Below are 41,654 nucleotides of genomic sequence, written 5' to 3'. Positions count from 1 at the left end.
CGGTTGCTCACCGCCGAACAACGCGTCGCGCTGATCGCGAGAGATAAAGGCTGTGCGTTCCCCGGATGCACGTGTGTGCCCGCCTGGACCGATGCACACCATATCCGGCACTGGGCCAACGGCGGCCCGACCGTGATGAACAACCTCGTCCTGCTGTGCCGTTCACATCACCGGCTGATGCACCGCAAATCCGGGTTCGTCGGCAAATGGGAAATCCGGATCGGCGTCGACAACAAACCCTGGTTCATCCCACCGCCCTCGATCGACCCGCAGCGGCACCCGCGGCCGGCGAACACCACATTCACAACCTGAGGACGAACCTCAGGCACAACAGAACACGGCCAGGCTCCGCATCGGACATCAAAACCCGATACGGAGCCCAGAGGCCGTGGAGCGTCCACAACTCACGACGTTCGGGCGGGGCGCAAGACCGATCTGCCCAACAACTCACAAACCTGCAGGGCCAGAGCGAGATCCAACTTGTCTCGGCCCGCAGCGACCGGATCGCCGAGCGCCTTGTTGATGCGATACTTCACCGTATTCCGGTGCAGATTCATATGATTGGCAGTGTGCAGATGGCTTTCTCCGTGGGCGAAGTACACACTCAACGTCGTCCTCAAGGACGCAGCAGAAGGCGTATCGTCCGCCAACGGGCCTAGCACCTCCCAGACCCATGACTTCGTAGAATCGATGTTCTCCGACAGAAGCGAAACCACGGCGACGCCGCGGTCCCCGAAACTCACCACGGGTCGCTGTGGCGTATCCGGGACGGCAGCAACTGAATAGGCGGCAGTGGCTTGTTCGTGAGATCGTTTGAAACCGTCGACCCCCGACCCCGGCAGTCCGATGGCCACCCGCGCTCCACCGTCCAACGGCACTGCGGCCGCGAGAACGTCCGCATCCGGCGCTGGAATCCGGCGACCGAAGGGCAGCCACGCCCACACCGTGCGTCGATCGATGGCGGTGATGATCGGCGGCTTGTCCGCTCCCGCCGCTGCGCCGAGATCACGTACGAGTCGATCCAGCGTGTTGATGCCCATGACGTCCGCATCCCACGTCGACCAGACCACCAAGGCGACGTGGTTTTGACCAAGGCGGTATCCGGTCTCCGCTTCGAAAGCAGCGGTATCTGCGTTGGTACCGGACAGAAGGGCATGGATCGCGGCCGAATGGAGGTTTCCCTGCGCTGCCATCCATCGACTGCGCTCCCGCTCGTACGCGTCGAAGACGTAGAGCGTGATCCAGTCGATGTAGCTGTAGACCACGTCCGAAGTGTGTTTCAGGACAGCCAAAGTCAGTCGCGCCGGAATATCCAGTGTGCTGATCTCGTCGTGACAGATCCGCATCAGATCGCCTTGGCCCATGTGATAGGCCCGAACGAGAGAGTTGGACGGAACGTCTCGCTGCGCCAGACGCAAAGCGTATTCAACTGCGGCAGTAGTCGGTTGGAGATGATCGATCGGAATGTCGTTGGCCAATACGTGGATGATCGTCGTGATGTTTCCCTGCACGCTGGCCTCGAGCATTTCGAGCAATTTGGCGTCTGCATCCAATTGGTCGATTTCGTGAGCCATCATGAAGGCCATCTCACGCGCGATATCGGCGCTGCGCTCGTCGAGTCGTCGCGCCAACTCGGCAACCACGGCAAGCACTTCCGGCTCTGCAGCTGCAGGCACTCGGGCGAGACGCCGCATTGCTCCGGCGCCTCGCTCCTTGTGCGATGGACTACTCACAGAACCTCTGCACCCTTCCGCCGCAGGTACTTCAGTGCCGATTCTGCCGCGTTGTACCCGCACATTCCATGTGCTCCGGCACCCGGCGGGGTCGAGGCCGAGCACAGGTAAGTGCCCTCGATCCCAGTGCTGTACGGATCGACTGCGACGCGCGGACGCAAGACAACCTGCAGTTCGGTGTTCGCACCTCCGATGATGTCGCCTCCTACCTGATTCGGATTGTCTTGTGCCAGATCAGCTGTACCACTGCTCGACGTCGCGACGATCTGATCCCGGAATCCTGGCGCAAACCTCTCGATCTGACGAATGACCGCCTCCGTCGCGTCGCCGCTGTAGCCGTGAGGCACGTGCGCATAGGCGTACAACGGATGGACGTTCCCGGCCGAGCGGGTGGGATCAGCCAGGTATTGCTGACCGAGGAGCACGAACGGTCGGTCCGGCATACGGCCTGAATTCGTCTCACGCTCAGCTGCCACGATTTCGTCGAAACCACCTGCCAGATGGACAGTTCCGGCCCGAGCGCAATCCTGATTGGTCCACGGTACATGACCTTCGATCGCAAAATCGACCTTGAATGCTCCGGGAGCCTGCTTGAACTTTCGATAGGCCTTCGCCACTCGGCCCGGGAGTCGATCGCCCAGGATTTCGAGCGCACCCCCCGGATTGACATCCAGCAGAACAACATCGGCGTCAGGAATCTCGGAGGCCGTACGTATCCGAACGCCGGTGTCGATCTTGCCGCCGTGATCGAGGAGCATCGCGGCCATGGCGTCGGTGATCGAACGCGAACCTCCCTCGGCAACCGGCCAACCGTAGCGGTGACCAGCCGCGGTGATCATCAATCCCACCGCCGATGTAGCCGGACGGTTGAGCGGATAGAAGGCGTGCGCGGCAACCCCGCCGAAGAGAGCCTTTCCTTTGTCGGTCTTCCACAACTTCGCGGTCACCGTAGCCGGAAGCAGCGCTCGCGGACCGAAAGCCGCAAGCCGCAGCGGATGGCGTGGAACGTTGACGATCGGACGCATCAGGTCGGACGCCAGAGCGTCGAACCCCGTCGACAAATCCTCGAACATGCGTTGCCATCGGGGTCCGTCCGCGCCGAGTCCCGCCGCCGTCTGCTCCAGCGAGCGGTACAGAACGCCGGCATCGCCGTTGTCGAGCGGATGCGCACAGTCCACCTCTGCCCAGCGCCAGATCAGCCCGTACCGCTCGAGGTCCAGTTTGGACAGGTACGGCGAGCCGATACCCATCGGGTGAAACGCCGAGCAGTGATCGTGGATCAACCCCGGCACGTCGAGCGGACCGGATCGGGTGCCTCCGCCGATCTGGTCGGCGGCCTCGAGTACCTGCACGTCAACACCACTACGTGCAAGGTGTACCGCGGCAGCGAGCCCATTGGGCCCGCTGCCGACGACTACGGCCTTTGTCACTTACTCACCTCTTGCTCGCTACCGCTGACCCTCGTACGCATCTTCGGCTCGGAGACAACCTGCGGATCTGTTGCCGCGCGGTCGGCCCGTACGTCCAGTGTCCACTGAACGTCGAACGGAATGGGCCCGTTCGGCAACCATGGCTGTTCGGCGACTGCGTCGGCGACCTTGAAAGTACCCCGTTCGATGACACCGAGAGCCGCATCGATCACCTGGTACTCCTGTGTTCCCTTGTGGATGGGCTGCGATTCGATCCAGGTCACCAGGAACTCACCGGGTGCGAAATTGCAGCGACGCTGAATAGCGGCGATCAGTTTCACGTCGTGCAAGTGGCCGTCACCGAAGTTGAATGCGACGATGGAGTTGCACATGAACTCGGCTTCGCGCAGCGAATACGTGTTGATGTCGTCGCCGAGGTGTCTGATCATCAGAGAGAACAGCGCACGCCCTTGGCTGTGCATGGAACGCCAGCCCAACAGCTGATGCAGAACGACGTCGGACACGTCCTCGGGGTACATCGTCATCAACTGATTGCGCGTATCCGGCGACGGACGCTTGATGTACTGGTCGATCTTGGCTTCGGCGCCCGGAGCGAATGCCCACGTCGCGGATGCCCAGTTGCCGGCGTACTGACGCATCGACGGCAGGAAGGACACCAGATCTGGTCGGAGGTTTCCGAGGATCGGGAAGAAGGCAAGGGCTGCAATGATTCCCGCGGTGATCCACGGAGAGGACATAGCGCCGAGGCCGTAGCCGTCCCACGCAGGGAAGCCCAGGAACAGGAAGACCGAGGCGTAGGCGAACAGAAGATTCCATTCGAGCGGAACGGCCAACGGGAAGGTCGACGCGATGAACAGGTGGAATCCGACCATGAGGATCACGGCAAGAATGGTGAGAGTCTTGTTCGTCGAGAACAGCAGTATCAACGGGGTGACGATTTCGACCATCGTTCCGGCCACGTGTGCGACGCCGCCGCCCAGGTGCGAGGGCCGAAGATCTTCCGGGAAGTTCCGGTAATGCGCGCGCTTGATCTTCTTCGACGGGATCCACGGTGTATTGCTGAGCATCGGGGGAACCACCAGCGAGAAATGGCGACCGAACTTCGAGACACCGGCTCCGATCCACACCATGACGATCAGCAGTTTGAGCGCCAGGATCATGTCGACGAAAGGCAGGAACGTGAAGAAGAAGATTGCCGGCAGGTACTGCTCGCTACGTGCAGCGATGAAGGGCACCTTGTCACGCAACCCGAGAATCACCATGAGCACCAGGAAGGAGTACAAGACCGTCGGACGTACGAGTCCGGCACTGTCAGCGAAGGCCGAATCGAGTCCTGTGGTGTGAACTCCCGGAAGAACCGCGGCAACAAGTAGATTGGCGACTGCGGCGACATAGATGAAAACGTCGAACACCGAGCGGGAGTCACCCGAGGTGAGCGGCACTTTGCCCGGCCACGGTGGCAGGCGAATCGTGCCGGGGCGAATCCAGTAGAGAACTCCACCGGTCATCGGCTTGAAGTGGCCGGCGAGCGGTCCCCAGGATCCTGCCAAGCCCAGCATCTCGAGCATCATCGTCCAGATGATGAGTTTCTGGTAGACGATCGGCTGGTTCCACCACGAACCGACGTCGAACCACGAGAGGCCGGAAGTCAAAGTGGCAACGGCTGTTCCAGCTGCCAGGTAGAGGAACAACAATTTCATGATGTAGACGGTGTGGACCATTTTCGGCGTACCGAAGCCGTAATCCACCCAGTGCGTGGACATGTCACGCAGACGCTCGAGAAACGGCTTGTCCATGAACGTTGCCGGATCGACGGGAGGGAAGTTTCCTTCTTTGAATCCCATGATGTGCTCCTGAAATACGGAATGTGGGCATGACGGATCGACTCGACGGACGTCGTCGAGTTGTGCTGGTACTACGGGGAAGTGACTAGTGAGCGGGAGTTGCGCTCAACGCTCGTCTCATTCCGGGTTTGTCGATCTTGCCCACCGGGTTTCGGGGAAGCGCATCGACGACGTAGATCGCCACTGGCACCTTTACTCGGGTGAGCAAGGCCGTGACATGTTCGAGCAGTTCGTCTTCGGTGACGGGTGCATCGGGGTAGGCAACGACATAGGCAACTGGCACCTCTCCGTAGACCTGGTGCGGAGCGCCGATGACGGCGGCCTCGAGCACGGAAGGATGTGTAGCGAGCGAGTTTTCGATCTCCTTCGGGTAGATGTTCTCTCCCCCACGGATGATCATGTCCTTGATGCGGTCGACGAGGGTCAGGTAGCCGTCCTCGTCGAGGACTCCGACGTCACCGGTGTACAACCAACCGTCCCTGACCGCCTTCGCGGTCTCGTCCGGCTTGCCGAGGTAGCCACGCATCACGTTGTCGCCCTTGATGACCACCTCTCCGGCAGTACCGACGGGAGCAAAGGTTCCGTCCTCGGCAAGAATGGCAATCTGCTGGCCCGGCAACGCCGGTCCGACCGTACCGAGTTTGCGCACGCCGTCCACAGGATTGCAGGCCGAAGCGCAAGTCCCCTCGGTAAGTCCGTAACCCTCCACGATCACGAAACCGAAGCGCTGCTCCGCGCGGTCGAGGAGTTCCTTGCTGATCGGCGCCGCACCGCACACGGCAAACCTCAAGGATGACGTGTCGATGGAGGAGTCTTCCGGCTGTGAGGTCAGCATCGCGTAGATTGCCGGCACTGCCGAGAAATACGTGGGGCGAAGCCTCGCAACGTCGTCGAAGAATCTCGAAACCGAGAACTTCCCGGTGACACTGACCTGTCCGCCGACAAGCAAGGGCGTCAAGACGCTGACGCAGATCGCGTTGACGTGGAACAGCGGCAGAATCAACAGACAGTGATCCGCGCCCGTGACTCCGATGTTCTTGCCCATCGACGAAGCCATGAACTGCAGGTTGGCGTGCGTGAGCATCACTCCCTTGGGCCGTCCGGTGGAGCCGCTGGTGTAGATGAGGAGAGCCAGATCGTCTGCTGCAACATCGATTCCGGGCCGAGGGTCCGTCGGCGGCGCTGTCGCAAGATCGTCGACGACCAACACCGCACGGCCACCCGAGGGCGCGTCGGCAGTGGCGGTGATGACCAACTCGGCCCCGGAGTCCGCGATCTGGTAATCCGCTTCGTTCGCGGTGAACATCGGATTGATGGGGGTAGCGGCAGCACCGATACGCCAGGCGGCCATGATCGCGATCAGCAACTCGACGCGATTGGGCAGCATGACCGCCACCACGTCGCCGAGTCCGATTCCGAGTCCGGCCAATTGCGCAGCAACAGCTTCCGTGCGATCTGCGAACTCCTCATACGTGAGTTCGACGTGGTCGTCCCGCAGGCACGGCTTCTTCCCGTACTTCTCTGCAAGATCCCAAGCCAGATATCCGATGTCCGCCACGAGAGTCAGCACCTTTCATTCGTGTGTGACTCAAAACACTATCGGCGTCCTGTGGCCGAAGAAACGGTCCCAGGGGATCAACTTATCCAGGTTCTTTGTTCCCCGAGCACAACACGGCAGGTGCGGTGCTCATCAGCTCGAGGGCTGATGCAACACCTCGTGGGCGCGGCGGGTCACCACCTCGGAGATCCGGCGCAAGACCGGTGACGACAGTTTCCACTGCTGCCAGTACAGCGGAACGTCGTCCACGAAGTCCGGATCGAATCCGATCAGCACCCCGGATCGATCGTCGTCGCCGCGCTGCAGGTCCGGTATCAATCCCCAGCCGTATCCCCGCCTGACGGCGTCCGCGAAGTCTGCCGATGACGGAACAAGATGGCGAGGCGGATCTGCCGGGTGGCCGATCTTTTGATCGAGGTACCGATCCTGCAGCAGATCCTTGCGATTGAACACAACCAGCGGTGCCTCCGAAAGGGATTCGGCCGTAACACCATCTGCGAACCAACGACGGCAGAACTCTGCGCTCGCCATCGGCCGATACCGCATGATGCCCAACCGACTGGAGGTACACCCTTGAATCGGTGACGCGACAGACGTGACGGCAGCCATGACCGAACCGTCGCGTAGCAGTTCGGTGGTGTGGTCTTGATCGTCGAGATGAAAATCGAAACTGACTTCTTGCGTGAACTCCGCGAGGGCCCCGAGAACCCACGTGGACAGCGAATCGGCATTGACCGCGATCGAGACGCGGGCGAAGCTGTTCGAACCGTTTTCCAAACCGAGTTCTCGCACGGTGTCACGCGACAGGGCGTCTATCTGACGGGCAAGCCGCAGGACTTCTCTCCCTGAATCTGTGACCTGGATGGGTTTGGTGCGCTGCACCAGGATCCGGCCAACCGAGGTCTCGAGAGATTTGATTCGTTGACTGACCGCCGAAGGCGTGATGTGTAACTTCCGCGCCGCCGCCTCGAAGGTTCCCTCGTCGACCGCAGCGTGCAATGCCCTCAACTGCTCGAAATCCAACATAATCTGAAGCTACTCTGATGCATCCTAAGAATCATTAGCTGGACTGATTGAAATCTGAGCGGCAGGCTCGACACCATGCTCAGCACCAACGACCCTGCGTCGGCCCTCGTCGGTTTCGGGGTCGGACTGTCCTTGATCGTCGCAATCGGCGCCCAGAATGCGTTTGTTCTTCGCCAAGGCCTGACTCGATCGCATCTACTCCCGATCGTCGCAGTGTGCGCGTTGTCAGACGCAATTCTGATTCTTGCAGGCATCAGCGGAATCGGGACCCTCCTCGAACACGCACCGTCGCTGATCACGTTCGTTCGTATCGCCGGCGCCGTTTTCCTCCTGAGCTATGCGATCTTCGCCGCCAAACGGGCGCTTCGACCCCAGACGTTGGCACCGGATCAACATGGAAACGGGTCGAGGCTTACCGCCGTCACGATGGCATTGGCCCTCACCTGGCTCAATCCACACGTGTACCTGGACACCGTGGTGCTCATGGGTTCAATTGCCAACGGTCGCGGCGAAATCGGACGTTGGTGGTTTGCGGCCGGTGCCATCACGGCAAGTGTGGTCTGGTTCGGCGCCCTCGGTTACGGCGCACGTCTACTCACGCCGCTCTTTGCGAAACCCAACGCCTGGCGGATTCTCGATGCTCTGATCGCCCTGATGATGGCAGTTCTCGGAATCAGCCTGCTTATCGAATTGTGACTCGGCCGCACAACCTCGATCCGACACTGCGGGTAGCGGGATGGGTTACCGTCCAACGTGAGGGAGGCTCAATTCACCTGTCGAGAGTTGTGACCATCAGGTAGGGCTGATCACGATGACCGAGGACGATGTCGGCACCGAACCGCGCGACTCCAACCGCGGACTGGGATTGCTGTGTCTACTCGCTGCGGTCGCCGGTGTCGGGGTCGGATTTGTCGGCGGCGCGTTCCGTTGGTGCCTGATCAGGGCCGACGAACTCCGTCGGACGATCGTCGACTGGGCGCATCACGTTCCGTACGTCGGGTGGCTCGTGCCGGTACTCCTGGTGGCCCTGTGCACCGTGCTTGCCGTACTGATCGTCAGACGAGTTCCCCTCGCGAAGGGAAGCGGTATCCAGCATGTCGAGGCGGTGTCCCGTGGCGAAGCGAAACCTCCGGGTATCAATCTCGTGCCTGCAAGATTCATCGGCGGTCTCTTGGCGATCGGCTCCGGTCTGGTTCTCGGCCGTGAAGGCCCCACCGTCCACATGGGCGCGGCGATCGGTGCAGAAGCGGGACGACGGGCCCGCCTTTCCGAACCGGATGTCGCCATGTTGCAAACATCCGCGGCCGGAGCAGGACTCGCTGTCGCATTCAACGCGCCGATCGCCGGCGCACTGTTCGTCTGCGAGGAAGTGACGCACTCGTTCCGGCTACGCACCGTGCTGCCAACGCTTTTCGGTGTTTCGGTCGCGGTGGGCTGTGCACGAATCGTCATCGGCGATCAGCCTGATTTCGAGGTCGGCACCGTGCCCACACCTCAACTCGCACTACTGCCGCTGTTCGTCGTCTTCGGAATACTGACGGGGTTGCTGGGCATCGCGTACAACCGCTTGATTCTGGGACTACTCGACGTCGTAGCGCGACTCGACAGGATCCCGCCGACCGTCATCGCCGCAACGATCGGCGCGGTCATCGGCCTGACGCTGTTCCTCGACCCGCTGGCCAGTGGAGGCGGCGACGTCCTTGCACAGATGATCGTCGGCGGAAGGACCTTCGTTCTGCCGATTCTGCTGCTGTACTTGGTGGTTCGGTTCTTCACCGGCCCGCTGTCGTACGCCGCCGGGACTCCCGGTGGACTGTTCGCTCCTCTACTCGCACTCGGTGCACTCTGGGGGTCGATCTTCACCGGGCTGTCGAGCTTCGTGCCCGGAGTGGACGCCGGACTCACGATCACCATGGCTACCGTCGGCATGGCTGCCTTCTTCGGCGCCGTAGTACGCGCTCCGTTCACCGGAATCGTGATCGTGGTCGAGATGACTGCGGTGACGTCGACGCTGGTTCCGATGCTCGCGGCCACTGCAGCAGCGGTTTTCGTAGCCACCTTGGCAGGTTCGGCTCCTATCTACGACAGCCTTCGAGAACGAATGTTGGGAACTCGACGTCCACCTCTGCGATGATCACGATCGACATCGTCCCCGACATGTGTGTACGCAGAGGAGCATTCATGACCCCAGGAACCGACGTCGGGGAGGTCCTCGCCCTGGAGCGGGAATTGCAAACTGTCGAATGCAGGCGCAGCAGTGCACGTGTACTTGCATTGCTTGCCGAGGACTTCGTCGAGATAGGCGCGTCGGGTAGCGTCTGGAATGTCGCGTCCACAGTTGAATCACTGCGGAACGAACCCATAGACGAGGGCATCGAAGTTCATAATCTGACCGGTCGAATCATCGACGACGGCTACGTCCTCACCCAGTGGGATTCAGTCCGAGGTAGGCGTCGCGCGCGGCGAACATCTTTGTGGCGTCGAACACCGATCGGATGGCAATTGGTACATCATCAAGGCACCCCGCTCCCCTGATTTCATCCAACTCGACCTGCGAACACCCCTCTACGCCAAGGGCGTTCCGACGTAGTTCTCGGCGATCAACGTTCGCCCGGCGACCGAACGCGTGACCATGTCCAGTTCGGCCAGCTGACGGCGATGCCCGAAACCGGTGTCGTCTGGCAAGCGATGGAGCATCGACGACATCCACCACGAAAAGTGCTGCGTCCGCCACACGCGCGGCAACACCGTTTCGGTATACCGGTCCAACATCTTTCGGTCGGACGAGGTGAAGAATTTGTCCATGGCGTTCGACAGCGCGTAGACGTCGGCGATCGCGAGATTCATACCCTTCGCGCCGGTCGGCGGCACGGTGTGCGCCGCATCGCCTGCAAGAAACAGGTTGCCGTGCTGCATCGGCTCGCACACGAAGCTGCGGAACTGGAGGATCGACTTCTGAAAGATCTTGCCGTCCTTGATCTCCGCCCCCTCACCGTCGACGCGCATGTGCAGCTCGTCCCAGATCCGATCGTCGGACCAGTTGTCCACGGAGTCGTTCGGATCGACCTGGAGGTAGTGACGCTGCACCTGGGGTGTCCGCGTGCTGATCAGCGCAAAGCCACGCTCGTGGTTGGCGTAGATCAATTCTTCCGATGACGGCGGCGCCTCGGCCAGGATGCCGAACCATGCAAAGGGGTACTGCCGGAAATGATCCGTGCGGATCGACGGTTCGGGAATCAGCTTTCGCGTTTCGGTACGTGATCCGTCGCAACCGGCCACCAGGGCGCACTCGAGCTTCTGCTCGGCTCCGTCCGAGTCGACGAAAGTAATACTCGGGCGATCCGATTCGTGATCGTGTACTTGTGCGCCGGACACTCCGAATCGAATGTCCCCGCCGTCAGCGAGGCGTCGCGCAATCAGATCCTTGAGCACCTCGTGTTGCGGATACACCGTGACTGCGCGCCCGTCGGTCAGTTCGTCGAAGGCGATGCGGTGCCCTCGCCCACCGAATCGCAACTCGATTCCGTGATGTTCGAGGCCCTCCCGCTTCAGTCGGTCACCGAGTCCTGTCTCGACCATGAGATCAACGGTGTTCTGTTCGAGCACACCGGCACGAATGGTGCCCTCTACCTCTTCGCGAGTGCGGCATTCCAGGACTACCGAATCGATTCCCTTCAGATGCAACAGATGCGAGAGCATCAACCCGGCGGGACCACCACCGACGATTCCGACCTGGGTGCGCGAAGAAGACATACAGTGAACTCCTGAGGTGAGTGACGATTGAGACCACCCTCGACCACGACCACTCCTCTGAACAGCTGCAATTTCACTCAGTGAAAGACCGAATACGAGCTATCCAAGTCCGCCGCCGCCAAGCCCGCGTGATATTCCACGGGCGGCCGCGACCAAAGCCGGCAGTAAAGGGGCCGGATCCTGCTCCACCGGAACAACTGTCGAGACCGCGGCGACGACATTGCCGCCGGATTCGCGGACCGGAGCGGCAACAGCAAGGGTCCCGACGTTCAGATACTCACGACAGACCACGAATCCGGTGCGTCTGATCTCGTCGAGAGTTGCTCGCAAGATTCGCTCGGAAGTAATGGTTTTGGGAGTGAACGACTCGAGACCGGCACGGAGGACGTCGTCGAGAAGCTCGGTTCCGCCGTGTGCGAGGAGAATCAATCCACCGCTCGACGCGTGCAGCGGCAATCTTCCGCCGGCGCGACCTACAACGGTGACAGCGCTACGCGAGGACAAGCGCTCGAGGTACAGAGCCTCGGTACCTTCACGAACGACCAACTGCACGTTCTCTCGGGTGACTTCGTAGAGGTCTTCGAGAAACGGCAACGCCACCTGCCTGAGCCCATGTGCCCCGGGCGCAAGAGCGCCGATCTCCCACAACCGCACTCCCACCTGGTACTTGCCGTCACTCCGACGCTCGAGTGCGCCCTCAGCCACCAACTGCCCACACAGTCGATGGACGGTGGGCAGTGGCAGATCGGTGCGACGACTGATCTCCGATTGCGTCAACCGCGGCGACGTCGCGTCGAAGGCACCGAGCACGATGAATGCCCGGCCGATCAACGAACGGTCGCCTGATGCCATTCACACAGTGTGACAGGGCAGTGCCACCAAGAATCCACTGTGACTGACATCAGGCGAAACGTGTTCAGGCGGTGCGGAGCTACGCGGAGTGCGCCAATTCCGGTTCGCGTTCGACCGCCGGCGGCGCGGCCTCGATCTTCATCGGCTCCTGCGCGTAGTGGAAGTGCGGACGACGGTGCCCGATGAACGAACCGAACCACGACATCACAGCGACGTACCGGTTGCGGAAGCCCACCAGATACATCACGTGGACGGCCAACCACATGAACCAGGCGATCGTGCCCTTGAACTCGACCTTGCGGACGCGACACACAGCGCTGAATCGGCTGATGATCGACATGCTGCCCTTGTCGAAGTACTTGAAAGGCGTTCCGGCCTTGACCTTTCCGTTCACGATCTTCGCGGCGTGACGGCCACCCTGCATCGCGACGGGCGACTGACCCGGCAGACCGTTCAGCGACGTCATGTCACCGATGGCAAAGACGTTGGCGAATCCGCCGACAGTCAAGTCCGGATTGATGAGCAGACGACCCGCGCGGTCGGTGTCACAACCGGTTGCCTCGCCGAGCACCGCGGCGAAGTCGTTGGCGCGAACACCGGCCGACCAGATGACGGTCTCGGCGTCGATGCGCTTCTCTTCCTTGGTCTTTGCCGAGGACACGGTGACACCGTGCTCGTCGATGGCGGTGACCATGGTGTTGAGGACAACCTCGACACCCGACTTCTCGAGCGAAGCCTGCGTGTACTCACTGAGCTTTCCACCGAAGGCCGGAAGGGCGACGCCGGCGCCTTCGACCATGGTGACCGTGACCTCGTCGGCGCTGATGTTGTTGATGGACTTGGCGAAGTAGCGACGCGCCAGTTCCTTGATCTGTCCGGCGAGCTCGACGCCGGTTGCGCCGGCACCGACGACAACGAAGCTGAGCAGGTTGCGACGAACCAGCGCGTCGTTGGTGGTGTGGGCCTCTTCGAAGCAACGCAGGATCTGCTTACGCAGGACCTCGGCATCCTCGACGGTCTTGAGCTTGTAGGTGACCTTCTCGAACTCGTCATGACCGAAGTACGCCTGCGTGGCACCGGTGGCTGCGATGAGCGAGCGGTACCCGAGCGTATGGCGGGTACCCGAGGCTTCGTAGACGACGGTGTTCTCTTCGGCGTTGACCTCGACGACGCGGCCGAGCCGGACGTCGGCGTTGGGGTACTTCTGCAGGATCGTGCGGATGGGCGGAGCCACCTCGCCTGCCGACAGAACACCCGTCGCCACCTGGTAGAGCAGCGGCTGGAAGAGGTGCTCGGTGGTGGCGGAGATGAGAACGAACGGCGTCTTGGACTTCGCGAGAGTCTTGGCCGCGGCGAGGGCTCCGAAGCCCGAACCGACGATCACTACCTGAGTCTTCTCGTGTCCAGTCGCGTCGATGTCGGCGCGACCCGCAGCTGTTCTATCCACAACAAACTCCTCAACCAAATTGAAAGTATGACTATTACGGTATGGACTGATCATGGGTCGGGTCCAGCTAGCTGGAGTATTCGCAAGACTGTTATCTCGATTGCTCATAAGTAAGCTGTCTTCATGGACTTCCGCCAACTCAAGTACTTCCTCGTCGTGAGCGAGGAACTGAGCTTCAGTCGCGCCGCCGAGCGCTGCTTCATCTCGCAGTCGGCGATCAGCCATCAGGTTGCACGGCTGGAGAAGGAGCTCGGGGCGACGCTCTTCGAACGCTCGACCCGAGCCGTCCGCCTGGCCCCGGCAGGATCGCGTCTGGTGCCCATCGCGCAGCAAGTCCTCAGCCTCGAAACGATGGCGTACTCGGTCGCCCGCGACCCGCGCGCCCGGATCCGGATCACCGGAAACATGAGCTTCGCCGCTCAGACGCTGGACGCCATCGCACACGTGCGCGAACGTCACCCCGACCTGGACGTCGAGTTCGTCATCAAGAGTTTTGCCCACCGCATGGACGCCGTGGCCTCCGGCGACGCGGACATCGCACTGATTCGCGGCGGCGTCGACCGCCCGGGGCTCGAACCACTGGACCTCGGCGTCGAGGACCTGCTGGTCGTCATGTCGAGCCGGCACCCCCTCGCCGGCCAGCAGAGCGTCGACCTCAACGACCTGGCTGCCTATCCCCTGCTCCTGCCGCCGCGCCAAAGCCAGGTGCTCATTCACAAGGTGGTCGAGGACGCGTTCCGCGAGATCGATCGACGCGTACAACTTGGCCCGGCAATTCCGAGCGATCACACCGCCACGCTGGACGTGATCACCAACCCTCGCGCCTGGACCCTGCTGTATTCGATCACCGCCGGCGAATCTCCACGCGCCGGAATCAGCTTCATGCGAGAATCGCACGGCCGCTTGCGAATTCCCGTCTCGGGGGTGACCCGCAGCGGCGCTACTCACTCCACCGAGTTCGCCGATCTGATTCAAGCACTCAAGGACGCCATGAACCCGTCTTTCACTGAGTGAAAGTGTGATGGCGGTCAGCCTCCTCACCGAGCAACGTGGTGGGCAACCATGTGATGCGGCGGGCAGTTGCATCCCTTTATCGAGGAGCGGCCATGACGAGTTTGCTGAACGAACCGGTGTGGGAATCGAAGATCTTCGACGGCGAATGGGTCCCGGGCAGCGCCGAAGATCGTTTGGTCGTCGAGCCGGCCACCGGCAAGCAGTTGACGACGGTCGGCATGGCAACTCCCGAAGACGTGGCCGCCGCTGCAACAAAAGCTACTGCAGCTCAGAAAGATTGGGCGGCACGCCCCTACACCGAACGGGCCGCCGTTCTACGCCGGGCCGGTCAACTGTTCGAGCAGTACGCCGACGAAATCGGCGAATGGGTGATCCGCGAGGCGGGCAGCATCCCCGCCAAGGCCGGGCTGGAAACACATACCGCAGCCGAAGAGTGCTACAACGCTTCGGCATTGGCCGCACACCCCGTCGGTGAGGTACTGCGCTCGGAGCAACCTCGGCTGAGCTTCTCTCGTCGCGTGCCCGTCGGAACCGTCGGCGTCATCGCACCGTTCAACTTCCCGATCATCCTGTCGATTCGTGCAGTCGCTCCCGCACTGGCACTGGGTAATTCGGTAATCCTCAAGCCTGATCCGCGGACGGCGATCTGTGGCGGCGTGGTTCTTGCCCGCATCTTCGAAGAAGCCGGCTTGCCCGCCGGAGTGTTCAGCATGCTCCCGGGTGGCGCTGACGCCGGTGAGGCGCTCGTGGTTCATCCGAGCGTTCGCGTCATCGCATTCACCGGGTCGACACGCGCAGGACGCGCTGTCGGCGAACTGGCAGGTCGCCACCTCAAGCGCGCGCACCTGGAACTCGGCGGCAACAACGCGCTGATCGTCATGGATGACGTCGATCTCGAAAAAGCCGCATCTGTCGGCGCTTTCGGCTCGTTCATGCACCAGGGACAGATCTGCATGACCACCGGCCGTCAACTGGTGCACGAAAGTATTGCCGCCGACTACACCGCACTCCTTGCCGAACACGCCGACAAGCTTCCGGTAGGTGACCCGTTCACCGGTCAGGTGGCACTCGGTCCCATCATCGACGCCAAGCAACGCGACCACATCCACTCGCTGGTCACCGGAAGCATCGCGGCCGGAGCGAAACTGGCTGCCGGTGGCACCTACGAGGATCTCTTCTACCGGCCCACCGTGCTGGCCGACACCCCGCTCACCGCGCCGGCCTTCGCCGACGAGGTCTTCGGGCCGGTCGCGCCGGTGACCTCGTTCGCCACCGTCGAACAAGCCGTCGCCATAGCCAACGATTCCGAGTACGGATTGTCGCTGGGCATTCTCACCTCCGATGCCATGCGCGGACTCGAGCTCGCTCAACAGATCCCCACCGGCCTGGTACACATCAACGACCAGACTGTCGGCGACGAAGCCGTCATCCCGTTCGGCGGCATGGCGTCTTCGGGTAACGGTGGCCGCGTCGGCGGCATCGGCGCAAACCTCGATGCCTTCACCGAAACACAGTGGGTGACCGCGCAGAGCGCACTCCCGGTCTACCCCTTCTAGTCCGAGACTCACCGAACTGGCCCGAACTACACCAAGCACGCTTCAGGGGCTCACTGACCAGCATTGACGGGATCGATCTCGCGGACTTACCATCCAGAGAAAATTACTTCGCCACATTAAGCATTTTCTCTTGTAATTCCCGAGAAGGACCCCCTTGACGAATTCAGTGACGACCGACAGTGCTGCGCAGCCAACCGTCTGCGACACCCCGGATACATCAGTCGTAGTATCACCGCGCCGCGAGGCCGTCATCATCGCGGCCCTCAGCCTGGCCGCGATGATCGTCTCGATGATGCAGACGTTGCCCGTTCCGATTTTGGGACGCATTCAGTCCGATCTGGGCGCATCCTCGGCCGGTATCAGCTGGGTGACCACGGCGACCCTGCTGTCGGCGGCCGTCTTCACTCCCCTGCTCGGCCGCTACGGTGATCAGCACGGCAAGAAGCGCACGCTGGTGGGCGTTCTGATCGTCATGGTGATCGGTTCTGTCGTCGCCGCGGTGGCACACAATCTGCCGCTACTCGTTCTCGGACGCGTCCTGCAAGGAACGGCCACCGCCATCTTCCCGCTGGCTCTGTCGGTACTGCGCGAAGAGGTCCGCCCACACAAGCTTCCCGGCGCGATGGCCTTGGTCAGCGGAACCCTTGCCTTCGGCAGCGGCCTCGCCCTCGTGGCCACCGGGCTGCTCACATCGGCTCCGGATGCCGACTACCGCAACGCCTTCTGGATGGCGACCGGATTCGCGTTGCTTGCCCTCGTCGCGGTCATCACGCTGGTGCCCGCAACCAAACACAAGAGCGGCGGCCGCGTCGACGTCATCGGTGCACTGAGCCTGGGCGCTGCACTCCTTCTACTCCTGTTGTCGATTTCTCAAGGCCACCAATGGGGTTGGTTCTCACCCTTGACCATCGGTGTTTTCCTTGCCTCGATCGTGATGTTCGCAGTGTGGGTCTGGATCGAGAAGATCGTCGACGAACCGCTGGTCGACATGCGGATGTTCGTCCACCGGCCCGTGATGATGGCGAACCTGGCCGGTGTCATGGTGGGCTTCGGGATGTTCGCCAACTTTCTCGGCATCTCCTACCTCGTGCAACTTCCGCGCTCTCTCACGGGATACGGATTCGACGCGAGCATTCTGCGCGCGTCGGTGGAATTCCTCCTGCCGGGAGCGATTGCCTCGCTGATCGCCGCACCGATCGCTGGGCGCCTCATCAGAGTGCGCGGACCACGCTTCGTTCTGGGACTCACCGCGATCTGTGGTGCGGTCCCGTTCGCCTGGCTCGCATACGACCACACGCATACCGCGTCCGTCATCGGTGCGGGCATCGTGATCGGCGCCGCCGTCAGCCTGGGTTACGCGGCCATGCCCGCGATCATCATGTCGAGTGTTCCGCATCGGCAGAGTGGAATAGCCAACGGAATCAACTCGATCTCCCGTTCCACCGGTAGCGCCATGGGCAGTGCCGTGGTGACCACGATTCTCGCCTCGATGACCATCGCCAACCTGCCCGAGGGCACACCCACGTTGCCCAGCGAGTCCGCCTTCACCGTCACGTTCGTCACCGCCGCAGTGGCCTTCGCCCTCGTCGGTTTGGTCGGCTGGCTGGGTCTGCGCCCCGTACCGTCCCCGGCCACCTCGGAACAATCTCCCGCTGCGTGAGATCGAAAGTACCGCAGAGACTTAAGCGCACCGTAGCCTGCGCAGATGGCAGGTGAGACGCTCTACGTGGTCGATCGGATAGTCACGAAACCCGGGTGCGGGAAGAAGTTCGTCGACGAATGGCGCACGGGCTACCTGCCCAACGCCGGCCGTCGAAACCTGACTCTCGACAATGTACTTGTCAGTCCGCCGCTGTGGTCCGAGGACGAGTCGAACGTCGTGACGATCACGTGGGCCGTCGAGGGTACCGCCGGTTGGTGGGCGATGACGCGTTCCAGTCGAGGCGACTCCGCCCTCGGACAATGGTGGGACGCAATGAATCCGCTCATTGCCGAACGAACGCGCACCATGGCTGCCACTGCCGATGACGTCGAGAGTCTTGCCGATGTATAACGTCACACGGGTGGTCTTCACTGCCGATGACACAGAATCGGACGGCTGGGCCGATGCGATGAACACCATTGCAGCAGCGGCGGAATCGTCGGGCGCAGTTCGCCATCTCGTCACCGCCACACTGCCCGGCGTCATCAACGGCGGAGATCTGATCGTGCATCTCCAGTTCGAGGACGAAGCTGCGTGGCAGGCCTCTCGAGGTGCCGTTGACGCCGGGCTTCACCACGCCGCCGTCGGACAAGTTCACGGCGCCGAGTACACGTCCGGGACCGCAGGTCGCTCGCGCGCCACCGGGCCGAACGGGGTGTACCGGGCGCTGCTGATCCGCGTCGCGCCCGATACTCCCGAGGACACGATCGAACGCTTCGAAAGCGACTTGCTGAAGATGCCCGGTCATATCTCCTCGATCGCGGCCTGGCGACTCAGTCGAGTGAGTGCGGCGACGGACGAGTGCCACGCATCCGACGAAGCACCGTGGACCCACGTGTGGGAGCAGGAATTCACCGACCTCGCGTCACTGCAGACCCAGTACCTCGACCATCCGATCCACTGGGGCGTCGTTGATCGATGGTTCGACCCCGAATGCACCGAAGTCATTGCGCGGGACAGGGTCTGCCACACCTTCGGCAAACTGGGCGACGAAGTCCTACCGAGCGGCGGCTGACGCCTCACGGATCATCGCCCAGGCTTTCCGGCGTGCCGGTTCTGTGAGTGACAACGACGGAATGGTGAGGAATCCGTGAAACAGCCCGTCGAAGCGATGATGCTGCACAGGGACGCCGGCCGAGGCAAGCAGTTTCGCGTACTCGTCGCCGGACGAGCACGGCGGGTCCAGCTCGGCTGTCAGAACGACGGCCGCTGGTAGATCCGCGAATGACTCTGCCCGAGTGGGTATCACCCGCGCGTCATCTCGGCGTTCGGGGGCATACTGGTCCCAGTACCACTTCATGGCCGTAGTCGTGTTGTAGTGATCGGTCCCGTAACGGCGGTAGGACTCGGTGTCGAAATCGTCGTCGATCACGGGATAGATGAGAACTTGCGCCGCGACCGCCGGGCCTCCACGATCGCGGGCTGCGATCGCAACTGTCGCAGCAAGATTGCCACCCGCACTGTCGCCGGCAAGCACGATCCGGTTCGGGTCTGCGCCGTACTCTTGCGCGTGCTTCGCCGCCCACTCCAATGCGACATAGACGTCGTCGTGTGCTGCCGGCGCGGGATGCTCAGGGGCCAGACGATAGTCGACGGAGACCACCACAGCGCCGACACCTTCCGCCATGGATCGGCAGAATTCGTCATGGCTGTCCAGGTCACAGAACACGAAGCCTCCGCCATGAGCGAAGACGACCAGCGGCACAGCGTCGGAGGACGTGTGCGGGCGGTAGACGCGGATCGACAGATCTCCCCCGGGTCCGTCGATTGCGAGATCTTCGACAGCACGCATATCGGGAAGCCGTTCCAGCGGGGCTCGTCGATTTCGAAGCAGAGCGCGCAGCTCCGACGGCTCGAAGCTGGTGACGTCCGGGAAAGCAGCGTTGAGCGTGGCCAGCATCGTGATGACTTCCGCGTGAATTGTCATGTGCACTCCTGATCTCGGACGTCGGGCATCCGCCAAGGTAGATCGCCTGCGGTCGAGTGAGAACACACCTTCCCGATCAGTGGTCTGTTTGGCCGCGAGAAGACGCGAGAAACGAAAAGGGAGACCACACCTCGTTGTGTGGTCTCCCTTTCGATTCGGTTCAGCCGATCAGGCGTCAGCCCCTAGTGCGAGCATCGACCTTGTCGTCATCGTCGTCGCGCTCACCGGCCGCGAGCTCGATTCCCGATTTCTCGCCGTCGGCGTCAGTGCCCGCCTTCTCGAGTTCCACCGGTGTGTCACCGGACGCAACCTCTTCGGCGTCAGGTTCCTCCGGTAGTGGTTTCTTGAGGCTCAGGATGATCGAGCCCGCCAACACCACGATGATCACTGCGAGGCTGACCAGCGAGGGGATCTCGGGGATCGACGTGCTGATCACCTTGTGGCTGGCCTGCATGATCAGCTTCACGCCGATGAAGGCGAGAATGATCGACAGACCCTTGGACAGGTAGTGGAACTTCTCGAGCAGACCCGAGAGCAGGAAGTACAGGGCACGCAGACCCAGGATCGCAAACGCGTTGCTGGAGTACACGATGAACGGATCGTCACTCACTGCGAGCACTGCCGGGACACTGTCGACTGCGAACACGAGGTCGGCGGCCTCGATGGCGACGACGACGGCGAACAGCGGTGTTGCGACGCGCTTTCCGGCTTCCTTGACGAAGAACTTGGTTCCTGCGTATTCCTCGCGGACCGGCATGATCTTGCGCAGCAGGCGAACTGCCAGCGAGGTTCCCGGATCGAAGCTCTCGTCGTCGTCCTTGAGCAGCTTGTAAGCGCTGTAGAGCAGGATGGCGGCGAAGACGAACAGTACGGCCGTGAACTTGCTGACCACTGCAACGCCCGCGGCGAGGAAGATACCGCGGAAGATCAGGGCGCCGATGACACCGAAGAACAACACGCGGTGCTGGTACTCACGGGGCACCTTGAAGTATCCGAAGATCAGGGCGAACACGAAGAGGTTGTCGACGGACAGACTCTTCTCCAACAGCCAGGCTGTTGTGAATTCGACGCCCGAGTTCACCCCCAAGGTCAGGGTGACGACCACCGCGAACACGAGAGACAAACCGACCCAGAGCGCACTCCACCAGGCCGCTTCCTTGAAGCCGATGACGTGCGCGCCGCGGTGGGCGAGCAGGTCGATGAGCAACATGACGACGATGACTGCGGCGAACGCGGCCCACGCCCACATGGGAACGTTCATCGCTGACCACCTACCCGAATGGCACTGATGACTGCGGTCACGGGGAGCTCCTTCACTGAGTTCGGACGGCCGTCTCGCCGTCTTCTCCAGTGTTCCTTGCCGACTTATCTCCATCCCGGTCGAAATATCGACGACTTTTGACCATAAAGTTGCCGAAACTCGGCAGTTTGGGCGGTTTGCAGCCGAAACCACTCTTGGAGGGCATCTTGTTCTAGCCTGGCAAGCATGAGCACCTCGTTGTACTACTCCGCCGTCCGCACCACACCGCTGACCGACGACGAGAAGGCCGAAGTCGACCGACTCATCGCCGTTCACAACGAAGAATTTCCGTTCGACGCCGAGGTCCTCGACCTCTACCCGTCGGATATCCCCGACACTCTGCTCAACGGTTCGACGAAGATCTCGAGCGATCCGACCGAGGTGATCCCTTCGCTCGTCTACTGGTTCAACGCTCTGACCGAACTCCGGCGAGCGGTGCCTGACGCCGACTGGGACGTTTCACTCGACGACACCCCCGCCGATTGGGATGACAACTCCGGCTACTCGCTCCCCGGGCTCGACGACATGCAGTAGCGAGTCATGGGTTCGGTAGGACGGCGGCTCCGTAGCTCTCCAGAGCGATGAGGGCCAACTCCGTCGGCAGTCGACGCTGGTCCACGCTGCGGCCTAGTAGTGTTTCGGCCTGATCGAGTCGATACCGCACGGTGTTCTTGTGCAGACCGAGGGCTGCGGCCGTAGCGGCTGCGGTGCAATTGTTCTCGTAGTAGACCCGGACCGTGTTCCGGATCCGCGACGTGACGCCGTCCGTGCCGGCCAAGCCCTTCAGTTCCCGAGCCACCAGCGCACGGAGTTCGTCCAGATCGTCGGTGAGCAGACAGGGAACCTGAACGTCCTCGTAGACGGTGACGCCCGGCGAACCCGTGGAACGGACCGCGACGCGCTGGGCGGCGAGCGCCTCGCGATGACTGCGAGCGAATCCCTCCATCCCGTACCCGCCGGCCCCCACTGCGACACGAAGGTCCGAAATCCGAGCACGATCGAGCGACGCCCACTCACGGCTGTCGAAATGCGCGACCCACGACCACAGCTCGCGTGCGCCCGAAGGCAGAGTGAGAACACGCTCCCCTTTGGATTCGTCCACGAAGGAACGTGCGTACGAGTCCAACCTGGCCAATACGTCCGCGGCCGGGTCGGTGTCGTCCGTCCAGAGAACAAACGCGGTGTGGTGGCGCCGCATCGGGTAGTCCAGAATCCGGGAGGCTTCGTCGGAGTGAAGTGCTTCGCCGGCGACAATCGCGTGCACCGTCTCGGACCGACGTGCAAAAGCGCCGCGCGCCAGGCTCTCCCGCTCCTGCGCATACGTCGCCACCAACAGTTCGGTGGTCACCTCCAGCCACCTCATCGCCGAGCCCCAGACCCGAACCAGAAGGGCGCGTTTGAGTTCGGGACCGATCGGCAGCGCCTCGATCGACTCGTCGACGAAACCCAGCATCGCGAGGCGTCCGGCACCGTAGATCTTGAGAAGGACCCGAAGATCCATACCGCGTCGAGCGACGGTGAGTGCAAGCGCAATCGACTCCGCCGGCGGAGTGACCTCCTCGGAACCGCCCGCGATCGCGGCCACGATGACGCGGAGCTGCGCCGTGGTGCTTGCATCCACATCGCGTCGTAGCTCCCGATCAGCCGCCACCTCGGGATTTGCCGCGGCAATGGCGTCGTCGATGCGTTGGACGAAACCGTCGATCACCTCGGGTTGGAGATAGATGGGCGCGAGATTCGCAATCCAACCATCCAACTCCGAGGTGTCCATGGGCGCCTTTCCGACTGGGATCCAATTTGTGACTTTGTCACAAATCTACCGCTTCGGTTCAGCCAAGGAGCCCTAGCAACCCAGTTTCGGCTGGTCCACAATCACATCTCACCGCAGTTTCGTCACCGCAGTTTCGTCACCGCAGTTTCACGTCACTGCAATCCCATCCCCCTAGTTCTGGAGACCTTCGCGACATGAACAAGCCTTTCGACGGTCAGGTAGTGGTCATCACCGGCGGCGCCCGGGGCATCGGATTCGCCACCGCGAAACGGCTCGTCAGCCTGGGCGCGACAGTCACGATCGGCGATATCGATGAAGCCACTCTCGCGCAGGCGGCGAAGGATTTGGATATCCGGACGTTCGGGCGTCTCGACGTCACCGACCCTGCCTCGTTCTTCGACTTCCTCGACACCGTCGAAGGTGAACTCGGCCCGATCGACGTACTGGTCAACAATGCAGGCATCATGCCGGTGGGCCGGATCGTCGACGAAGACGACACCGTCACCAGACGCATCATCGAGATCGACGTCCTCGGCGTGATCACGGGAACCAAGCTCGCACTGCGCCGGATGCTGCCGCGGGGGCGCGGGCACGTCATCAACATCGCTTCGCTTGCAGGCGAACTCCCGTGCCCCGGTTTGTCGACGTACTGCGGCGCCAAGCATGCGGTCTTGGGATTCACCGATTCGGTTCGCAAGGAAGTTCGTGGCACCGGTGTACACGTCTCGTCCGTACTGCCGACGCTCACCAACACCCAACTCACCTCGGGCACTTCGGGAATGAAGGGATTCCGCGAGGTTCAGCCGGAGGAAATCGCCGAAGCCATAGTCGGATTGATGACCAAACCCCGACCACGCGTGCGCATTACACGAGTGTCCGGGCTACTGGTGCAGGCCCAGGGGTTCTTCCCCCGGCGGCCGTACGAGGCATTGAGTCGACTGTTCGGCGTCGAGACACAGTTTCTCGGCGACGTCGACACCGCAGCCCGCGCTGCCTACGAGGAACGGGCCCGCGCCAGCTGATCAGGTCAGCTCGGTGGCAGGCCAGTCGAGCAGCTTGGCGCCCAGTACCGCCGCGTGGAGGGCGAAGCTGTCATTGGGGTCGTTGACGTTCTGGCCGGTGAGTTCACGGATACGGTCCAAGCGGTACGTCACCGCGCGGACCGACAGATGCAGATCACGGGCGGTCTTCGCGGTATTGCCGCCGGCGGAGAAGTACGCGAGCAATGTGTCGATCATCGGCCCTGCGCCGCCGCGCGCCTCGAGCAGCGGTGTGAGCAGGGTGTGGATCAGATCGGTGACCGCCGGCCTGTCGTTGACCAGAACCCGGTAGACCAGCAGGTCACGAGCATCGATGACCCGCGCGTCCAACGACAGGCGTTGCGCCAGGTCGAGTGCGTCGAGCGCTTCCCGGTACGACGCCACCACGCCGGAAGCAGTGGCGCGCGGACGCCCGACCGCGATCTGCCAGGTGCCGTTCAGCGCGCGTCGCTGCAACTGCACGCGGCCGTCGTCGTCGGTTCCGGGTCCGAGAGCCGATCGAATGCCCGCCAGCACGTGATCGACTGCATCGCGATCCGGCGCCGCGAAAACGACGACAAGTTTTCCGCTCTTGCTGGCAACCAACGCGTCGGCATCGCCTTTGCTGCCCAGGACAGCACGTTCGACGGCCCGCACCAAGGGGTTGTCGTCGGTGAATTCGCGGGCAGCGGTTACCACGGCCACAGCATGCGGCCCGCTGAGGTGGAGTCCGAATCCTGAAGCACGACCCAACAATCCGACGACGTCAGCGCCGCCGGTCAACAGGTCGTCGACGAACTCGCGGCGTGCCGATACCTGCGAGCGGACCAGTGATCGCCTGGCCAACTGAAATCCTTCGGCCAGTTCGGCCACGGCATCGTCGACGGCGCGCAGCATGACTTCACCGGCAGCGACTACGGCAGTCGGATCCGATTGCGCCGCAACAACAGCGGGGAGTTCACGCCACAGGCGCCAGGCCGAGGAGAGATACAGATCGAGCAGGGCTCGCAGGGCGACACCCTGCTGCGCTGCTTCTTCACCGCGGGCGCGGAAACGATGCAGCTGACGACGCTGCAGCGGTTTTCCTTCACAAACCGCGTCGCTGAGCACGTCGAGGAAGTCACCCAGCAGTTCGACGGGTAGGCCACCGGCGTCGTCCGCACCTGCCGCTGCGACCCGGCGTATGGCGTCGTCAGGTACCCCGGTTCGGCTCACGTTCGCATTCTCTCACTGTCAGCGGCATTGCCCGGCGTCAGGAAAGCCGCATCGAACCCGTGTCGATGTACCGCTGATGGAACGAGAATGCCTCGCACAGGAGGTGCGGAGTCTGCCCCGCACCCGGCTGAGCGTCGGCGCGAGCGATGTAATCGTGGAGCAGCGGCCGGAACTCCGGGTGAGCACAGTTGTCGACGATCAGGCGTGCGCGTCGCCGCGGAGACAGACCTCGCAGATCCGCCAATCCCTGCTCGGTCACCAACACCTGAGTGTCGTGCTCGGTGTGATCGACGTGCGGGACCATCGGCACGATCGCCGAGATCTCACCGCCGCGGGCCGTCGACGGGCTCAGGAACATGGACACGTAGCCGTTGCGGGCGAAGTCTCCCGAGCCGCCGATTCCGTTCATGATCTTCGTCCCCATGACGTGCGTCGAGTTCACATTGCCGTAGATGTCGGCCTCGAGCATGCCGTTCATGGCGATGATTCCGAGTCTGCGCACCACCTCGGGGTGGTTGCTGATCTCCTGCGGTCGCAGCGTGATGTGATTGCGATAGAAGTCGATGTTCGCAGTCAGTTCCTCGATGCCTTCTTCGGTGAGCGCCAAAGCCGTCGACGACGCATGCGCGACGGTTCCGTCTTTGATGAGCTTCAGCATCCCGTCCTGGATGACCTCGGAGTAGCAGGTCAACCCTCGGTACGGCCCGCGATCGAGACCTCCGAGCACCGCGTTGGCGACATTGCCGATGCCCGCCTGCAGCGGAAGCAACGTATCGGCAGGCATCCGTCCGGCACGAACCTCGAAGTCGAAGAATTCCAGGACGTGGCCGGCGATCGCCTCGCTGACGGCGTCAGGCGCGGTGAGTGGGCTCGCACTGTCACGGCAGTTGGTCTCGACAACGGCCACAACCTTCGCGGGATCCACCCGGAACGTGGTCTGGCCGATCCGGTCCTCGACACGAATAATCTCGAGCGGCTTGCGATGCGGCGGCAACGCGGTGCCGTAATAGACGTCGTGAATACCTTCCATCGCCTCGGGGACCCATGAGTTGACTTCGAGGATGACCCTGTCGGCTACGTCGAGCCACGTCTTGTTGTTGCCGATCGACGCGGAGGGAATCAGTTCACCCGATTCGGTGATACCCGCGACCTCGACCACAGCGACGTCGACATTGCCGTAGTAGCCCTCCCACACCTGCTGAGCCACGTGGGAGAGATGGATGTCCACGTAGTCCATGCGCCCGTCGTTGATCCGGCGACGTGCGGTGGCCTCGGACTGATACGGCATGCGCAGCGCGATTCCGTCGACCTCCGCGAGCAGTCTCTCGGTCTCGGTGGACACCGAAGCGCCGGTGAGGAGATTGATCGTGAAGTTCGATCCGTTGCCGCGGGTCTGGTGAATGCGCTCGGCGAGAGCCGGGATCACAACCTTGGGTGTACCGGCACTGGCGAAACCACTGATCGCGACGGTGTCACCCGGATGAATGAACTTCACCGCGTCGGCCGCGGACATCACCTTCGACGCAAAGGCTGTGGCGCGAATGCGGTTGGAGTTGGCTTTGTGTCCGGTCTCACCGAGGGATGAACTCACGCCACCAGGATAAACAGGGCACGTCGAAGCGATTTACGGGGATAAGCCAGACAGAATCGCTTCGACGTGCTATGCGCTGAGATCAGCTGACGACCCCGTAAGCGCCTTCGCCTACCAAGCTCGCGATCCGATACTTCTGGATCTTGCCCGACCCTGTCAGTGGAAACGCCTCCGCACTGAACCACTCCTTGGGTGCCTTGTGGCGAGCCAGTCGTTCGGTGCAGAATTCGACCAGTTCAGCGGCGGTCGGTTGGTCGGACTCGTCCTTCCACCGGATCACGGCGACGACCCGCTCACCCCACACCTCGTCGGGGACACCGACAACCGCGACGTCCAGAATCTTCGGGTGCGTGAAGATCACGGACTCGACCTCACGCGGATAGATGTTCTCCCCGCCGCGGATGATCATGTCCTTGAGGCGGCCGGTCACCCGGACGTATCCACGTTGATCCATCGTCCCCAGGTCACCGGTATGCAACCAACCGTCCTCGTCGACAGTGGCGGCCGAGGCCTCCGGATTGCGGAAGTACTCGGTCATGACGAGGTACCCGCGAGCACAGATCTCGCCTTGTTCGCCGAGCGGGACGCTGTCCCCGGTCACGACGTCGGAGATCTTCACCTCGACCTGAGGCAACGCGAGGCCGACCGTCTCCGACTTGTCTTCGGGCGTGTCCGCCGGACTGGTTTGTGTGATCACGGGGCTGGCCTCGGTTTGTCCGTAGACGATGCTGAATCCCGCACCGAGGGCCGACTCCACCGTGCTGACGAGTTCGGGCGGCACCGACGATCCACCGGATACGACCACCGAGCAGGCCGAGAAATCGCGGCCGGCGAAGGTGGCGTCGTTGATCATGGCGATCAGCATCGTCGGCACTCCACTGACCACGTCGGCGTGAAAGCGTTCCGCCGCATCGAGAACCGCAGTCGGATCGAAGTACTGGATCAGGCCGATGGACATTCTTCGCTGTGCCGCGCCGAGAACCAGGATGCCGCACCCGGCGGTGTGGAACAGCGGCATGGCCGAAACCACCGAACCGCGTTCGGGGAATTTGCCTCGCCGACTGACGAAATCGGCATTGTTGACCAAACCTCGGTGGTGCAGCAGCGCCCCCTTGGGCGCGCCGGTGGTCCCCGACGTGTACTGAATCTGCGCATTGTCGTCAGGAGAGACTTCGGGCAGTACGCCCCGTTCGCCCGCCCAACCTCGAACCTGACGATCCCAATCCTCGAAGTTGACTGCGAGAACTTCCTCTCCCGAAATCGAAATCGCCTCGGATGCAACGGCCGCCATATCGCCGCCGCGGAACTTTCCGGTGTGGAAGAGCCCGCGAGACTGGGATTGCGACAAGACGTACGCCAGCTCCTCCGCACCCAACGCAGGATTGGCGGTCACCAGAACCATCCCGGCGAGCCCAGCGCCGTATTGCAGAATCATCCATTCCGGAACGTTCGGTGCCCAAACGGTGATCCGGTCGCCGCGGTCGAACTGCGACAAGAGGTAGTGCGCACATCCCTCCGCTTCCGCCAGAAGTTCGGCGAAGGTCCAGGTGCGATCTGTTTCAGCGGCCCCGGACAGCGAATGCGATTGCGCCGGAACCACTTCTCTGATTGCTGTCAGGTTCGGCGAGTCCGCGGCGCACTCTCGCAGCAGCCCACCCACCGTTTGTTCCGCAATCGGGTCCGACACGTCAGCAGGGAAGTACGACGTTTCGAGAACACTGCTCATCTCACATCCACTTTCTATCGAGGAGGGGTGTCGGATGCGGGGAGCGGCCCGCCTCCGTCTGGAATCTTGCGGCCGGAATCGCGGTACTGCACCGCGGCATGGAATCCGTCACGTTCGGCAAAATCCTTGAACCAGCGCCCTTCTGGAGAGTGACGCGTGATTCCGTCGAACAGAGTTGCCAGCACCTGGGTGCCCTGCAATCCCATGTTGTCGTACGCCTGATTGATCATCATCTTCTGCATTGCCAATTGATTGAGCGGGACACCGGCGATGCGATCCGCCAAGGCCTCCACCGCAGCGTCCAATTCGTCGGCGGGCACCGATTCGAGTGCCAACCCCCAATCGGCGGCGGTGACACCGTCAATGGTGTCTCCCGTCAACAACATTCGCTTGGCACGTTGGGCCCCGAGGCGGTACACCCACATCGCTGTTGTCGGGCAACCCCAGACACGCGCGGGTGGATACCCGATGCGGGCGTCGTCGGCCATGATCAGCATGTCGCAAGACAGCGCGATGTCACTCCCGCCGGCGATCGCGTATCCCTGGACCTTGCAGATCGTCGGCTTGAGCGATCGCCAGAGCGTGAAGAAGTCGTCGGTATTCTGCTTCATCCCGCGAAAGTCCTTGATGGGATCCCACACCGGGCCCTGGTTCCACTTTCCGTCGAGATCGCCCTCGGCAAACTTCTTGAGATCGTATCCGGCACAAAACGCAGTACCCGCACCTTGCAAGATGATCACGCGAACATCGTCGTCGTCATTGGCCGCTGCCACCGCATGCCGAATCTCCGACGGCATGCGGTCGTCGATCGCGTTGAGCCGGTCGGGGCGGTTGAGCGTGATATATGCCTTACCGCTCGAGGTCTCGTATTTCAGAGTCGCAAAATCCGTCATCTTCGGTCCTGTCGACAGAGCGCACCTCGATCGAAACGAGTTGCGCTAGTTCTGGGTGAGGAGCAGGCGAACGACGCCTGCCCATTGACTGATCGAACGACGCGCAGATGCGTCGCTCTTCTGCACTGCCCGGGACAGCGCCAAACCACGGAGCATCAGCACCGTCAGATCTGCAATCTGGGAATAGTTCTCGGAAGCAACAATTTCGGGACCGAAAGCGTCGTGGACAACTCGCCGTAGATCCCGTCCGGCGATTCGCTCCGATTCCCGGAGTACCTCCGCCAAGACCGGATCCGTGCGAGCCGCCGACCACAGTTCGAGTTCCGCTTGAAACGGCGGCTGAGTCAACGCCGAATACAGAGCGGAGATCGAGTTCTCGATCGTGTCCACCGACGAATCCTGCCGAGACATGGCAACTCGTACCGCCGCCTCGTTTCGCACGACGATGTTCGACACCAACGCCGCAGTGAGCTCCTGCATGTTCGGAAAGTGGTGCAGCAGAGCGCCCCGACTGACTCCGGCAGCGGTTTGCACCGACTGCGTCGTCAGCGACGAATACCCGTCCGCTATCAATAAATCCGTTGCCGCATCGAGAATCCGGTGGCGCGTCGCTTCGCGCTGCGCATCGCGCAGGGTCACGGTCTCACCTCCAACTTTCCGAGCGGCATGGCTCACAGTTTCACAGTCCATTCAGACTGTCAATGGTCGAAACCTCCGGCGTACTCTCGATGCACCCGCCCCTCGGATTGATCGGAGCAACAAGTGAGGACCTCACCGCCGACCGTCTCGCTGACGCTCGATCAACTTGCCTCACACGCCGCTTCACTGATCGCCGACGACAGTCGATACATTCTCGGCATCGCGGGAGCCCCTGGAGCCGGGAAATCGACAGCTTCACAGGCAATTTCGCAGAAACTGGACTCACGCTGCACCGTCGTCGAGATGGACGGCTTTCACCTTGCCAATCGGGAACTCGACCGACTCGGCAGGCGTGAACAAAAAGGCGCTCCGGAAACTTTCGACGCCGACGGATACGCGGCGCTTCTACACCGCCTCCGATCGGCAGATTCCATTGTGTACGCGCCCGTCTTCGATCGCGAGATCGACGAATCAATCGGCAGCGCAACCGCTGTCGAGCCTCGAACACCGCTGATCGTCACCGAGGGAAACTATCTCCTCCTACCAAACGGCAGCTGGCCACAAGTACGAGCGGCGATCGACACCGTCTGGTACCTCGAGGTTCCGGAGGCGACACGCACGCAGCGGTTGATGAAACGCCACAGCCGCTTCGGGAGGAGTTCCGAAGCGGCCGCGGACTGGGTGAGACGGGTGGATCAACCGAACGCCGACATGATCGCAGCGGCCAGGTCACGTGCGGATCTGATCGTGGAAATCCGCACGTGACTGCCGAAGTTCGGCAGCTCCCCGTACCCACCCGTCATCCAACTGAACGGCGAAGACTACGGCAGTTTGGATTAAAAGCCCTGTTCAAGTCGAATTCATATCTCCATACATACGTACGTACGGATTATCTTTCGACCATCATCCTCGGGGCAACAAACTCTACCGCTGGTCGCCGCCGTCAGTTTGTCTCCTCAGTGAAACTCGACAGTTGCGCAGCAAACAGATTCAGTACGTTTGCGGTTATTCGTTCAGTGAAAGGATCCCGGTGAATCAGTCCACTGACCCACTCGGTCGTCCCGGCATTGAAAACGGTTCCGAGACCGCGCTGATATGTCGCCACCATTCCCGAACCGTATTCGAACTCGCGCAGATGCTCGGGGAGTTCTCTCCCATAAGCACTTTCGAAGATTCCCGACAACTCGGCGAAGGGCGCAGCAATCGGAACGGTGCCGTTCCAGCTGTCCCGTGACCCCGATACTGCCGGCGCCATTGCGATGATTTCCAGATTCGCTGGTGCACCGTCGGCGCCGGTGGCGTACGGCAGACCCTTCCTGAACGTGTAGTCCGCACCGTCCATTGCGAAGGCAGCAATACAGACCGGCGCGATTCCGAAGTTGTCACCGTAATACAGGTCGGTTCCGTTCAATGCCCAATGATCGGGCCGGTATACAGTAAAGCCGCCGGATGACCTCGGAGTTGTTGCACCGTAACGGTTGTACACCCCCGCCATCGCGGTCAAACCCATCGTCCACGCGCCCGGCCGATCAATCTCGGGGGAATCCCATGCCGTGGTGACGCGGGTGGGATCTACTTCTCGTATGGGATCGTCGAAGGGGTTCTTGTAACAAATCTGCGCGTCACCTTCGATGCGTACCTGCCACAGGAAGTTCCCGCCGAATCGCGCCAGGCCGCCTCCTCCTTCGACAAATACGTCGAGACGATCACGCATTTCCCACGACCAGTACTCGTCGTGACCGACGACGACGGCACACGAATATCCGCGCAGCGCTGAAGGATCCTCATGTAGGTCGTGCTGGGTGATGTGGTGTACGAGAAACGCTTGCTCCTCCGCCCACACCGTGAACGGGCGTTCGTACGTCGCCCAGAATGCGTCGGCGTGATGACGCGAGTATCCGTTCACCCAGGCCCATTCGTACGGCGGGTGCCGTGGAGCCCATCCGATTCCCGGCATATCGGTGTGAATGTTTCGCGCTGCACCTTCGGGTTTGCGCAACATCCCGCGCGCAACGGGACGCTGCGTCGACGAAATCGGTGTCGCCACGTCGCCCACACCGTCCGGGGCACCACGGAAATTGTTGGCTCCGCCCCAGTCGTTGTAGGCCAACATCGTGCTCGTGGTGTGGATGAGGACCATGTCAGCGTGCCCGGGTTCGCGTGCCTTGACAATGAAGAAGCCCTCACGTTCGACGACCACACCTTCGTGGCGCATTCGAACCAGGATCAGGTACATCCCCGAAGCCCAATTCGGTGCAACGGTGAAGGCAACGGATTCCGACCAATCACACCCGGTCGCATAGGCGTCGTCGGGCGTCGACTGTTGTTTGCCTGGTAGCCCGATGTACTTGACGATGCTCTGTGGGCGCGCGCCGTCACGGACCACCTCGATGTCGTATTCGTCAGCGGTGGTGTGAACCCGCACCGAGACGGTGTCGCCGGCGAAGTAGGAGAACTTGTCTGCGTAGACCCAGATCTCAGGTGCTCCCGGAATCGATCCCGGCCGTTCGACCAAACCACCAGTGGCCGACCACGCTGCAGCAGCACCCGCGCGACGTGGACGGGTTTTCTCTCTCATGGGGTAACTCCGTGGATCGTCGTATTTAGGCGCATGGACCGGGAATGAGGGTGCCCGAGGTCGACCGAATTTCACTCGAAGTTGTCCCGGTGTTCTACGAGAGTGCCGAAACGTTTCGGCATAGTCAATAGCTCTGATGAAACGATTCGGCGCAATTTCTTCAACTGAACAATCGTCCGCCAGGTTCCCACTGCCGAAACGATTGGGCGTTACTCTTGAGTAGAAATCGCCCAGCAACTAGAGGACGCGACCCCGATGATCACGCCGAACGTCCCGACGCTTCGCGATGTCGCGAGCGCCGCCGGCGTCGCGGTGTCGACGGTCTCCTATGCGCTCAACGGCAAGGGCCGAGTCGACGCGGCCACGCGAGCTCGAGTTCAAGAGGTTGCCGACCGCCTGGGATACCGGGCCAATCGCTCGGCACAGAATCTTCGAACCGGCCGTACCGCCACCCTGGGGCTCATGCTCCCCGCTCCCGACCAACTGTCATCGGCCGAGTACCTCAATTTCGACTGGTACGGGCGCGTGGCTACCGCCGCGACCCAGGCCGCATTCCACGGCGATCACTCGCTCCTGCTGCTGCCGTCGATGAAAGATCCGAATGGACTACGCCGCATCGAGATGGACGGCGTGCTGATCGTGGACCCGATGACGCACGACCCACGTGTCGACGTCTTGAAGAAAATCGGAATCCCCGCTGTCGCAGTCGGTCCCGGAAACCCCGACCAGTTCGAATGGAGCATCTCACCCGATCTCGTCGCCACTACCGAAACGCTCTTGAACCACCTCACCGAACAGGGTGCGACGGACATACTCATCCTCAACCCCGGCATGGGTTCGGCATGGACCCGGGCAACGAACACCGCATACCTCGAGTGGTGCCGGACCCACGGAGTGACGCCCCGCGCCGCCGATGAACCGACGCCGTTCGAGGGCGTCGATACCGTCGAAAAAATGGTCGCCACGGCGTACGCATTGACCCACGAAGCCTTGACGTCCGAAAATCCACCCGACGCGATCCTGTCGGTCATCCTCGGTTGCGCCCCCGCAGCCGCGAGGGCAGCACTCGACCTCGGGCTGTCGATCCCCGGAAATGTCTTGATTGCGCAGGACAGCGACGAACCCGCTCTGCTGACCGCCGACCCCCCGATCACTGCGGTCGATTTCTTCCCGGAAGAGCAAGCTACATTGGCTGTCAGTGCGCTACTGGCCCTGATCGACGGCGACGTACCCGCTGTTCAGAGCCACACTCGCAGTGAACTACGCGTACGAGCAAGTACGGCCCGTTCGCTCACACCATAAATTCATCTGGCACCGATAGACTGATTTCCGAACAATCATCCGTCGCTCGCCGAGAGGAATCAGGTCATCGCGCACCGCTCCCGCGACCGCTTGGCCGGGTATCTCGCCGTAGTGCTCGTCTGTGTACTCGCCCTCCTCGCATCCGTCAGCAGCGCAACCGGCCTCGACCGCAACGTCGCTCCGGTGCGCATCGCATACGCCGCCGCCGCAGACACTTTCGGCGATCTGTATCTTCCAGCCGGGTCGGAGGACGATCTGCCGGTCGTCGTATTGATCCACGGCGGCGGCTGGGCGCAGAAGAGCAATCTCGAGTACGCGGGTGCGTGGGCAAAAACGCTGACCCCCTACGGAATTGCGGTCTGGAACATCGAATACAGACGCGTGGGTGGACAGGGCGGTTGGCCGACGACGCTGTCCGATACCGTTGCGGCTACCAACGCTCTGGCCGACATCGTGCAGGAAAAGGCTTCCGGGCGACTGGATTTGAGCCGTGTACATATCGCCGGATACTCCGCGGGTGGGCAACTGGCCGCCTGGGTGGCGTCGCGTTCACAACAGGGTGCAGATGCTCCGGAACCCGACCTGACCGTGCCGGTTCGCTCGGCGACGATCATGGCCGGCGTCTTCGACATGACGCTCGCCGCAACCGCGGGCAAAGATCGTTTTGTTCGAAATCTTCTGGACGGCATGCCTACCGATCATCCTGATCGCTACCGCATCGCATCACCGATCGAACACCTCCCCACCGGCCTCCCTGTCACAGCGATCCACGGACTCGGAGACAAGGTCGTGTCGATCGAACAGAGTCGGCGCTACGCCCGTGCAGCCCGAGCAGCAGGCGACGTGGTCGACCTGATCGAACTACCCGGCGTCGGCCACGGCGAATTCGGCAACCCGACAAGCGACGCCTGGGCTATCACCAAGCAAGCAATAATCGACCACGTAAACACTCCTTGAGCAGGTGAAACCGCCTACTGTGAGCACGATCGCCCGCAAAAGGATTAGCTGAAACCAACTCCATGACGTACGGTGGGGTTATCAGAGGGCAGCCGTCAGTCAGGCAGCCGGTCGCTTCGCCCGGGACAACAGTTCCAGTATTCGTTCCAGGGGCAGACTTCCAGTTCGGTGCAAACCCGCGCCTTTGATCACTACGCACTTTCATCAGTCCCGCAGATTGTTGACCAGGCCGAAGACTCCGACGGAGTCCGCCGCCAATCGCGTACCGACTGCACCAGTATCAACATGCGCTACACACCGCACGGGCCCAAAACCCATGCGGTTCAAAGGAATACCTTGATCAACACCATGATTCACCCCAACGACACGAACAACCAGGCGAACGGCAACTCGACGAACGGTCTTCGGATCCCGACTACTTCGGGCCGGATCCGCGAGCGCGCCATCGAAATCGTCTGCACCCTCTACCGTTGCAGCACCGACGAAGCCGCCGAGCTGTTGGTCCGACATTCTCAGACCAACAACCTCAAGGTCACCAGCCTGATCAAAGCGCTTGTCGCCCTGATCGACGAGGACACGTCCGGCACCGGCTATGGAAGCAACAACGCGCTGGCGTCTCACTTCTGGCTGCGTGAGATCAGAAATCTCAGCCAGGCGCACCGCCGCAGCGATCATTTTCATCGCCATCTCGTCGGCGCGTAACAGGCACTGAACGACAACTGACCTGAAACGACAGCTGGGGCAGCACACGGAAATCGTGTACTGCCCCAGCTTCGTGTTCTCAGTTGTCAGGCAGAAGCGGATTCCTTGTTCAGGCCCTGCGGGTTCTGGTTCTGCGGAACGCCGTCGGTATCGGTCGCTTCGTCCACGTGCTGCGGAGCGAAGAGCAGGCAGACGATGCTCAGGATGCACATGCCGATCAGCAGTGCGATGACCGGCCAGATGCTGCCGGTTGCCTTGTACATCAGCGTCGACACTAGCGGGGACAGTCCGCCGAAGATCGCGCCTGCACCCTGGTACGCCAACGAGATGCTCGTGTAACGAGCCTGCGGCTTGAACATCTGCGACAGTACGGCGGCGATCGGACCGTACGTGGCCGCCAGCACCAGTCGCATGACAGCGAAGGTCAGGAAGATCAGGAACACGGATCCGGACTTCAGCACCAGGAACTGCGGCGCTGCAAGTATTGCGACCGCAGCAAGACCCCAGATGACGACGCGGACGCGTCCCACCTTGTCGCCGAGCCACGCCACTCCGAGAGTCGCGATCAACTCGACCACGGCAGCAACACTGAGCGCGTTGAGAATCAACGTCTCGGACAAACCGACATCGGGATCGGTTGCGTACGCCGTGATGAACGTCGTCACGAGGTAGTAGCCGCCGACTGCGACGGGCAGAATGCCGATGCCCAGGATGATCGGGCGCCAGTTGGTCACCAGCGCGTACTTGAGCGGCAGCATTTCCGGTACGTCCGCGGACTTCACCTCGGACTCGAACACCGGAGACTCTTCGACCTTGAGGCGAACGACCAAGCCCACCAGAATCAGCAGCGCAGAGCAGAGGAACGGCAGACGCCAAGCCCACTCGCGCAGAGCGTCGTCGCCGAACGTGGAGAGAATGCTGAAGAAACCGGTGGCCAGAAGCGCACCCGCAGGATTGCCGAGCTGGGCGAAACCGCCGTAGAAAGTCTTCTTGTCCTCGGGAGCATGCTCGACGGCCATCAGGACCGCGCCGCCCCATTCGCCACCGACGGCGAAGCCCTGGACGAAACGGAGCAGAACCAGCAGCAGCGGCGCCCAGAACCCGATCGACGCGTAAGTGGGCAACATGCCGATGAGGAAGGTGCCTGCACCCATCAGCGTCAGCGTGACGACGAGTGCGGTGCGCCTGCCCATCTTGTCACCGACATGGCCGAACACGATTCCGCCGAGCGGGCGAGCGAAGAACCCGACGGCGTACGTCGCGAACGCCGCCGCAACACCGGTCAGGCGATCGGTTCCGGGCGGGAAGAAGATGTCACCGAACACCAGGGCGGCTGCCGTGGCATATACGTAGAAGTCGTACCACTCGATAGTTGTACCGACGAAGGCTGCGAATCCCGCCTTGCGGGCCTTCACGATCTGTTGCTCTCGGTTCATTACTTTTCCTCGGTGGTCGAAGTGCTCGACAATAGGTGGTTATGACCTGAATGTGCGAGTTCGCCGTCGATCCAGGTCTCCCTGACCTCGATCTGCGCAATCGCGTCGGCCGGAACCTCGAGGGGATCCGCGCCCAGAATGACGAAGTCGGCCCGCTTGCCGACCGAGATGCTGCCCAGCTCTGCTTCACGGCCCAGCGCACGCGCACCGTTGAGCGTGTGAGCCTGCAATGCCTGGTCGGCGGTGATGCGGAGTGCATCGGAGCCGAGCTGATGGCCCTGACGCGTCACACGAGTCACGGCTGCCTGAATTGCTTCGAGCGGCTTGGGCTCGGCGACGGGTGCGTCGGAGCTGATGGTCACCGGAACCTCGGCAGCGATGAACTCGCCGAGGGGGTTGAACCGCTCACCCGGAGTACCGATCGCAGCAGTGACGCCCTCGCCCCAGTTGTAGTAGTGCTGCGGCTGGTTCACCGGGTAGACGCCGGCCAGGTTCATCCGGGCGATCTGCTCGGCAGTCGGGAGACCGCAGTGCTCGATGCGGTGACGAGCGTCGGCGTCGGGGTGAGCCTTCTGCGCAGCTTCGATGGCATCGAGCACCATGTCGATGGCGGTCGGAGACTGAGCGTGCGTGGCGGTCTGCAGACCCACCGAGTGCGCCTTGGCAATCAGATCCGAGTAATCCGCCGGCTCGTGATAGAGCTGCCCGGTGCGGCACGGGTCGCCGACGTAACCGTCGGGGAAGTATGCGGTCCAGCCGCCGAGAGTGCCGTCGGCGTAGAACTTGATGCCGCCGAACGCGAGCCGCGAATTGCCGAAGGCGCCGTGCATTCCCGTGTCGATGACGTGATCGAGGAGGTGGCTGAGCATGTACATGCTGACGCGGGTCTTGAGTTGATCCTGCTCGGCCAGACGCAGGTACATGTCGAATTCACGACGGGTCACCTGGCAGTCGCCGATGGTGGTGACGCCGCCGGCCAGGAACTTGTCCTGAGCGACCGAGAGCTGACGAAGGTGTTCTACGGGCTCGTCCTCGAGATGGAAGTTGGGTCCGTGATGACCGACCTTCACTCCGTTGACGCCGGTGAGGATGTTGCACGCGGCATCGGAGAGCTCACCGGTGAGTTCACCGTCTGCATCTCGGAAGAACTCGCCACCGGCCGGATTCTCGGTGCTCGCGTCAATGCCGTGCTTGTCGAATGTGAAGGAGTTGACGACGCCGCCGTGACCGCTCGCGTTCATGAGGTAGACCTCGCGATCGGTGGCCACCTGATCGAGCTCTTCCTTGAGTGGATGGCGCCCTTCGATCAGGTTGCGGTGCTCGTAGCCGTAGCCACGAATCGGGACACCCGCAGGAGCTGTGAGCGCCGCTTCCTGAAGTAGCGCAATGATTCCGGGGATGGAATGTGCCTTCTCCGGCCCACAGTCCACCCAGCTGAGCATCTGCCCGTACATCAACGGGTGTGCATGCGGATCGACGAAACCGGGGACGACGGTGGCGCCGTCGAGTTCGACCACCGCGGTCGTGCGAGTGCTCAGCCGACGCGCCTCGGTGCGGCATTCCTCGAGTGTTCCCACCGCGGCAAAGCGGTTTCCGAACACCAGGAACGCTTCAGCGCCTGCCGTGTTGTCGTCAACGGTGTGGATCTTGGCACCGGTGAAGATCGTGCCGGTGGCGTCGAGAGGCGAGGCTTCGTGCGTGTGCAACTTGCGCATGGTGGTCCTTCGTCGAGATGGTGGTGCAGGTCACTGCGTGTTGAGCGAAAACTACGCCCTGACCTGGCGCTATGCAATGCATCAAAGTTTCAGACCATGCGGTACACAACTTTTTTGTGCGAGATTTCGAGCATTTCTGCACTTATCCGCATCATTCATAGCCACATGCGACTGTTCTAATAGGAAGCTCATACAGAAAAATCTCTGGAAAAGTTGGGGCAACCATGACGGTCGATCTCGATTCCAAGCTCATTGCCGCACTTCAGCGCAACGGGCGAGCGACGTACCGCGAACTGTCCGTGGCGGTCGACGCACCACGAGCGGCGGTGTCCACCAGAGTGCAGGCGCTACTCGACTCGGGAACGGTGTCCGTAGTGGCCGTCGCACACCCCGAACTTCTCGGACTGAAGGCGCTTGCGCACGTCTCGATCGCAGTGTCCGGACCGATGACTCCGGTGCTGGACGCGTTGATCGAATCCGAGGCCGCCGTCTACATCTCGGCAGTCAGCGGGCAGTACAACGTGATTGCGGAACTTCGGGTGCCCAGTCACGACGATCTGTACCGTGCCATCGCCGAACTCCGCTCACAACGTGGCGTTCGATCGGTGAGCACGCTGGTCTACGTCGACGTCATCAAGGGAATCTTCATGCCCGAGAGCGCTTTACAAGCCGATATCCGACTCGACTCGACGGATGTCGCGTTGATCGAACTACTCGAACGCAACGGGCGCATGCCGTTTCTCGAACTGGCCGAACACACCGGACTGTCACCGAGTGCCGTACGCAACCGGGTCAATCACCTGATCGCGAGCACGGCACTGCGCGTCGGCGCCGTCGTCAAGCGGCGAGGCGGTGGCCGGACGTTGGCGATGGGTATCGGCGTCAATCTGGGCTCACGGGACGACAACGCGGTATCGGAGATAGAATCCCTGCCCGGAATCGAATTCCTCGCCCGGACCCTGGGACGATACGACGTGATCGCGACGGTTGCTGCCAACTCCTCGAGCGACCTGCATGCGCTGTCCGAACGAATCCGCGGGATCGACGGCGTCAGCGGCTTGGAATCCTGGGCTCATCTCGAGGTGTTCAAGGAGCACTACGCCCGCAGCCTGGACGTACGCGGGTAACGTCCAAGTCATTGACCCACTTGGTCGGACGCGCTAACCTCGGTCAAGTCATTGACCCACTTACCTGAGGTGGCACACATGTCCGATTCCGGGCGCAAGGTAGACATCGTCGCTGCGGCGATCGAGGAGGCGATATCGACCGGTCGATGGCCCGTCGGATCAAAACTCCCGCCGGAGACCGCACTGGTCGAGGAATTGGGAGTTGCCCGGAACACCATGCGCGAAGCGGTACGGGCTCTTGCACACGCCGGAGTTCTGTCCGTCCGTCACGGTGGCGGCGTGTACGTCATGGCGGCGTCGCCGGTCGAAGGACTACTCGGGCGCCGACTCGCCAGAAGCGACGTTCTCGACGTACTGAGCTTGCGACGAGGACTCGAGGTCGAAGCCGCGCGCCTCGCAGCGCAGCACCGCACCCCCGAAGATCTCGCGCGGATACACGCCACCTGGAACGCCCACCCCGGACACGTCGGCGGCTTCACTGTCGAAGCCGGCATGGCCCTGCACCTTTCGATCGTCGAGGCGTCCCACAATTCCGCACTGATCGACGTCTACCGGGGAGTCCTTGCCGCCGTCACGGATTCACTGTCCACCGTGAGTATCGGTCCGGGATTCCACGTCGACGAGCACCGCGCCTTGATCGCAGCCATCGAGGAAGGCAACCCCGACGAGGCGGCGCGTGCGGCCGGCGCAGCGCTCGACACGGTCATCGACACAATTGAGAGGAGCTTGTCGTGAATCGGGGAAAATGGAACGGTGCAACGTATTCCCCTCTTGCCGAACAACTCTCACCGGCGTCGATGGAGGCACTGCGCGCGATCGGACACGTCAGCACGGTGTACGACGTCTGCGCCGGAACCGGGAACTTTGCGCTGCCGGCGGCCCGGTCCGGCATCACAGTCCACGCACTCGATCTCTCCGCCAGCCAGCTCGAGGTCGCGCGCGAACGCTGGATTCCCCACCCCGGCACCACCGAACCCACCTTCACGGTCGGCGATGCACAGTCTTTGCCATGGCCGGATTCGAGCGCCGACGCCTGTGTCAGCATCTTCGGGATCATCTTCTGTCCCGATCCCGCGATCGCCCTCTCGGAAATGGTGCGGGTGACCCGGCCGGGCGGAAGCATCTGTGTCGCAACGTGGTCGAAGAACGGGTGGGCAGCAGCACTCCGCAGGGAGGCCGCCTCTGCGTGGAATGGCATCACACCACTACCGACGACATGGTCGAACTCGAGCGAATTCGAGAAGGCGGCAGCGGGATTGGTATCGGTGCGTTCGACCTCTCACGTGCTCGAATGGCACCTCCCTGCCGGATCGGACCCCGTCGAGGAACTGTGCGACCAGGCACCGGCGTTGAAGGACTTTCGCGAGACCGTTCGACGCGCAGGGAATTGGGCTTCGATGTCAGCGCACCTCCGCTCGACGCTCGCGCCCTATCTCAGGTCGAGCGCGGCCAGCCCCGTCGCCACCAGCGAATACATCCTCCACGTGGGCACTGTCCCGAACGCTGATACCGCACCATTCCGAACGCGCGGGTAACCAGCTTTGCCGGATACGGTCTCCTCACCGTCCAACGACCCGAAGAGGCCCGCTCGATGTCTGAATCGACCTCCCTGCCCGAATCGACGCAAGCATCGAAGCGAGCGTCGAAACACACCCTGTCCATGACCGTCCTCATGACGCCGGACATGTCCAACTTCTCGGGCAACGTTCACGGCGGAACGATTCTGAAATTTCTCGACCAGGTTGCCTATGCGTGCGCGAGTCGATACGCCCAGACGTACGTCGTGACCCTGTCGGTGGATCGTGTGGTCTTCCGTGAACCGGTGCACGTCGGAGAACTCG

The 41,654-nt window shown here is 62.1% G+C and carries 38 protein-coding genes (1 of these 38 running past the window's edge); 19 read left to right on the top strand and 19 right to left on the bottom strand.

Annotated elements, in window-relative coordinates:
* Window positions 1–312: HNH endonuclease signature motif containing protein (locus ABWI03_RS29560; protein ID WP_353799012.1), on the top strand; the 312-nt coding region annotated here is incomplete at its 5' end.
* A 92-nt stretch (window positions 313–404) separates the two neighbouring features.
* Here the strand turns inward: ABWI03_RS29560 and ABWI03_RS29555 are convergent.
* The 5 genes from ABWI03_RS29555 to ABWI03_RS29535 all read right to left on the bottom strand — a co-directional run bounded on the left by ABWI03_RS29555 (window position 405) and on the right by ABWI03_RS29535 (window position 7,591).
* Window positions 405–1,694, bottom strand: a complete 1,290-nt coding sequence (locus ABWI03_RS29555; protein WP_124568158.1) for a PucR family transcriptional regulator — start codon at window positions 1,692–1,694, stop codon at window positions 405–407.
* Between the two features lie 35 nt (window positions 1,695–1,729).
* Window positions 1,730–3,163: a phytoene desaturase family protein gene (locus ABWI03_RS29550; RefSeq protein WP_298781903.1), complete on the bottom strand. Its 1,434-nt coding sequence runs from the start codon at window positions 3,161–3,163 to the stop codon at window positions 1,730–1,732.
* A complete protein-coding gene (locus tag ABWI03_RS29545; RefSeq protein ID WP_298781900.1) occupies window positions 3,160–5,007 on the bottom strand; it encodes a DUF3556 domain-containing protein in 1,848 nt (615 codons plus the stop codon). Before ABWI03_RS29545 ends, ABWI03_RS29550 begins: the two co-directional genes overlap by 4 nt.
* Before the next feature lie 85 nt (window positions 5,008–5,092).
* Window positions 5,093–6,565, bottom strand: a complete 1,473-nt coding sequence (locus tag ABWI03_RS29540) for a class I adenylate-forming enzyme family protein (protein ID WP_298781897.1) — start codon at window positions 6,563–6,565, stop codon at window positions 5,093–5,095.
* Between the two features lie 132 nt (window positions 6,566–6,697).
* Window positions 6,698–7,591 carry a LysR family transcriptional regulator ArgP gene (locus tag ABWI03_RS29535; RefSeq protein WP_298781894.1) on the bottom strand — a complete coding sequence of 298 codons (894 nt, stop codon included), beginning with the start codon at window positions 7,589–7,591 and terminating at the stop codon, window positions 6,698–6,700.
* 75 nt (window positions 7,592–7,666) lie between these two features.
* Between ABWI03_RS29535 and ABWI03_RS29530 the strand changes: the two genes are divergently transcribed.
* The 3 genes from ABWI03_RS29530 to ABWI03_RS29520 all read left to right on the top strand — a co-directional run bounded on the left by ABWI03_RS29530 (window position 7,667) and on the right by ABWI03_RS29520 (window position 10,126).
* Window positions 7,667–8,287 carry a LysE/ArgO family amino acid transporter gene (locus ABWI03_RS29530; RefSeq protein WP_235170550.1) on the top strand — a complete coding sequence of 207 codons (621 nt, stop codon included), beginning with the start codon at window positions 7,667–7,669 and terminating at the stop codon, window positions 8,285–8,287.
* A 115-nt stretch (window positions 8,288–8,402) separates the two neighbouring features.
* Entirely contained in the window at window positions 8,403–9,725 is a 1,323-nt protein-coding gene (locus ABWI03_RS29525) for a ClC family H(+)/Cl(-) exchange transporter (protein ID WP_298781889.1), read from the top strand.
* 47 nt (window positions 9,726–9,772) lie between these two features.
* Window positions 9,773–10,126 (top strand): nuclear transport factor 2 family protein, encoded by a 354-nt coding sequence (locus ABWI03_RS29520; protein ID WP_124568051.1) that lies wholly within the window; start codon window positions 9,773–9,775, stop codon window positions 10,124–10,126.
* A 30-nt stretch (window positions 10,127–10,156) separates the two neighbouring features.
* On the opposite strand, the gene ABWI03_RS29515 is transcribed toward ABWI03_RS29520, so the two are convergent.
* The 3 genes from ABWI03_RS29515 to ABWI03_RS29505 all read right to left on the bottom strand — a co-directional run bounded on the left by ABWI03_RS29515 (window position 10,157) and on the right by ABWI03_RS29505 (window position 13,643).
* Window positions 10,157–11,344 carry a 4-hydroxybenzoate 3-monooxygenase gene (locus ABWI03_RS29515; RefSeq protein ID WP_298781885.1) on the bottom strand — a complete coding sequence of 396 codons (1,188 nt, stop codon included), beginning with the start codon at window positions 11,342–11,344 and terminating at the stop codon, window positions 10,157–10,159.
* A 99-nt stretch (window positions 11,345–11,443) separates the two neighbouring features.
* On the bottom strand, window positions 11,444–12,196 hold the full coding sequence (locus tag ABWI03_RS29510) for an IclR family transcriptional regulator (protein WP_095972373.1): 753 nt from the start codon (window positions 12,194–12,196) through the stop codon (window positions 11,444–11,446).
* Between the two features lie 79 nt (window positions 12,197–12,275).
* Entirely contained in the window at window positions 12,276–13,643 is a 1,368-nt protein-coding gene (locus tag ABWI03_RS29505; RefSeq protein WP_095972372.1) for an NAD(P)/FAD-dependent oxidoreductase, read from the bottom strand.
* 123 nt (window positions 13,644–13,766) lie between these two features.
* On the opposite strand from ABWI03_RS29505, the gene ABWI03_RS29500 reads away from it, so the two are divergent.
* The 5 genes from ABWI03_RS29500 (at window position 13,767) to ABWI03_RS29480 (ending at window position 18,930) form a co-directional block, all read left to right on the top strand.
* Window positions 13,767–14,657 carry a LysR family transcriptional regulator gene (locus tag ABWI03_RS29500; RefSeq protein ID WP_095972371.1) on the top strand — a complete coding sequence of 297 codons (891 nt, stop codon included), beginning with the start codon at window positions 13,767–13,769 and terminating at the stop codon, window positions 14,655–14,657.
* A 92-nt stretch (window positions 14,658–14,749) separates the two neighbouring features.
* Entirely contained in the window at window positions 14,750–16,213 is a 1,464-nt protein-coding gene (locus ABWI03_RS29495; protein ID WP_298781879.1) for a benzaldehyde dehydrogenase, read from the top strand.
* A 166-nt stretch (window positions 16,214–16,379) separates the two neighbouring features.
* Window positions 16,380–17,873, top strand: a complete 1,494-nt coding sequence (locus tag ABWI03_RS29490; protein WP_298781876.1) for an MFS transporter — start codon at window positions 16,380–16,382, stop codon at window positions 17,871–17,873.
* Between the two features lie 45 nt (window positions 17,874–17,918).
* Complete coding sequence (locus ABWI03_RS29485; RefSeq protein ID WP_235170555.1) at window positions 17,919–18,266, top strand: hypothetical protein; 348 nt, start codon at window positions 17,919–17,921, stop codon at window positions 18,264–18,266.
* The gene (locus ABWI03_RS29480; protein ID WP_298781868.1) at window positions 18,259–18,930 is read left to right on the top strand and encodes a Dabb family protein; all 672 of its coding nucleotides are present in this window, start codon (window positions 18,259–18,261) and stop codon (window positions 18,928–18,930) included. Before ABWI03_RS29485 ends, ABWI03_RS29480 begins: the two co-directional genes overlap by 8 nt.
* On the opposite strand, the gene ABWI03_RS29475 is transcribed toward ABWI03_RS29480, so the two are convergent.
* Together ABWI03_RS29475 and ABWI03_RS29470 are read right to left on the bottom strand one after the other, a co-directional pair.
* Window positions 18,913–19,842 (bottom strand): alpha/beta hydrolase, encoded by a 930-nt coding sequence (locus ABWI03_RS29475; protein ID WP_298781865.1) that lies wholly within the window; start codon window positions 19,840–19,842, stop codon window positions 18,913–18,915. The genes ABWI03_RS29480 and ABWI03_RS29475 overlap by 18 nt on opposite strands.
* A 175-nt stretch (window positions 19,843–20,017) precedes the next feature.
* Entirely contained in the window at window positions 20,018–21,103 is a 1,086-nt protein-coding gene (locus tag ABWI03_RS29470) for a TerC family protein (protein ID WP_166809843.1), read from the bottom strand.
* Between the two features lie 225 nt (window positions 21,104–21,328).
* Between ABWI03_RS29470 and ABWI03_RS29465 the strand changes: the two genes are divergently transcribed.
* Entirely contained in the window at window positions 21,329–21,676 is a 348-nt protein-coding gene (locus ABWI03_RS29465) for a hypothetical protein (protein WP_298781861.1), read from the top strand.
* Between the two features lie 4 nt (window positions 21,677–21,680).
* Here the strand turns inward: ABWI03_RS29465 and ABWI03_RS29460 are convergent, their stop codons facing one another.
* Window positions 21,681–22,913, bottom strand: coding sequence for a PucR family transcriptional regulator (locus ABWI03_RS29460; RefSeq protein WP_095972364.1), 1,233 nt, complete (start codon window positions 22,911–22,913; stop codon window positions 21,681–21,683).
* Window positions 22,914–23,107: 194 nt separating this feature from the next.
* On the opposite strand from ABWI03_RS29460, the gene ABWI03_RS29455 reads away from it, so the two are divergent.
* On the top strand, window positions 23,108–23,935 hold the full coding sequence (locus ABWI03_RS29455) for an SDR family oxidoreductase (protein WP_298781855.1): 828 nt from the start codon (window positions 23,108–23,110) through the stop codon (window positions 23,933–23,935).
* Here the strand turns inward: ABWI03_RS29455 and ABWI03_RS29450 are convergent, their stop codons facing one another.
* The 5 genes from ABWI03_RS29450 to ABWI03_RS29430 form a co-directional block, all read right to left on the bottom strand.
* Complete coding sequence (locus ABWI03_RS29450; RefSeq protein WP_298781852.1) at window positions 23,936–25,147, bottom strand: PucR family transcriptional regulator; 1,212 nt, start codon at window positions 25,145–25,147, stop codon at window positions 23,936–23,938. It lies immediately after the preceding gene.
* A gap of 37 nt (window positions 25,148–25,184) precedes the next feature.
* Complete coding sequence (gene scpC / locus ABWI03_RS29445; RefSeq protein WP_298781848.1) at window positions 25,185–26,738, bottom strand: succinyl-CoA:acetate CoA-transferase ScpC; 1,554 nt, start codon at window positions 26,736–26,738, stop codon at window positions 25,185–25,187.
* Window positions 26,739–26,820: 82 nt separating this feature from the next.
* The gene (locus ABWI03_RS29440; RefSeq protein ID WP_353799014.1) at window positions 26,821–28,464 is read right to left on the bottom strand and encodes an AMP-binding protein; all 1,644 of its coding nucleotides are present in this window, start codon (window positions 28,462–28,464) and stop codon (window positions 26,821–26,823) included.
* Window positions 28,465–28,478: 14 nt separating this feature from the next.
* The gene (locus ABWI03_RS29435) at window positions 28,479–29,357 is read right to left on the bottom strand and encodes a crotonase/enoyl-CoA hydratase family protein (RefSeq protein WP_298781843.1); all 879 of its coding nucleotides are present in this window, start codon (window positions 29,355–29,357) and stop codon (window positions 28,479–28,481) included.
* A gap of 45 nt (window positions 29,358–29,402) precedes the next feature.
* Window positions 29,403–29,996 (bottom strand): TetR/AcrR family transcriptional regulator, encoded by a 594-nt coding sequence (locus ABWI03_RS29430; RefSeq protein ID WP_095972387.1) that lies wholly within the window; start codon window positions 29,994–29,996, stop codon window positions 29,403–29,405.
* Window positions 29,997–30,119: 123 nt separating this feature from the next.
* Between ABWI03_RS29430 and ABWI03_RS29425 the strand changes: the two genes are divergently transcribed.
* Window positions 30,120–30,761, top strand: coding sequence for a nucleoside/nucleotide kinase family protein (locus ABWI03_RS29425; protein WP_235170562.1), 642 nt, complete (start codon window positions 30,120–30,122; stop codon window positions 30,759–30,761).
* A gap of 178 nt (window positions 30,762–30,939) precedes the next feature.
* Here ABWI03_RS29425 and ABWI03_RS29420 read toward each other — a convergent pair whose 3' ends face one another.
* Window positions 30,940–32,574: a N,N-dimethylformamidase beta subunit family domain-containing protein gene (locus tag ABWI03_RS29420; RefSeq protein WP_298781839.1), complete on the bottom strand. Its 1,635-nt coding sequence runs from the start codon at window positions 32,572–32,574 to the stop codon at window positions 30,940–30,942.
* Window positions 32,575–32,829: 255 nt separating this feature from the next.
* On the opposite strand from ABWI03_RS29420, the gene ABWI03_RS29415 reads away from it, so the two are divergent.
* The 3 genes from ABWI03_RS29415 to ABWI03_RS29405 all read left to right on the top strand — a co-directional run bounded on the left by ABWI03_RS29415 (window position 32,830) and on the right by ABWI03_RS29405 (window position 35,535).
* Entirely contained in the window at window positions 32,830–33,876 is a 1,047-nt protein-coding gene (locus ABWI03_RS29415; RefSeq protein WP_235170564.1) for a LacI family DNA-binding transcriptional regulator, read from the top strand.
* Between the two features lie 90 nt (window positions 33,877–33,966).
* Window positions 33,967–34,833, top strand: a complete 867-nt coding sequence (locus ABWI03_RS29410) for an alpha/beta hydrolase family protein (RefSeq protein WP_298781830.1) — start codon at window positions 33,967–33,969, stop codon at window positions 34,831–34,833.
* 168 nt (window positions 34,834–35,001) lie between these two features.
* Window positions 35,002–35,535: an ANTAR domain-containing protein gene (locus ABWI03_RS29405; RefSeq protein ID WP_232508961.1), complete on the top strand. Its 534-nt coding sequence runs from the start codon at window positions 35,002–35,004 to the stop codon at window positions 35,533–35,535.
* Between the two features lie 86 nt (window positions 35,536–35,621).
* Here the strand turns inward: ABWI03_RS29405 and ABWI03_RS29400 are convergent, their stop codons facing one another.
* Together ABWI03_RS29400 and ABWI03_RS29395 are read right to left on the bottom strand one after the other, a co-directional pair.
* Entirely contained in the window at window positions 35,622–36,971 is a 1,350-nt protein-coding gene (locus ABWI03_RS29400) for an MFS transporter (RefSeq protein WP_166809855.1), read from the bottom strand.
* Window positions 36,971–38,686, bottom strand: coding sequence for an amidohydrolase (locus ABWI03_RS29395; RefSeq protein WP_298781811.1), 1,716 nt, complete (start codon window positions 38,684–38,686; stop codon window positions 36,971–36,973). The genes ABWI03_RS29400 and ABWI03_RS29395 overlap by 1 nt, the downstream gene beginning before the upstream one ends.
* A gap of 224 nt (window positions 38,687–38,910) precedes the next feature.
* Here ABWI03_RS29395 and ABWI03_RS29390 point away from each other — a divergent pair, with 224 nt between their 5' ends.
* The 4 genes from ABWI03_RS29390 to ABWI03_RS29375 all read left to right on the top strand — a co-directional run.
* On the top strand, window positions 38,911–39,813 hold the full coding sequence (locus ABWI03_RS29390; RefSeq protein ID WP_095972349.1) for an Lrp/AsnC family transcriptional regulator: 903 nt from the start codon (window positions 38,911–38,913) through the stop codon (window positions 39,811–39,813).
* 78 nt (window positions 39,814–39,891) lie between these two features.
* Complete coding sequence (locus ABWI03_RS29385) at window positions 39,892–40,548, top strand: FadR/GntR family transcriptional regulator (RefSeq protein ID WP_298781807.1); 657 nt, start codon at window positions 39,892–39,894, stop codon at window positions 40,546–40,548.
* On the top strand, window positions 40,545–41,348 hold the full coding sequence (locus ABWI03_RS29380) for a class I SAM-dependent methyltransferase (RefSeq protein WP_298781804.1): 804 nt from the start codon (window positions 40,545–40,547) through the stop codon (window positions 41,346–41,348). Before ABWI03_RS29385 ends, ABWI03_RS29380 begins: the two co-directional genes overlap by 4 nt.
* Window positions 41,349–41,404: 56 nt before the next feature.
* Window positions 41,405–41,654: the 5' portion of an acyl-CoA thioesterase gene (locus ABWI03_RS29375; RefSeq protein WP_095972346.1), read on the top strand. Its footprint extends 302 nt past the window's final position; 250 of the gene's 552 nt are visible here — the first part of the coding sequence; it begins with the start codon at window positions 41,405–41,407; the stop codon falls past the right edge of the window.

Source organism: Rhodococcus baikonurensis (assembly GCF_040489275.1).
Classification (GTDB): domain Bacteria; phylum Actinomycetota; class Actinomycetes; order Mycobacteriales; family Mycobacteriaceae; genus Rhodococcus_F; species Rhodococcus_F baikonurensis.
Note: the sequence above shows the minus strand (reverse complement) of the source record. Positions and strands in the feature narration are given on the sequence as shown.

What these genes read in the sequence shown, in the direction of transcription:
- ABWI03_RS29395 (WP_298781811.1), bottom strand. Translation starts at nt 38,686, where the DNA reads ATGCGCAAGTTGCACACGCACGAAGCCTCGCCTCTCGACGCCACCGGC.
- ABWI03_RS29460 (WP_095972364.1), bottom strand. Translation starts at nt 22,913, where the DNA reads ATGGACACCTCGGAGTTGGATGGTTGGATTGCGAATCTCGCGCCCATC.
- ABWI03_RS29535 (WP_298781894.1), bottom strand. Translation starts at nt 7,591, where the DNA reads ATGTTGGATTTCGAGCAGTTGAGGGCATTGCACGCTGCGGTCGACGAG.
- ABWI03_RS29520 (WP_124568051.1), top strand. Translation starts at nt 9,773, where the DNA reads ATGACCCCAGGAACCGACGTCGGGGAGGTCCTCGCCCTGGAGCGGGAA.
- ABWI03_RS29495 (WP_298781879.1), top strand. Translation starts at nt 14,750, where the DNA reads ATGACGAGTTTGCTGAACGAACCGGTGTGGGAATCGAAGATCTTCGAC.
- ABWI03_RS29470 (WP_166809843.1), bottom strand. Translation starts at nt 21,103, where the DNA reads ATGAACGTTCCCATGTGGGCGTGGGCCGCGTTCGCCGCAGTCATCGTC.
- ABWI03_RS29525 (WP_298781889.1), top strand. Translation starts at nt 8,403, where the DNA reads ATGACCGAGGACGATGTCGGCACCGAACCGCGCGACTCCAACCGCGGA.
- ABWI03_RS29385 (WP_298781807.1), top strand. Translation starts at nt 39,892, where the DNA reads ATGTCCGATTCCGGGCGCAAGGTAGACATCGTCGCTGCGGCGATCGAG.
- ABWI03_RS29485 (WP_235170555.1), top strand. Translation starts at nt 17,919, where the DNA reads ATGGCAGGTGAGACGCTCTACGTGGTCGATCGGATAGTCACGAAACCC.
- ABWI03_RS29475 (WP_298781865.1), bottom strand. Translation starts at nt 19,842, where the DNA reads ATGACAATTCACGCGGAAGTCATCACGATGCTGGCCACGCTCAACGCT.
- ABWI03_RS29545 (WP_298781900.1), bottom strand. Translation starts at nt 5,007, where the DNA reads ATGGGATTCAAAGAAGGAAACTTCCCTCCCGTCGATCCGGCAACGTTC.
- ABWI03_RS29455 (WP_298781855.1), top strand. Translation starts at nt 23,108, where the DNA reads ATGAACAAGCCTTTCGACGGTCAGGTAGTGGTCATCACCGGCGGCGCC.
- ABWI03_RS29515 (WP_298781885.1), bottom strand. Translation starts at nt 11,344, where the DNA reads ATGTCTTCTTCGCGCACCCAGGTCGGAATCGTCGGTGGTGGTCCCGCC.
- ABWI03_RS29510 (WP_095972373.1), bottom strand. Translation starts at nt 12,196, where the DNA reads ATGGCATCAGGCGACCGTTCGTTGATCGGCCGGGCATTCATCGTGCTC.
- ABWI03_RS29530 (WP_235170550.1), top strand. Translation starts at nt 7,667, where the DNA reads ATGCTCAGCACCAACGACCCTGCGTCGGCCCTCGTCGGTTTCGGGGTC.
- ABWI03_RS29480 (WP_298781868.1), top strand. Translation starts at nt 18,259, where the DNA reads ATGTATAACGTCACACGGGTGGTCTTCACTGCCGATGACACAGAATCG.
- ABWI03_RS29500 (WP_095972371.1), top strand. Translation starts at nt 13,767, where the DNA reads ATGGACTTCCGCCAACTCAAGTACTTCCTCGTCGTGAGCGAGGAACTG.
- ABWI03_RS29465 (WP_298781861.1), top strand. Translation starts at nt 21,329, where the DNA reads ATGAGCACCTCGTTGTACTACTCCGCCGTCCGCACCACACCGCTGACC.
- ABWI03_RS29415 (WP_235170564.1), top strand. Translation starts at nt 32,830, where the DNA reads ATGATCACGCCGAACGTCCCGACGCTTCGCGATGTCGCGAGCGCCGCC.
- ABWI03_RS29400 (WP_166809855.1), bottom strand. Translation starts at nt 36,971, where the DNA reads ATGAACCGAGAGCAACAGATCGTGAAGGCCCGCAAGGCGGGATTCGCA.
- ABWI03_RS29390 (WP_095972349.1), top strand. Translation starts at nt 38,911, where the DNA reads ATGACGGTCGATCTCGATTCCAAGCTCATTGCCGCACTTCAGCGCAAC.
- ABWI03_RS29420 (WP_298781839.1), bottom strand. Translation starts at nt 32,574, where the DNA reads ATGAGAGAGAAAACCCGTCCACGTCGCGCGGGTGCTGCTGCAGCGTGG.
- ABWI03_RS29555 (WP_124568158.1), bottom strand. Translation starts at nt 1,694, where the DNA reads ATGCGGCGTCTCGCCCGAGTGCCTGCAGCTGCAGAGCCGGAAGTGCTT.
- ABWI03_RS29435 (WP_298781843.1), bottom strand. Translation starts at nt 29,357, where the DNA reads ATGACGGATTTTGCGACTCTGAAATACGAGACCTCGAGCGGTAAGGCA.
- ABWI03_RS29440 (WP_353799014.1), bottom strand. Translation starts at nt 28,464, where the DNA reads ATGAGCAGTGTTCTCGAAACGTCGTACTTCCCTGCTGACGTGTCGGAC.